Raw genomic sequence first — 57671 nt, forward strand, 5'->3', positions numbered from 1 at the left:
GCAGCGTCCGGTTCAGCAGCAGGTTGCTGTAAGAACGATCTTGTTCGATGCGCAGCAGCACGTCCAGCGCCGCTTCACGGGCCGAACCCTTCATCCCTTCGCGCGGCCCGCCTTTGCCGCCATGGCGCTGCTGCGGCCGCTGTGCCGCTGGCCCTTTAGACAATCCCCGCTTGCCGGAACCGGAACCCGTGTTGTTTCGTTCGCTCACTCGATTCTAAGCCCCCGTTTCCTATATCCCCAGCACCGTACCGGGATTTAGCTGCCCGCCGCGTGCGAATGCCGCGGCATCCATTGCCTTTTTGCCGGCGGGCTGCAGCTCGGTAATGCGAAGCACGCCTTGTCCGGCAGCTACCGCAATCCCCCGCTCGCCCGCTTCCAGCACGGTGCCCGGAAGCGTGCCGTCCGGGGCGGATTCAGCGGCGTCCGGCTTGGCGCAGGTCCATATTTTGAGCACATCGCCGTTGTACAGCGTGAACGCCCCCGGCCGCGGATGAAGCGCACGCACCAGGTTCCAGATCTGCACCGCAGGCTTGCTCCAATCGATTCGCTCCTGCTCCCGGCTGATATTCGGAGAATACACCGCTTCGTCATCGTTTTGAGGCACCGCCTGAACCCGGCCGGCAAGCAAATCCGGCAGCGTATCTTTTAACAGCTTGGCGCCGGCAATGCTTAACTTATCAAACATCGTTCCTGTTGTATCCTCATCCCCGATCGGCACTTCGATCTTGCTGATCATATCGCCGGTATCGAGCCCTTCGGCCATGAACATGATCGTAACCCCCGTTACGGGATCCCCGTTCATGACCGCGTAATGAATCGGCGCTCCGCCGCGATATTTGGGAAGCAGCGAGGCATGAATGTTAATGCAGCCGAGACGCGGCAGATCAAGCACCGCCTTCGGCAAAATTTGCCCGTAGGCGGCCGTGACGATCAATTCCGGCTGAAGCGCCGAAAGAGCTGCGACCGATTCGGGGCTGCGCAGCCGTTCCGGCTGAAGCACGGGAAGTCCATGCTTTTGCGCTTCCGCCTTGACCGGTGTCGGGGTCAGTACACGCTTGCGGCCGACCGGACGGTCCGGCTGCGTAACCACCGCTGCGATTTCCACATCGTCATATTCAAGCAGGGCTTGCAAAGAAGGTACGGCGAACTCCGGCGTACCCATGAAAATCACTCTCATGCTTCACCACGATCCTGCGGCTCGTTTTTATACATCTTTTCAGCCAAATCGGTGTAAAGCACTCCGTTCAAATGATCGACTTCATGCTCAATGCAGCGTGCCAGAAGATCCGTACCTTCAATAACAATTTCCTCGCCGTCCCGGTTTAAGCCCTTCACCTTTACCCGATGTGCGCGTTTAACGTCGCCCGTTAAGCCGGGAATGCTCAGGCAGCCCTCCGGTCCGAACTGCTCTCCTTCCCGCTCGATGATCTCAGGGTTAATCAGCTCGATCAGTCCGTGCTCATCTCCGACATCCATTACAATGACCCGCTTAAGTATCCCGATTTGCGGAGCCGCCAGCCCTACGCCTTCAGCGTCATACATGGTATCGGCCATATCCTTCAGCAGCTTGTGGATATTCGGCGTTATTTTCGGAACGGGCTTGCTTTTTTCCCGCAGCACCGGATCCGGATCTTTCACGATGATTCTAATTGCCATACGAACAAACACCATCCTTCTAATAATAAACCGCATGCGTCATCTATGTATATTCCGGTCTCCTTGGACCGGTTTACATCAAAATTTGCGGATCCACGTCGATAGACACCGTCAGCTTCCGCTGCTTGACCGCGTCGTCGAGCACTGCGACTGCCTGCTGCACCAGCCCTGCAATGTCTACCTCTCCCCGATATTTTATCATGCATTGAAACCGATATCTATCTTTGATCCGCGAAATCGGCGAAGCCACAGGACCAAGAACCTCAAGCTCCATCCCATTAGCCTGAATACCGCTTGCAAGCTCCTTCAGCCTGACAGCGACCGCTTCACCCGAACGGATCAAAAGCTGCACCTGTTCATGCGACAGCGTAATCAGCACCAGCCGGTGAAACGGCGGGTAATTATGCAGCTTGCGCATCAGCATTTCCTTGCGCATAAAGCCCTGATAATCATGCTTGCTTGCGCTGAGAATGCTGTAATGCTCAGGGGTATACGTTTGGACGAACACCTCGCCAGGCAGCTCATGCCGGCCTGCTCTGCCCGCGACCTGCGTCAGCAGCTGAAACGTTCTTTCGGCCGCCCGAAAATCGGGCAGGTTGAGCACCGAATCGGCAGCCAGCGCGCCAACGAGCGTCACATGCGGAAAATCGAGACCTTTAGCCACCATTTGCGTACCGAGCAGCAGATCCGCCTGCCGGTTTTTGAACATCGTAAGCCACTTTTCGTGGGATCCCTTTTCCGTCGTCGTATCCACATCCATGCGGATGACCCGAATACCGGGAAAAAGCTTGGAAAGCTCCTCCTCCACACGCTGCGTTCCCGTGCCGAAATGACGGATATGCTCGCTCCCGCAATCCGGACACGCCGTCAGCTCGCGCTCGGCATAGCCGCAATAATGGCAGCGGATGGCCCGAGAGCTCTGGTGATACGTCAGCGAGATGTCGCAGTGCGGGCAATCGGCCACATAACCGCAGGTGCGGCACATGACGAAGGTCGCGTAGCCCCGACGGTTCAGCAGCAAAACCGTTTGTTCTTTCTTGTGTAACCGTTCTTCTATCGCTTTATACAGGGCACGGCTGAACATCGAACGGTTACCGTTCTTCAGTTCCTCCCGCATATCGACGATATGCACGCGCGGCAGCGGCCGGCCTTCCACGCGGGAGGGCATGGACAACAGCTCGAACATCGGACGGTCCGGGGTTGCAGATAAAGCGGCCTCGCGGCTTGTCCGGTACATGCTCTCCAGCGAAGGTGTGGCCGATCCCAAAACGACGGCCGCCCCATGCTCGAATGCTCTGACGACAGCAACATCGCGGGCATGATACTTCGGGCTTTCTTCCTGCTTATAGGTCGATTCATGTTCTTCATCAATGATAATCAGTCCGATTTTCGTAAAAGGGGCAAAGATGGCCGAGCGGGCTCCGATCACTACACTGACTTCCCGCCGTACGATTTTGCGCCACTCGTCGTATCGTTCTCCGTGAGACAGCCGACTGTGAAGCACAGCCACCCGGTTGCCGAAGCGCCCTTTGAAACGCTCCACCATTTGCGGTGTCAGCGAAATCTCGGGAACGAGAACGATCGCCTCACGCCCCTGATTCAAGCAGGTTTGAATCGATTGCAAATAGACTTCCGTCTTGCCGCTTCCCGTTACCCCGTTAAGCAGGAACACCCGCTGCTCTCCGGACAGCACCGCATCCTCAATACTATCAAACACTTCCTGCTGCTCCGGAGTGAGCGGCAGCGGCGAAGTCGGACGGAAGGTCCGCGAGGCGTACGGATCGCGCTGCACCTCGACCTCCTCGAGCCTCACACAGCCCCGTTCGGCCAAGCCTTTGACTGCTGCGGCTGTAATATGCAGCTTCGTCAGCAGCTCCGTCAGCTTGATCGGCTCAGGGTGCTTCTCCAGATACTCCAGCACCTGCTTTTGCTTGGCGGCTCTTGCGGGAAGCTCTTCCTGCCATGCCGCAAGCTGCTCCGGGTTTTCCGGCGGGAAAACCGTCAGTGCTTTTTTCGCCGTCATCCGGTCCTTCACCATCTGGACCTCCGTCAGAACCCCGTCCTCCAGCAGCTGCTTAACAAGCAAGGTATCCTCGGAAAATTTCTCCAGCAGCGTTTCCAGCCGGACCGATTCCTGCTTGCGAACATAGTTTAAAATCTCTTCCTGCCCGGGTACCGGCAAATTCAGAACGTTCCCGCGCTCATCCCGGCGGCCTCCCGACTCGTCGATCCTCACATGACGTTCATATTTCGCTTTTAATGCGCCGGGAATCATGGCCTGCAGCGCAGTGATTTCGTGGCACATATACGTCCGGCTGATCCAGCGGGCAAGCTTGACCAATTCAGGCGTAAGGGGCGGGGTCAAATCCAAAATCTGCGCAACCGGCTTCAGCTTGGCCGGGTCCAGCTCGGTGTCCTCATGCAGCTCCACCACAAACCCTTGCACCGTACGCGGGCCAAACGGCACGCCAACCCTGCAGCCTACGGCCATGAGGTCCTTCATCGCTTCCGGAACCACATAATCGAAGGCGCGGTTGGTCGGTTTGGCCGGAACGTCGACAATTACTTTGGCGTACATTCTTCGGTTGTGTCCCCCTTCGTCAGACGGTCTGCCACGAAAGCGAGCAGCCTGGCCGCCACTTCCCTTTTCTCCATCAACGGCAGCCTGAGCACGAGTCCGTTCGCATCATAAACGTTCACCACATTCGTATCGGTGCCGAATCCGGCCCCGGGTACCGTGACGTCATTGGCGACAATCAGGTCGCAGCGCTTGCGCTTCAGCTTATCTATAGCATATGCTTCAACGTTGTGCGTTTCCGCCGCAAAGCCGACAACCAGCTGGGACGCTTTCTTTCGTTCGCCGACCGCTTGCAGGATATCCGGATTTTTGACCAGCTTAATTGTCATTTCCGACTCCGTCTTCTTGATCTTCTGCGGCGCTTGCTCTGCCGGGCGATAATCGGATACGGCCGCTGCCTTTATAATGACGTCCTGCTCGGCCAATGCAGCAAGTACCGCATCCATCATTTCGAGAGTGGATTCCGTACGGATCACCTCTACCCCGTTAGGAACGGAAGCTGTTGCTTTACCTGTGACTAAAGTGACCACCGCTCCCATTCTTGCAGCCTGCTCGGCAATGGCATACCCCATCTTGCCGGAGGAATCATTAGTCAAATAGCGTACCGGGTCAATCCGCTCCACCGTCGCTCCGGCGGTAACCAGCACACGTTTTCCGGCCAGCGGCTTCTTCTCGTTAAAAAAGCCTTCAATGGCGGTCAGAATCTCTTCCGGCTCGGCAAGCCGCCCTTTGCCGACATAACCGCAGGCCAGCTGCCCTGTTCCCGGTTCGATAAACCGAACGCCGCGGTCGGCCAGCGTTTGCAGGTTCGCCTGCACCGCAGGATGAGCGAGCATGTGCACGTTCATGGCAGGGCAAACAAAAATAGGAGCCGTCGTCGCAAGCAGCGTAGTGGAGAGCATATCATCCGCAAGCCCCAACGCCAGCTTTCCGATCACATTGGCGGTTGCCGGGGCGATAACGATCAGATCCGCCCGGTCGGCAAGATCAATATGCGATACGACCGACGGATCCTTCTCGTCAAAAGTATCCGTGTAGACGGCATGGCGGGATAACGTTTGAAACGTTAGCGGAGCAACGAATTTGGCCGCCGACTCCGTCATGATGACTCTCACCTCGGCCCCGGCTTGTACCAGCTTGCTGCACAGCGCCGCCGCCTTGAACGCGGCGATTCCTCCGCTTACGCCAAGCACGATTGTTTTTCCGTTCAGCATCCGGTTTCCTCCCCTTCTGGTTTTCATAGCGAAAAAAATAACAACCGCGAGGGTTGTTGTTTTATTTTATGGATTCTTTGTTTTGCAGCTTTTCATACGAGATATGCTCTTCGTAAATTTCCTCAAGCGCCAAGCCTACATGCTTATGCGATTTCTTTTGCCGAACTTCGGTTTTCGCTCCGTCACGCAGCATCCGCGCCCGTTTGGAGGCGGCTACCACTAACGAATATTTGCTGTCTACCTTGTCCAAAAGTCTGTCAATCGAAGGATATAACATCTTATTTTTTCACCTCGGCCATCCAGTGTTCTATTTTCGAAACCATACGATCCTTGCGGCAGTGCTCCGCCGTGAGGATACTGCGAATCCGGGAACAAGCCAGATCCACTTGATCATTGACAATCGCGTAGTCGTAATGTTCAATCAAAGCGATCTCATCCATAGCTACGGACATACGGCTGCGGATGGTGTCCTCCGATTCGGTTCCCCGTCCTACGATTCGGTTCTCCAGCTCATTAAGTGACGGGGGGAGCAGGAAAATAAAAACGCCCTCTGGAAATTTCTGCTTTACTTTAAGCGCACCCTGCACCTCAATTTCCAGAATGATGTCTTTGCCGCTGTTCAATGTATCTTCTACAAATTTACGCGGTGTTCCATAGTAATTGCCTACGTATTCCGCCCACTCCAGCATTTGATCCTGTTCGATCATCTGCTGAAATTGTTCCCTCGTCTTAAAAAAATAATTGACTCCGTCCACTTCACCTGATCGGGGATGCCGGGTCGTTGCCGACACGGAATACACGATGTCCGGAGCGCAGCCTCGGAGCTCCTTGCATACCGTTCCTTTCCCAACCCCGGAGGGTCCTGAAAGTACGATTAATATGCCTTTTTCTACAGGGCCGTAACCCAAATTACTCGTCATGATCATCGTCCTTATTGGAAAGTCGATGCGCTACCGTTTCCGGCTGAACCGCCGACAAAATGACATGGTCACTGTCCGTAATAATAACGGCACGGGTACGGCGGCCATATGTGGCATCAATCAGCATATGGCGGTCACGCGCTTCCTGAATGATCCGTTTAATCGGAGCGGATTCAGGACTTACAATGGAAATGATTCGATTAGCGGAAACGATGTTTCCGAAACCGATGTTGATAAGTTTGATCGCCATCTATAGGTTCCCCCTGGTTCTTTCTTTTGAAATCAGGCGTTGTTTGCAACAGGAAGCCGTTACAAAGCAACAGGCTCTTTATTAAGCCGCTGACCAGCCAACACCATTTCAAAAGAAAGAATGATATGACTAATAAGGCAAATTATTCGATATTTTGGATTTGCTCCCGCATCTTCTCCAGCTCCGCTTTCATCTCCACCACAATGGAGGAAAGCAGGGCATAGTTGGCTTTGGAACCGATCGTATTGATTTCCCGATTCATTTCCTGGACGAGGAAATCCAGCTTGCGGCCCACCGGTTCGGCGGTAACAAGCAGCTTCTTGAATTGGCCAAAATGGCTCTGCAGCCGGGTCAATTCCTCATCGATCGCGGCACGATCCGCGAACATGGCCACTTCCATCGCAATCCGGCTCTCGTCTGCAGGCAGCTGCTCCAGCAGCTCCTGAATCCGGTTTTTGAGCTTCTCGGCATATTCCTTCACGATGATCGGAGCCAGCTGCACGGCTTGCAGCCTATAGCTTTCCATGGTTTCGATGCGCTGCTCCAAATCTTTAAGGAGTGCCTCCCCTTCACGCTCACGCATCGTCACAAGCTCCTTGGCCGCCTTATCCGCACAAGAGAAGATTTCGGACTCAAGCACCTCATCCTTAAGCTCCGGCTTGTCCTGAAGCAAGACCATACCGGGTATGGACAGCAGATCGCGAAGCGATAGCTCCTCTGATAGTGACAGCTTCTCTCGCAGCTGCTCGGCAGCTTGCCGGTAACCCATAGCCATTGCCCAGTCTACTTCAACGGCCTGCGGAGCTTTGCCGTCACGTTCAATCGTAACGAAGGCATCCACACGACCTCGCTTAACCCGTGAAAGCACCGCACGCTTCACCGCATCTTCGTACCGTGCCCATTCCCTGGGCATTCTTACAACGACCTCGCAGTACCGATGGTTGACCGATTTCATGTCGATCTGTAAGCGAAATCCCGCGAGGCTGCGGGCGGATTGGCCGAAGCCGGTCATGCTGGTAATCATGGTTTTCACATCCATTACCCTATTTTAATTCATTTTTCCAGAGGGTACAAGTGGAAATCGCGCCTTCGATTTCTGCCACACGTATTCAGTCAATTCAACCGTCATCTCATAAGCAAGAAACGGCGTCATTAAATATATCCCGTTAAAATGGCTCAAAGCGACATCCAGCAGCTCCTTGGCGATTTGCACGCCCATAGCCCGGCCTTCCTCGCCCTTGAGACCGTTCATGCGCTGACGCACCTCGTCGGACAGTTGAATCCCCGGCACCTCGTTGTGTAAATATTCCGCATTGCCTCCGCTGGCCAACGGCATGATGCCCAGGAAAATCGGCACGCTCAGATGCTTGGTGGCCTCGCTGATTTTCTCGATCAGCTCGGCGTTATAGACCGGCTGGGTCATGATATAATCGGCGCCGGACTCAATCTTGCGTTCCAGCCGCTGTACCGCTTTATCCAAATATTTGACGTTTGGATTAAACGCAGCTCCGACAATGAAGTTCGCTTTTTTCTTCAGAGGCTTGCCGGAGAAAGCCACTCCTTCATTCAACTGCTTGATCATGCGGATGATTTCAAACGAAGTCAAATCATATACGGAACTCGAACCCGGCAGGTCCCCGAATTTCGCCGGGTCGCCCGTTACTGCAAGCACGTGATCAATGCCCAGCGCATGCAGTCCCATCATATGCGACTGCGTTCCGATCATATTCCGGTCGCGGCAGGCGATATGAATGAGCGGCCGAATGCCTACTCGCTCTTGCACGAGACTGCCGAGCGCCAGGTTGCTCATCCGTGTGACGGCAAGCGAGTTGTCCGCCATCGTGAGCGCATCCGCTCCGACTTTCTTGAGCGCGGCTGCCCCCTGCATAAATTTCTCGATGTCCAAATCCCGCGGCGGATCCAGCTCTACGATCACCGTAGGCCGCTCCTTCACCAGATCAACGATCGTAGGCTCCGGCTGAACCGGCGGTGAGTCGGGCGCCTGAGCCTGCTGCGCGATCCGTTCCACCCGGGGTTCCCTGACATCTTCGGAGAGCTTCCGAACCGCTTCCGGATCCGGAGCGTAATCTCTTAGCGAAGCCGCTATTGCAGCGATGTGCTCGGGCGTCGTTCCGCAGCAGCCTCCGATAATCCGTGCACCGAGGTCGGCAAACTTTCGCGCTGTTTCCCCGAAATAAGACGGTGTCGCAGCAAACGTATAACGTCCGTCCACGTAATCGGCGATCCCCGCATTCGGGAAGATCGAAAACGGCGGGGCAGACTCCATCCCGGCGACGCGCTCCAGCGAGCGCATCAGCCCGTTCGGGCCGCTGCGGCAGTTGAAGCCGACCACATCCGCTCCTGCAGCCACAAGCCGCCCAAACGCTTCGTCCAGCGGAATGCCGTCATGTGTCGAACCTGTCCCTTCCGTCGCAAACTGGCAGATGACAGGCAGGCTGCTGACCTTTCGAATCAGCTTCACTGCCATTAACAGCTCCTCCAGATCGTAGAACGACTCCAGCAGCAGCCCGTCCACCGGCGTATCCGCCAGCACTTCAATTTGCTGCTTCAAATCTTCCTTGACCTTGGCCGTACGCACATTTTTGCGTTTGCCTGCACGGATCGAGCCGATCGCACCCACTACATAAGCATCGCTGCCGACCGAGCGCTTGGCCAAATCGACGCCCGCACGGTTGATGGCCTCCACTTCCTGCTCCAGCCCGTATTTGGACAGCTTTTCACGGTTGGCCGAGAAGGTGTTCGTCTCGATCAGTCTTGCGCCGGCCTCGTAATATCTGCGGTGGACATCCATTATGACATCCGGCTTTAGCAAATTTAATTCCTCATATGAAATGCCGACAGGAAAGCCCATTTGGTACAGGTATGTCCCCATAGCCCCGTCCCCGACGAGCAGCCGCTGCCGGAGCGCTTCTCTCAAATCCGCTTTCATCACGGCGTCCCCTCTTCCCATCATATACGTTAAAGCGTTCCTTTAAACACCGTTTCCGCAGGTCCTGTCATATAAACATGATTATCCGCCTCGCTCCACTCGATCAGCAGATCCCCGCCTTTGAGCGACACGGTCGCCTTGCGGTCCATCAAACCGTTCAACACGCCGGCCACCAGCGTGGCGCATGCTCCCGTCCCGCAAGCAAGCGTCGGTCCCGCACCGCGCTCCCACACGCGCATTTCGGCATAGTCCCGGCTGTGCACCGTTGCGAACTCCACATTGATGCGGCGGGGGAAGTACGGATGGTGCTCCAGTTTAGGGCCCCACTTGTAAAGATCCACCTGCAGCGCATCTTCCGTAAAAATAACGCAGTGCGGGTTCCCCATCGATACGGCGGTAAAGCGAAACTCCTGTCCGTCCACAGAGACCGGATACGAAATGACGCGGTCTTCATCGATGAAGGTAGGAACTGCAAGCCCCCCAAGCACAGGAGCCCCCATATCGACGCGAACCGCCGCAACTATTCCGTCCGTCACGGAAAGCTGCACGGCCTGCGGTCCGGCGCCGATGGTTTCAATGGTAAGCTCGGTTGCCGCTTTGTCCACCATTCCGTGATCATAAATATATTTGGCGGCGCAGCGGATGGCGTTGCCGCACTGCTCCGCCTCCGAGCCGTCCGAATTGATAATTCGCATCATATAATCAGCCTTCTGCGAAGGCAGCAAATACACGAGGCCGTCCGCTCCGATTCCGAAGTGGCGGTCACACAAACGAACCGCCAGCTCAGCTGCATCCTGAGGCAGTTGGTCGTATCCGGCAAGCACGATAAAATCATTTCCTAATCCTTGCATTTTCGTGAAATTCATCGACTGCACTCCTGTTTGAGCATTTTTCTCATACTATATCGCAATTTCGCAGGAATGCATACCCGCTGACGCAAAATTTTATACCAATCCGTGAAAAAAAGCAAACAAAAGAACTCCGTCTCATTAAAGCCGGAGTCCTTTCGTTTCTATTATCTTGCCGCGGGTCTGATCGGCTTCGGCCCGCCTCCATAGGTGATGCGCCTGCGCTTGGAGGAACCGCTCATCACGCTGCCAATGCCCATCAGGAAGGTTGGGATACCGGCAAATACAAGCACAAGAAGCCAATCGAGCCCTCCGAGCGGCACGGTCTTGAAAATCGGCTGAAGCTGCTCCACGTACAGTACGGGCAGCATCAGCAGCAGTGAAGAAACGACAGCCAGCACAAGCCAGACATTCTGCAGCGGATTGCGGTGGAAGATCGAGCGCGAGCTTCGGCAGTCGAACACATGAATCAGCTGCGCCATGACGAGCGTAACGAACGCAACCGTCTGCGCTTTAACGAGCGCATCCGGGCTGTCTCCACCCTGCTTGAGCGAAATGTAGAAAGCCGCCAGCGTGCACAGGCCGATGAGAATTCCGCGGCTGATAATTTTCCAGCCGAGACGGCGGGCAAAAATGTTCTCCTTGGCCGGACGCGGCTTCTGCTGCATGAGATCCTTCTCCGCCTGATCGACGCCAAGCGCCATCGCCGGCAGACCGTCCGTCACCAGATTGACCCATAAGATCTGAATCGGCACCAGCGGCAGCGGCAGCCCGCACATCATGGCCAGAAACATCGTCATAATTTCTCCGACATTGGAAGCAAGCAAATACCGGATAAATTTGCGGATATTTTCATAAATTCCGCGGCCTTCTTCAATCGCGGATACGATGGTGGCGAAATTGTCGTCGCTGAGCACAAGCGCAGATGCTTCTTTGGATACATCGGTACCGGTGATGCCCATCGCAATGCCGATATCGGCCGCCTTGATGGCCGGAGCGTCGTTTACGCCGTCTCCGGTCATCGCTACGGTATGCCCCCGGCGCTGAAGCGATTTGACAATCCTCAGCTTGTGCTCCGGAGATACGCGGGCGTACACATACACATCATTCACCCGTTTGTCCAGCTCGTCGTCGGTCATCGCGGAAAGCTGGCGGCCATTCAACGCCAGCCCGTCCTGCGGAAGAATGCCCAGCTGCTTGGCAATGGCCTCCGCCGTGGTTTGATGGTCCCCGGTGATCATTACAGTCTTGATCCCTGCACGACGGCATTTGACGATCGCTTCCCTTACCTCGCGCCGGGGAGGGTCAATCATCCCGGTCAAGCCTACAAAAACAAGCTGATATTCCAATTCCGTTTCCTGAAGCTCCCGTTCCGCCGGCTTCAGATCCCGATAAGCAAGCCCCAGCACGCGCAGCGCGTTTTGGGCCATGTCCTCATTGGCCGAGAGCACCTTCTGCTTTAATGTGGGAGTAAACGGAATGACTTTATCATCCCACAATACATAGGAGCACTGCTGCACCAGTACGTCAGGCGCCCCCTTCGTGCACACCATCCGCCCCCCTTGGTGCTCTACGACAACCGACATCCGTTTCCTCTCGGAATCAAAGGGCAGCTCATTGACCCGGCGGTACAGCCCTTCTAATGAGAGCTGCGTAATTCCCGCTTTCGCCCCCAGGACAACCAGCGCTCCTTCCGTCGGGTCTCCTTTAATATTCCAGGCGCGGGGCAGTTCATCCTCCGTTTTTTTCCTCTTGTTGTCACTTTGTTCTTCTTGCAGCGAAGCATTGTTGCAAAGCACGGATATCTGGAGTAACCGGCGAAGCATTTGGTTTTTCCCCATATCCGCTTGCTCTCCGCTCTTTAGAATTTCCCCGCGGGGATCGTAGCCGTCACCGGTGACCTCCAGCCAGTGGCCTCCAACCCATATGTGGGTGACAGCCATTTTGTTCTGTGTCAAAGTTCCCGTTTTGTCGGAGCAGATCACCGATGCGCAGCCAAGCGTTTCCACCGACGGCAGCTTGCGTACGATCGCTTTGCGCTGAATCATCCGCTGCACCCCGAGAGCCAGAGCGATCGTTACGATGGCCGGCAATCCTTCCGGTATCGCGGCAACCGCGAGGCTGACTCCGGCCAAAAACATCCCGTACGGTTCCTGCCCGTGCAGGATGCCCGCTACGACAACCATCACCGTCAATGCCAAAGCGACGATGATGAGAATTTTACCGAGCTGCTCCAAACGATGCTGCAGCGGCGTCTCCATCGCATCCGTGTTTTGAATGAGATCCGCGATCTTGCCCATTTCCGTGTCCATGCCGGTACGGATCACAACCCCTTTAGCCGAGCCTCTGGTCAGCAGGGTTCCCATAAAACCCAGATTGCGCTGGTCTCCGAGCGTTACGCCCTCTCCCTGAATCGCCTCGGTATGCTTGGCTACCGGAACGGACTCCCCCGTGAGCGCCGACTCCTCCGCATACGTGCTGTACACCTCAAGAAACCGGATATCGGCCGGAATGCGGTCGCCGCTTTCCAGCACCACAATATCGCCCGGAACCAGCTCTCGGGCCGGCAGCTGCTCCAGCTTTCCTGCTCTGATCACCTTGGCATGAGGGGCGGAAAGCTCCTTAAGCGCACGCAGCGAACGCTCTGCGCGAAACTCCTGTACAAACCCCAATATGCCGTTCATAATGATGATCGCGATAATCGTAATGGCATCCAAATATTCTCCGAGCAGGCCGGATATCATTGTCGCTCCTACGAGCACCAGCACCATGAAATCTTTAAACTGGTTCAAAAATAGCGTAAGCGGCGAAATGCCTTGTCCGTCCGCCAGCTCGTTTTTGCCGTGAACGGAAAGCCGCTTGTCCGCTTCTTCCGCCGTCAGTCCTTTTGAAGGCTCCGACCCCGACGAATGCAGCGTTTCCTCGGCCGTCATTTGATACCACTGCTTCTGATTCATCTGCTCTTTCCCTCCCAAAAAGGTCGTCTAGGCTAAATGTATTCAGACAAGCTGCAAAATAGCACGTTTTCCTTTGAAGAGAAAATGTGGCATGATAAAGGGTAGCACTCAAAATGCAGATATCATTTTTCGCACGATTGGAGTTGTCCCTAACATGTCATTAGACGGTCTTGTGGTACACGGTCTCTCTCGCGAGCTGCAAAGCTGCGTCATGGGCCGAATCAATAAAATACAAATGCCTACCGATAACGATATTATTATGCAAATCCGCGCTCCGGGACGCACCGTGAAGCTGCTTCTGTCGGCCAATCCGACTTACCCGCGCGTCCATTTGACAGAACATAGCTATATGAACCCGCTGGAAGCGCCCATGTTCTGCATGCTCCTGCGCAAGCACTGCGAGGGAGGCATCATCGAATCCATCGAACAGCCCGGGTTGGACCGGATTCTGCATTTGCGCATCCGCCAGCGCGATGAGCTTGGCGACCTGAACGTCAAAATGGTCATCGTGGAAATCATGGGACGCCACAGCAACATCATTTTGATGGACCCGGCCACCGGCGTGATTCTGGACGGAATTCATCACGTCACGCCGGCTATCAGCAGCTACCGCGTGGTGATGCCGGGCAGCACCTACATCGCTCCGCCCGAGCAGCACAAGACATTGCCGTTCGGCCTGAACAAAGAGCGATTTATGGCTCTGATGACAGAGAGCGCCGAAACAGCCCCGACGGAGGAAACAGCCTCCCGCCGCTTCTGGGAGCAGACGCTGGTGCAGCGCCTAAGCGGCTTTAGCCCGCTGACCGCCCGTGAGCTCGTCTATCGCGCTTTGGGAGAAAGCCCCGCCGTTATGCCTCCGGCCGATATGGCCGGGAAATTATGGGAGCCTTTGAGCTTGCTCACCGATCAGATTCGCAGCGGAGTACTCCAGCCTGTTATTGTAGAGCAGGAGCAAACGGGGAAAGCCTTCTTTTCCGTCACCGCTCTCACCCACATTTCCGGGGAGGTTCGCCCTTACGAGACGGTCAGCGCCTGTTTGGAAGCTTATTATGGAGAGAAGGCGGAACGGGATACCGTCAAACAAAGAGTGTCCGATCTGCTCAGACTCCTTTCTAATGAAAGAAGCAAGAATGTCAAAAAGCTGGAAAAGCTTGAGGAAACGCTGAATGAAGCGCGCGATGCCGATAAGTTTCGCATACTCGGAGAGCTGCTTACCGCGTCGATGCACCTGATCTCCAAAGGCGAGCGGCAAATCGAGGTCATCAATTATTATGATGAAGAACAGCGCCCGATTACGATCGAGCTCGATCCTCTGCTGACCGCCTCGGAAAACGCACAGCGCTATTTCAAAAAATATACGAAAAGCAAAAACAGCCTGATCGCCGTAAAGGAACAAATGGCGCAAGCACACGAGGAAATCGGTTATTTGGACAATCTGATCCAGCAGCTGTCGAGCGCCGGGCTAGCCGATATCGAGGAGATTCGGGAGGAGCTCACCGAACAAGGCTACCTTCGCGGCCGAGGAAAGAAAGGACGTAAAAAAAAGCCGAATCAAAAGCCGCTGCTTTCCTGCTATACCTCCAGCGAAGGCATACCGATATACGTCGGCAAGAATAACACCCAGAACGAATACTTGACCAACCGTCTCGCTCACTCAGGGGATACATGGCTGCATACCAAAGATATTCCAGGCTCCCACGTCGTCATCCGCAGTGCCGAATATGGGGAAGCTACATTGCATGAAGCCGCCCGGCTGGCCGCTTATTACAGCCAGGCCAAGGAATCGAGCCAGGTGCCTGTCGATTACACGATGATCAGGCATGTACGCAAGCCCAATGGTGCCAAACCGGGGTTCGTCATTTACGATCATCAGAAAACGTTGTTCGTTACGCCTGACGCGGAGGCCATAAAGCAAATGGCGGTTACAGTAAAGTAAGTGTTTAATAAATATGCGGCCGATCAAAATGAGGCTGCAAATGCAGAAGAAGCCCGGAATATGTTCCGGGCTTCTTCTGCATTTGCTTTTTTGAATGCGGTCAATGGGAATATCGGCGGCTTAACCCCGCCGCCGGATCTTCGCTTTGCGAATCCTCATGGCCGCAATCCCCTCCGCTCGAACAATCGGTCCACCACTTCCGCACCGATTCGGCGGGCCCCGACGGGAGCATGAAACACAACGCCCCCGCGCTCGCCGTGATAATCGGACCCCGCTGTGATGAGCAGACCGTGCTTTGCGGCCAATGCCGCATAATGCTTCTCCAGTTCCGGCGCATGATCGGAATGGTAGGCCTCCAATCCGATCATGCCGGCTTTGGCAAGCTGCGGAATCAAATCATCCTGATCATACAGCCCCGGATGAGCAAGCACGGGAGCGCCTCCCGCCTCTATAATCCAGCGAACGGCGTCAAACGGCGTTATCCGCGGCGGATTGACATAGGCTGCCGCTCCTTTGGCCAAGTAACGGTTGAAAGCGTCTGTCATGGATTCGGCCGCTCCGAGACGTACGAGCGCGTCTGCGATATGTGGTCTTCCGATCGTATCTCCCTCTTTTTTCGAAGCCTGTACCGACTTTAGGACGTCCTCCATCGTAATGGAAATGCCAAGCTCCTGCAGGCGGGCGACAATCATTTCATTTCGTCGGTCCCGAACCTGTCTCAGCTCGGCTAATCTGGACAAGAACAGCTGATCCTTCTCATCAATCCAATAGCCAAGCACATGAATGTCCTGCCCGTTATACACGGTGCTGATTTCCACTCCGGGGACAACGGCTATACCATATTCCAATCCGGCCTCTTGAGCCTCGGCCAACCCTCCCACCGTATCATGATCCGTTATGGCAATCGCGCCTAAGCCTGCTTCCACCGCTAACCTGACGTTGTCCGATGGTGAGCCGGTGCCGTCGGATGCCAGCGTATGCGTATGCAAATCAGCGTAAAACATCATAATTAGCAGCCCCCTCATCCCGCATAAAAGCGGCTGATATTTTTATATCAAGGTCATGGCATGTTTCCCGTTTGACCCGTGCCGGTCTTCTATAACCATTGGCTCAAATCACGTTCTCTCAAGAACGTCAAGAACGTAACTGCCGATATAGGAAGCAGTGTGGAGCTCAAATAAATCGCATAGAAGCTCCGTTCAAAGGAAATTCCTTCGACATCCTTTACTTTGAGCACCCCAAGAGCCGCCTCGTGCTTTACTGAAGACTGGGATAAGATGGAGATCCCAAGGCCTGCTTCCACTGCCGATTTCACCGCTCCTGTACTGCCAAGCTCCATCACGATTTTGAGCCTGGATACGTCGCAGCCCGCTCGTTCCAGCTCCTCTTCCATCACCTTTCGCGTACCCGAGCCCTGCTCCCGGAGCACAAAGGAATACTTCAGCATTTCTTCCAGCGTAATTCGTTCCCGCTCCGCCAGAGGATGATTTCTGGGCACGATCAGCTTCAGCTCGTCACTTAGCACCGCCTCCGTATGCACATCGGGATGCTTGACTTCAGCCTCGACCAAACCGAAGGTTAATTGATGGTTCAAGACTTCCTCAAGAATTTGCTTCGTATTGTTGACTTTCATACTCACCGATATATTCGGGTATTCTGCGCTAAACGGCCCGAGCAGCCGAGGCAAAATATATTCTCCTACCGTCAAGCTAGCGCCTAAATGAAGTCTTCCCTCCAGCATATGCGTGAACTTGGACATGCCGATATCCGTTTCCTTCATCAGTTCAATGCTGCGCGAAGCAAACGGAAGCAGCGTTCGACCCGCCTCTGTCAATTCAACCCGTTTGGTCGAACGTATGAACAATTTCGTTCCAAAATAATCCTCAAGCGACTGCACCTGCATCGTCACTGCCGGTTGAGTCATATGCAGCGCCTGGGCGGCATGAGAAAAACTACCCTTCTCCGCAACCGTATAAAAAATATGAAGCTGGTGAAAATTAAGCGCCATGGTCGCATCCTCCGCCTACTCGTCCCTTTCATCAAAAGCAGCCCCCTGACGAAAGGTGAACCTCCGGTTCAAATGTATCCTTCAAACTATTATAACAAAAAACAAAAGGGGATGCCGAAATATCGGCATCCCCTCAGAGTGACGAGAAAGCCTACCTTTTTGGATGAGCTACTCGGTTAAAATGAATTGCCTTGCTAAAAATAAAGATCGCTCTCCTCATTTAGCCTGTTTATCCAGGTGGAGAGCGATCTTTTTCATGTTCTGTACCGCTGCGGTCATTAACGCTTGTTCGGTTACATTTCGCAACCCCCGCAAACGGCAATAGCGAAACCCATGGAGCTGTTTAGCGTCCGCGAAGCTTCGCTCAATTGTTTCTTTTCTCTTTTTGTACAGATACTTGCCCGACTTACTTAAACGGTTCTCGCGCACCCATTCCTTGCTATCTTCCCAAACATGTCGAGTAATGATCTTCTTGTGGTTTTGGGAACGGGTGCATTTGGAGAGGAAGGGACAGGTTTTGCAAACCTCCGGGTTCGATGCGTACTGTCTGTAACCTTCTCGATTCGTTGTTTTGTACGTCAGCTGCTGGTGATTGGGGCACATGTAAGAGTCCGTATCGGGATGGTATTTAAATTCCCATTTATGAAATAAACCCTGTGTTGGATGAAAGCGGCGATGAGCAATAACGGCGAAGATATTTCTATCGTGCAACCTCTTGCAGATAGGATTGGTTAAATAACCCGAATCCAAAGCTACGGCTTCGACATTAAAGCCAAAACGCTTTACTTGTCGGTCTAGTCGTTCAACGTAAGGTAAGGAATCATGGACATTGCCTGCAGTAACATGTACATCCGTGATGATGTTGTATTTCATATCGACGGTACGATGATCTAAATAATAAAATCCTTCAGGCTTTCCTTCTCTGACCATATAGCCACTCTCTGGATCCGTCTTGCTCACTTTAATTTCCTTTTGTTCAATCACTTCCTCTCTTGGTTTTAGAGCTTTTTTCCATGATTCTTGCGATCGCCCTCCACCGCGGCGTTTAGTTCATCTATGTAGTCTTTCGCGTTTTGCAGTACATGTTGTTTCGTGAATTTGTGTTTATTGGCGTTGGCTTTAATATGCGTGGAGTCTGAAACGAGCACCCGACCTCCAACCATTCGATGTTGAACGGCTTGAAGGACGATTTCATCGAACACCTCTTGGAAGATTGCTGTATCCTTGAAGCGTTTACGTCGATTCCAACTAATGGTTGTGTGATCTGGAACGCGGTCTGTCAGTCCAAGTCCAAGAAACCAGCGATACGCGACATTGGTTTGAATCTCCTGTTCTAAACGCCGCTCCGAACGAATGCCGTAAAAGTAGCCCAGAAAGATCATCTTAAAGAGGACAACAGGATCTATGGCTGGTCTCCCGTTATCTTCGCAGTATAGAGGCTTTACTTTTTCTCGAATGAACTCAAAGCTGATGTATTTATCGACCTTGCGAAGCATGTGATCTTGAGGAACGAGATCTTCGATGGATACAAACTCATATGCATTTTGTTTACCGTTATTGGAACGAAGCATATTTTCACCGTCCAGTTCATGTATTACCTATATTATACAACATTAACGCGGTGTCGTGTTAAACATTTTTGGCATGAAGAAAGCTGTCGAGACTTTCTCGACAGCCTGAGGGGATGCCGAAATATCGGCATCCCCTCACGATTCGCGTAAGCTTGTCTTTCGATTACCTTCGCTTTCGGCTATTTTTAATTAATGTCATCCGCCGGGAATGACGAAGCCATGAATAATAAGTGCGCAGGTCACGAAGCTCCACATTCTCAGACATTCTTCCAAGAAATGTGATTACAACCATTTTATACAATGGAACACAGCTCGCTTGCTCTTGTTCGACGGGAATAAATTCCGCCACCATGACCAAATCCTCGTCGATAAGAAAAACATCCTGTTCATTCTTATAATAAGTTCGAATACATTTTGTTTTCAGTTTATTCCATAGAAAAGCAGTAATATCATCCTGAAAATCGGTCTTTCCGCTTTCGATGCGGTCGGTCCAGCGGCTGCGGGCATGATGAGTGACGACGATATCTGCGATCGTTTTGCCTCCCAGCTGCCATTCCTTCCAATCGTTACAAGCCTTATGGCTGTCGATTCCCCTCACTGCCCTGACCCTCTTTTCTGAATAGTATATCTATTTGCCAATATTCAGTCGTACAACTTTAATTGTGCATGATTCATTTAACATAATCAAATTAAGAAATCTTTAGGAAATGAATCAAAAAAAATACGCCGAACAGAGCTGCTGCTCCGGGCGTATGGTATATAACATGTGCAGACGAATTTTTTTGCGGTTATAAAGTGTAGAATCTTGTTTTATCAGGAATATTACTGCTATACTCGGTTTTGATTTCATTGCGGTACGACCGTTCGACTTTTTTAACGAAGGGAAGCTTTTGCAGCTGCTTTACCGTTTCGTCCAATCGGTTAGAATATACGTACATGGCGGCATAATGAAGCTTTTTGGAGATATAATGCACGCTGCCGTATTTCTCCAAATGCTTGCCAGCCGCTTTCAAATCGCTAACCCATACGATAATTCCGCTGCGTTCGCTAAACATGACTCTTAACCCTCTTTCTTGAACCCATACTGCTGTTATGGATCATAATTCTAATGTAATGAAAGGATGGATGCGTCAATGCAATCCTTTGACCCTGATTTTCTAGTGGAGGTAACCCGCGGCAGCTTAACGGAAAGCAAGCATCGCGGTCATATTGCCGTGGTGGACAACAAAGGCAAGCTGATTGCTTTCGCCGGAAGCCCCCGGCATTACGGATATATGCGTTCAACCGCCAAGCTGCTTCAAGCCATACCGCTTCTGGAAGCACGCACCGACGAACGATTCGGGCTGACCGAAGCCGAAACGGCTTTGTGCTGCGCTTCGCACGGCGGCGAGCCGGAGCATACAACTGCGGTGCAATCGATTCTTCATAAGCTCGGACTGACTGAAAGCGCTCTAGCATGCGGCCGGCAAGAACCGCTATATAAACCTGCAGCCGATGAACTGAAGCATGAGGCATGCTTGCCGTCACAGCTGCACAACACTTGCTCCGGCAAGCATGCCGGTATGCTGGTCTTAGCAAAGAGCATGAATGTGTCTATAGAACAGTATACCCATTTGGAGCATCCTGTCCAACAAAAAATGCTGAACGTCATCTCAAGCATGTGCGGCGTTCCAGAAGAGCTTATCGGCATTGGTACCGATGGCTGCGGCGTGCCCGTATTCGCAGTACCGTTATCCTCGCTTGCCTATGCTTACGCCCGGCTGGGCGCACCTGAAGACCTTCCCGCGCAGCGAGCCGAGGCGTGCCGTAAGATCATCCATGCCATCGGAAAATATCCTTATTATGTAGCGGGCACCCACCGGTTCGACACCCGGCTGGCCGAGGTGACGCAAGGCCGCGTCATCGGCAAGATGGGTGCCGAAGGGGTGTATGCCCTAACGGTTCCGGACCGGGGAATCGGTCTGGCTATCAAGATGGAGGACGGCTCTGAACGCGCCCTCTACCCTGCAGCAGCCGAAGCTTTAGTTCAGCTCGGAGCTCTGACTCCGGAAGAGGCCGTTCAGCTTGCCGACTTTCATCACCCCAAGGTCATCAACCGTCGAGGGGAGATTGTCGGCTCCATTCGTCCGTCATTTCAGCTTCGGCAACCTGTTGATGATTGAGTTTTCTCCTGTCGGATTAACCGCATTTGCCGCTGCAGCTTCCGCCGGCAGAGCAGCCGCCGCCTGCAGCCAGCGGGTCATTGGAAGGAACCTTGATCGTATCGGAAACAGAGCTTGCTACCATCTGCGATATTTCGTAAAGCATTTCGTCCAGCCGATTCTCCGCTTCCTTGAAGCGGCGGACCGGCTCCAAAGCATCCAGCTGCGCTTGAACCTTCTGTACTTGCTCCAGCGCTTCGTGGTAGTTGGGATGGTAATGTCCGAAGCGTTCGCATTCCGCAAATCGCTCCTTTTGTTTGGCAAACTCTCTGGTCAGCCTGCTGACTTCCTCATTCTCTTCTACAAGCCGCTTCCAATATAAATAATCCGCAGTTTCCGCGGAAAGCTTGATCATATCAGCCAATTCATAGGCTCCGAGCAGGATTGCAGACATATCGATCGTCTGAGACTCCATGACTGCCATAAGCAGCACCGCCTTTCTTCGTGTTCGACCTTGGTGGCCTACTATCTATCATATCACATCCGGCGGCGGTATGCCGATTTAATATTTATCATTGATTCCCGGCAAAATCAGCTTCATTTCATCCCATTCGTCGGCAAGCCACCGGACCTCCGATCCTTGAGGAAGCCTATCCCCCCTCTGTCCTACCCCCGTCATACACCAGGTTCCGCGGGTATCCTGTACCTTTCGCGGAGCAACCCGGTAATCGGTGCCATTCCTGCGCACCTGCAGCAGCGTCTTCAGCTCAATCGCTTTTTCCACCATTTCTTTACGGGTCGATACATGATAGCTCCTATAATCCCTCAGCCACATCGGAGGAATGTCCTTGAGGTCGGGGTACAAATCGGACGGCTCGGGCACCCGTGATTCCAACTGAAAATAATGAGCTGAAATTCTGGCATAAATCAGCCCTCTCTCCATTACCGACAGGTCGGCATCCGCCTCGTCTTCCCGCCCATTGACATCCGTCAGCTTCGGGTAAGATTTGCCGCGAACAGAACCATCCTTCGCATTGGGTATAAGAGGCATTCCCGGCATGTAACCCGCTTTTTCCAATACTGCCGCAAGGGGCTTCAGGTCGCCGGCAGCAATAATAAAATCCTTGGCTCCGACGGCTTCTTGAAAATAGGGCACAGCACCAGGCAGTTTGGCTACCGCTGCAGCGGTTTCTTCATCGTTACAACGAAGCAGCAGCGTGTTGGCGAAAGCCATCCTGCCAAATGGTCTGGCCCATTCTTCTATGGCCGAGCGAATATGATCGGGCACTCCGTAAAACGCATGCGATTCCAGAAACTCCGCCATCTCTTCAGCCGACCTCCCATTTTCCAAGGCACGACGAACGCTGGCTTTGGACAATTTATAGACGCTGACCTGATCGACTGCTATCGGGTCGGCCATACAGCACAATTCCCAGCAAACCGCATCGGCCACATCCGGCGGCACAATGATGTCGAAGTCCGGCTGCACCATAAATCGCCCGGCTTCCTCCAATTCCAGCGGTACATGGTGAGGCCATGACAGCTGTACGCGCCAACGATAATACACCTTCCCGCTTACGGACTCCGCGCCTCTTTCAACCCAGCCCATGGCAGCCAGAGGGTCCAACCATTCCTGCTGAAGCCGATAAAGCCTTTGCTCTATCTTCTCACGGTCAGCCGCTGCCGGCAGCAGGCCCTGTCTTTCAAGCGCTATCAGAAGACCAAACGCGGATATCCATTCCCCCGGAGCCGCCCTTTCAAGAATGATAACCGCGTGCTGCATCCAGGCCTCCGCCGGAAGTGTCAGACGCTTCCAAAGGCCGTAGAGCTTGAGATTTTGTTCGTTGGCAGACCGGTTCAACCAGCTTTTGAGCGCTTTGGGTCGAAGCCTCAATGCTTCTCCGTCCGGTACGATGAATTGGAGACGCAGAAGGATATCAAGCATGATCGCCGCTTTCACCGGATAAGCGTCGCAGTACGCATATTTTATCGAAAGCCCCTGCAGCAGTGTTTGATTCAACGGGATAAGCTCAAGCCATTTTTGCAGTTGTTTTTTGTGCAGGGTTCCGTTTTGGGTCAGCTTCAGCTCCTCCTGTGCCGCAAACACAAGCGACTGAAAAATCCCCCTGCGAATATCGCTTGGAATGACCTCAATCGGTTCAATACCGGAAAGAGCGGTAGTTTCCGAAGGAATAGGGTAAAGCCCAGGGTGCATGATCTGCTGCCAAAGCACCAGACTATCCTCAGGAAGCAGATAAACCAGCTCACCCCACGATTTGCGGAAAGCAAAAACGAGGCCTTTACGCAGCAGTCCGGCCAATCCGGCTTTGATCTCGGCGCCGGAGAGCACGACCCCTGCTGATTTTTCCAGCTTAGCTGCGTCAAAAAGCTCGGAGCCGATGTCCCGCACAATCGCTTCCAGCACCGTCCTTTCGTTCAAGCCCATCCGGTTATATACCGTTTCCATCACAACCGGATCGGCCCAAATTTCCTCCAGACCGGATCCTTGCCCAAGCCATGGAGCGTATACCGCTTCCGCTTGCATCCGGCTCCACAGCTCCCGGGGCATCCGGGCGATAATTTCCGAATAATTCATTTCAAGCTCGCCTCCTTCCGGTTGTCGGTCCTTTCAATTCCATATTTGTATCCCTGCTCGATGAGGAATAACTGCCGGTTCATGGCAAACTCCTGCTCCTTGGTATTCTCACTGACCAGCGTATAAAAATACGCCTTGTTGCGACCCGATTTAGGCCGCAGAATGCGTCCAAGCCGCTGAGCCTCTTCCTGTCGGGAACCAAAGCTCCCCGATACCTGTATGGCGACGGCGGCATCCGGCAAATCTACGGCAAAGTTGGCTACTTTGGAAACGATTAACGCCTTCAGCCCGCCGCTCCTAAAGGCGTTATACAATATTTCCCGTTGGTTGTGACTCAGCTCGCCGCTGATCAAAGGTATCCCTGTTCGGGCATTCAATTCATGGAGCTGCTCCAGATACTGGCCAATGATCAGGATTTGTTCTCCTTCATGCTTGCGCAGCAGCGCCTCCACCAGCGCATGCTTGGCCGAATTGACGCTTGCGCATTTCATTTTTTGCCTGACGTCCGCCGTACGGTACGCTTCCATTTCTGCCGGAGGCATAGGGACGCGCAGCTCGATGCACTCCACCGAAGCGATCCACCCCTTCGTTTCGAGTTCCTTCCACGGCATCTCGTACCTTTTGGGCCCTACCAATGAAAACACGTCTTCTTCCCGGCCGTCTTCTCGGATTAACGTAGCCGTCAAGCCTAAGCGTCGTGTCGCTTGAATGTCTGCGGTCACGCGAAACACAGGCGCGGGCAGCAGATGAACCTCATCATAGACAATCAGACCCCAGTCCCGTTTGTTAAACAAATCCATATGGGTAAAAAGCGCGTCCTTCGATTTACGGTAGGTCAAAATCTGATACGTTGCGATCGTAATGGGTCGAACCTCTTTTTGCTGTCCGGTATATTCTCCGACCATTTCTTCCGTAACATCGGTTTTCTCCAGTATTTCTCTTTTCCACTGTTGTACGGATGTACTGTTGGATGTCAATATGAGGGTAGCACAGTTCAGCCGGCCCATAGCCGCAATGCCGATGACGGTTTTCCCGGCCCCGCACGGCAGCACCAGTACGCCGCTTCCCCCCTGCGCGCTGCCCTCACGGTAGAATGACTCCACGGCAGACTGCTGATAATCCCGCAGTTCAAAGGCATGGCCTGCGCTGGTTCTCGTCCTAAGACGGATCGGCAGCCGTTCGCCTTGACTGTAACCCGCCAAGTCCTCTACCGGATAGCCCATCTTTACCAGCTCCTGCTTGAGCAGACCCCGGTGCAGCGACGAGAACCGCAGCGTTCTTGAATCCAACTGACACAGCCCGTAGGATTGCAGTGATTTATAGGAAACCATCTCTTTTATGACATCGACATCATCGGAGATTAAAAGCAGATCTTCTCCCAGGCGCTCCATTCGAACGAGACCGTAACGCTGCACAAACCTGCGGATATCCTGCTTTACCGATACAGGAATACCGAATTTGGACCACTGCTCCAAAAAAGCTATGATTTCTTCCGCCGACATTCCCGCTGCCGCTGCATTCCATATGGATAACGATGACATTCGGTAGGTATGCAGATTCTCCGGCGACTTCACAAGGTCGGCGAATGGGGCCAAGCCCTTCCGCACATCATCAAAAGCCGGGTGCCGGGCTTCCAGCAAAATACTGAAATCGCTCTGAACGACAAGCGGCCGATCTGTAAAAAATGGCATACTGATCCCTCCAAGCTTTGACAGATACTGTTATTATGTTGGATTGGCGCCGGATTTAAACATGTAAACCCAAAGTGAAAAAAGACACCCGAAAAAACAAGTGGAAGAAAATAATGCAAAAAAACGGAGCTGAAGGGATGCTTCCTCTTCTTCAGCTCCGTACACAGGTGTAAATAAAAAACGTTCTTCCGATTGAATACCTCGGAAGAACGAAAAAAAATCAATGTAGGGCTTGCTGCTCGGAAATGTGGCTCAATGCTTCGCCTGCTTCGTCTTCATAATGGCTGCGGACAGCAAGGTCGCCGATCGATACGATTCCGACCAGGTTCCCATTCTCGACAACAGGCAGTCGGCGAATCTGTTCATTCGCCATGATCTTGGCCGCTTCATCCACTGTCGTTTCCGGAGTTACGGATACGACAGTGTTGCTCATCACTTCTTTAATGGCGGCAGAGCCCTCCCTTTTCTCGGCCAGTCCGCGGATAACGATGTCCCGGTCGGTCAGAACGCCGATCAGCTTTTTTCCGTCAACGACAGGAATAAAGCCCGTATCTTCCTGTTTCATCTTTACCGCAGCCTCATACACGTTATCCTTTAATGTTACTGTAGAGCAGTCGGTTGTCATGATCTCGCGAAGTGTTCTCGAATTCAAGGGAAATCCCTCCTGAAAGGAACTGGCAGCCTAAACGTTTGCCCTGCCGGGGCATTCCCAAGCTGCTGCAGCATTAGATTTTCCCTTTTCCCCGCTTCCCATTCGCCACTGGACTGCCACTTACCGGGAATGCTCCGACATATAATCCTCCACCATGGCTATAAACAGCTTTGCGGCGTTCGTCATTGCCGTTTCATCAATATCGAACCTGGGATGATGATGCGGGTAAACGACGCCGCGCTCCCGATTGCCCGCTCCGACAAACATGAAGCATCCCGGCACCTGCTCCAGATAATAGGCATAATCTTCGCCCGCCATAATCAGCGGCGCCGTCTTCGCTCCCGCCTCTCCCAAAGCCGCCTTCGCCGCCCGATAAAACCGCTCCTCTTCTTCCGCGTGATTCACGACAGGAGGATAACCAAGCTTATAGTCTATTGTATAATCGGCGCCCTGCATGAAGCAGGTTTGGCGAACGATATTTTCCAGCCTTGCCTTCACATCCATTCGTAAAGAAGCGTTAAACGTACGCACCGTTCCCTTTAATACGGCGGTTTCAGCAATGACGTTAAAATTGGTTCCGCTATGTATCGATCCGACGGAGACAACGCACGGCTCGGTCGGATCCGTATTCCGGCTGACAATGGATTGCAAATTGACGACCAGCTGAGAAGCCACAAAGACGCTGTCCACCGTTTCGTGGGGCAGACCTCCGTGGCCGCCTTTGCCTTTGATCTCAATGGTAAATTCATCGGCCGCCGCCATCATGGGACCTGCCTTGCAATACGCAGCGCCTACCTCGAACGGTGTCCATAAGTGAACGCCATAGATAACGTCCACGCCTTGAAGCGCCCCGTCCTCGATCATGCCGAGCGCCCCGCCCGGAGTAACCTCCTCTGCGGGCTGAAACAAAAAGACGATGTTTCCGCGCAGCTGTTCTCTATGTTGACTCAACGTTTTGGCTGCACCGAGCAAGGTCGCCGTATGGGCATCATGACCGCAAGCATGCATCACACCTGGTACGCTTGAGGCGTATTCGCAAGCCTTCTCGTCATGTATGGGAAGGGCATCAATATCCGCCCTGAGCGCAATGGTCGGCCCGGCTTCCCCGCCTTGCAATCTGGCTGTGACACCGTGTCCGCCCACTCCTGTTCGCACCTCAAGCCCCCATTCCTGAAGCAGCTTTGCGATGTAGGCAGCGGTTTCCGATTCTTGAAACGACAGCTCCGGATGCCGGTGCAAATATCTGCGCCAAGCGATCATTTCGGGAACTATCGTTTCCAGCGTTTTGAATATCGTCATCTATAGTACCCCCTTCGCCCTTTGCATCGTTATCATCGTTGCAGCGATCCATTCGATTCAATCCTATTTTATCAAATCCAAAGAGCGGTTTCATCCATGTGTCACAAGAAATTCAAACTTTACAGCCTCGCTTTAGGGGGCATATGCATTAGGCTTGCACAAGTAAGGGAAACATACTATCATGAATAAAGGATAATTAGCTGAGTTGTACATATTTAGGAGGGCTTGCAGTGATTATTGAAAACAATGGATTAAAAGGATTAAAAAGCGACCTCGCACATTTGGACGAGTCTATGGAGCAGCTCGGTTTCGTGCGCTGGCAGTGGGAGTATAACCGCGCTACATACGATCTAAAGCTTGAAGATAAAGCTACGCAAAGCGATTATTTCCTGCGCATCAATACCCGGGTTGAATCCGGCAAGCTGGAATCCCCTTATGCCATTCTTTATGTCGAAGAAGTCTATATCGGAAAAGCTACTTTCCCGCATGGCTTGGACTATCAATCTCCTATTCCTGACGCCATCATGAAAGCGGTCAACGGAAAATTGGCGGAGTTGAAAGTAAAGCTGACCCAATAACAGGGGAATCAAGCTTATGACTCCACCGAGACGAGGAACGCCCGATTTTCTGCTGCTGTTCTTGACGTTTTCGCTCGTGTGTTTCGGATTGGCATTCGTATTTAGCGCCGGGATGGCATACAGGTCAAGCGAGCCATGGTACTTGGCCATTCGACAGGCATTCGCCATCGGTATGGGAACGGTTGCCATGTTCTTTTGCATGAACGTAGACTACCGCAAGTTCCAAAAGTGGGTTGTCCCGTTTTTGGCCATTACCGTTTTCCTGCTGCTGTTGGTGCCGATCATAGCTCCGGAAACAAACGGCGCACAAAGCTGGATTTATATCGGCAGTTTCGGGCTTCAGCCGACTGAATTTGCCAAATTGGCGGTCATTTTGTATTTAGCCGCCATTATCAGCAAAAAAGGGGATCGGATCCGTGACTTCAAACGAGGACTGGCTCCTCCCCTCGTCGTCGTTGGCTTCATATCTGGGCTGATTATGCTTCAGCCGGATCTAGGCTCAACGATGATTCTTGTTCTGTCTGCCTTGCTGGTCATCATCGTGGGCGGAGCCAATCTAAAGCATATTTTTTATCTTGGCGGGGGCGCTGCCGGATTATTATCCATCGTCATCGCGCTTTATTTTATTAAAACCGGAGGCGACAGCTACCGTATCGCCCGCTTCACCGCTTTTCTTGATCCCTGGTCGGATCCGCTGGACACTGGGCATCAGCTCATTCAATCGCTTTATGCGTTCGGTCACGGGGGCCTGACAGGAGCCGGCTTTGGACAAAGCATACAGAAGCTTCATTATTTGCCTGAAGCGCACAACGATTTTATTTTTTCCATTATCGGAGAAGAGCTTGGATTTATCGGAACTTCGATTTTCCTGCTCGTTTACTTGGCTTTTTTGCTCAGAGGACTTATCGTTGCTCTTCGCTGCAAGGAAACCTTCGGCACCTTGGTGGGCGTGGGGATCGTCGGACTGATCGGAATTCAGGCGTTTATCAATATCGGGGGAGTAACCAATACGATTCCGATGACGGGGGTAACGCTTCCGCTCATCAGCTATGGCGGTACATCCATGCTGATGACCTTGATGAGCCTCGGCATTTTGCTAAGCATCTCCAGAGAGCATAACAAACCCGAAAAAGACCGTGAAACAACGAAAAAGAGAGCCTGAAACCAGGCTCTCTTTTGTTATTTGACTCGATTCTGGGGATCTTCCACGGTAACCGTCTCTTCCTCACGGAAGGCTACCCCTTCTACCTTCACATTGACCTCAACAACGGATAAACCCGTCATATTTTCTACCGCTTCCCGGACGTTTTCTTGCAAATCACGGCATACTTCCTGAATCCGGCTTCCATAGTTGACAATCACTCTCAAATCGATTGCCGCTTCCACTTGACCCACTTCAACAGATACGCCCTTTTGCACGTTCTTTCCGCTCAAGCGTTTGGCCAATCCTTCCGAAATGCCTCCCGACATGGCGGCGATCCCCGGAGTTTCGAGTGCGGCTAATCCTGCAATCGTAGCCACAACGTCATCTGAAATACGGATAAGACCTGTTTGAATGTCTTCGCTCAAGAGGATCACTCCTTCAAGGGTTATAGCTCTATTGTAATAACTTCCAACATGGAAAGCAACTGTACCGTATCAGATTGCTTGGACTCCATTGAACCTCAAGTCCATTTTATATCGCTTTGACCATGCCGCCGTCTACATAGAAGACAGAGCCGGTCATGTAGCTGTTGCGCGGCGATAATAAGTAGGCAGCCATTGAGGCAAGCTCCTCCGGCTCACCGTAACGTCCCAGCGGAATGTCCTTGGTCATGCTTTCCTGAATTTCATCCACCGTTTTCCCCTGCCGTGAAGCATTGACGGTATCCAGCTCGATAAGCCGGTCGGTCATAATGCGTCCCGGACACACGGTATTTAAGAGGATGCCGTCCGGACCCCATTCGATAGAGAGCGTCTTCATTAAACCGATGATTCCTGTTCGCAGAGTGTTGGATAGCACCAGTCCGGGAATCGGTATCTTTACAGAGGATGACGCAATCGTTACAATCCGTCCCCCCTGTTCCTTCATTAATGGATGAAATCCTTTCATCAAACGAACGACGCTCATCAGATTGAGCTGAATGGCATGAAGCCAAGCCTCTTCATCCAGCGACAAGAAAGTGCCGCTCGGAGGGCCTCCTGCGTTGCATACCAGCGCATCCACCTGACCAAACCGATCCTGAGCTTGCTGTACAAGCCAGGAAATTTGTTCAGGACTGCTCAAATCGACACCCATACCGGCAACTTCTACTCCATATTTCTGCCCAAGCAGTGCAGCGACATCACACACGGCCTGTTCATCCCTGCTGCACAGCAGCAAGCTGGCACCTTCCGCCGCCAGCTGTTCGGCTACCGCCCGTCCCAATCCTTTACTGGAAGCGGTAACAACCGCTTTTTTCCCTTTCAGTCGCAAATCCATTCGAATACTCTCCTTTTGCCTATGATGGGATATTGAAGAATAGGTTTTGTTCCATTCAGGTATACTTTACCACATGGGGTGATAATGATGAAACGCCGCGTTTTTGCCATTTGTCTAATTTTGAGCTTCGCACTTAGCGCTGCGGCGCATTATGTTGGAGCTCCTAGCTTCAACGCCACGCTGCAGTTTTTGATTTCGGCCGGCGCGATCGTATTTGTCGCCGGATTTCTCGGCAAAGCGACCGAAAGCGTGGCGCAGTACGCAGGAGACCGGCTGGGCGGATTCCTCAACGCCACTTTTGGTAATGCGGCGGAGCTGATCATCGCCATATTTCTGGTGAAGGATGGATTATTCAATATCGTAAAAGCGAGCATCACCGGATCGATCATCGGGAATATGCTTCTCGTGCTTGGACTTAGTGTGCTGATCGGCGGTTTGAAATACAAGGAACAGCATTTTAATGTCAAGCTTGCCGGGCACAACGCTTCGCTGATGCTGCTGGCGGTCATTGCATTGTTCATTCCTGCCGCATTCACCCGAAGCCTGACGACAACAGAAACGCAAACCTTAAGCATCATCGTCTCCGTTATTTTGATCGTTGCCTATTTGCTGTGGTTGTTCTTTTCCATGATCACACATAAGAACGAGCTGTCTGACGAAGCTTTGGAGCATGGAGAAGCGCTATGGTCCAAAAGAACTTCCGTCTTGTTTCTGCTGCTGGCCACAACGATGGTGGCTTTCGAGAGTGAGTGGCTGGTGAGCACGCTTGAGCCCTTCAGCCATCAATACGGTCTGTCCGAGCTGTTCGTCGGGGCCTTTCTGATCGCTATTGTAGGCAACGCGGCGGAGCACAGCGCGGCGATCATCATGGCACGCAAAAATAAAATGGGCGCTGCGGTAGAAATTGCGATCGGCAGCAGTCTGCAAATCTCGCTCTTCGTCGCGCCCGTGCTTGTCCTTGTGTCACTGTGGTTCGGCAGCCCCATGAATATCGTGTTTACCGCCTATGAGCTATTGGCGATCGGCGTAGCTGCGTTCATCGCCTCATCGATCTCCAGAGACGGCACCACCACTTGGTATGAAGGTATTCTGCTTCTGGTTGTTTATCTTATTCTCGGCATTGCTTTCTACTTGGTGTAAAGGTCTTAAACCAAAATAAAGAGCAACCTTCAGACGAAGGTTACTCTTTATTTTGGTTCATGGCTTCGTAGAGCTCGGCCAAGTTGCGTTCGAGCTTCACCAGAATATGCTTACCGGCCGCTTCGTTGATGAGCTCCGCCCGAATAGCGAAGTCGATTTCTCTGGACAGCCCGTAAATTTGCGTATCTAACACCTCTTCATAGAGAGGACATTTGCGTGTAGTCAAATTCTCCATTTGCACTTCTATCAGCTTCTCAATCTTGTCCGCATCCTCCTGAAGCAGATTCAGCGCTCTCTGCGACAAGCTGAGCAGCACATCCGATGACATGAAGCTTCCCCCCTGTAATACGCCATGAAGCGAAACTCGGCTGATCGTCTCCAAATTCGTTTCGCCCTCCCGGTTCTCCCGAAATGACGTGAATGTTAGCATCCACGCTCCAATAATTCAATTTTAGTCGAAAATGCCGGAATACACAAGTCATAGACGAAGAAAAGGCATTTTCGCCGTGCGAAAATGCCTCCCTTCGTTTCGTACCGCTTCTATTCTTAGTCCTGAATGCTGTTGATCTTCAGACCGTGCTTTTCAAACACCTCAGCCATGGCCTTCTTTGCTTCTTCCGCATCGGGACCATGGACGTGAAGGTCATAATTGCCGGTTGTCAGTAAGGTGGTGAACAAGCCCAGAATGCTTTTTACATCGATATACTTATTATCATACTGCAAAACGATCGAGGATCTGAATTTATTGGCGGTTTGGGAAATCTCCACGATTGCCGCATTGTTTGCGTTAGGCATTACAATCCCTCCAAGTAATAATACGTTGTTGTAGCCTATAATACATGGGAAGAGAATATCATGCAACTACATTTTTAAGCCCCGTTATTTTAATTGATCGGGGTTTAAGCCCATCAGTTCCGGAATGACAAACCGTCCGTCTTTGCGGATCAAACGGTCGTCAAAATAGACTTCTCCTCCCCCGTACTCAGGCCGTTGAATCAGCACCAAATCCCAGTGAACGGAGGAACGGTTCCCGTTATCCGCCTGCTCGTAGGCCTGCCCCGGCGTGAAATGAAGGCTGCCGTCGATTTTCTCGTCGAACAGCGTATCTTTCATCGGGTGTAAAATATAAGGGTTAAAGCCCAGGCTGAATTCTCCGATATACCTTGCGCCTTCGTCCGTATCCAGCACTTCCAGAAGACGTCCGGTATCATTCGCCGAAGCCTCTACGATTTTCCCGTGTTCGAATCGGAACATCATATTCTCGAACGTGACACCGGAGTAAACGGAAGGTGTATTATAGGCTATGACACCGTTTACCGAATCCCGTACCGGAGCCGTATACAGCTCCCCATCCGGTATGTTGCGGCGGCCGCAGCATTTGACCGAACCGATTCCTCGAATCGAGAAAGAAATATCCGTAGCGCCCGGTCCTACAATGCGGACACGATCGGTATTATTCATCAGCTGCTGCAGCGGCTCCATCGCATCGGCCATTCGGGAATAATCCAAATTGCAAACGTCAAAATAAAAATGCTCAAAATTTTCGGTGCTCATGCCGGCCAATTGAGCCATGGAAGCGTTCGGATAGCGCAGCACCACCCAACGCGTCCGTTTCACCCGCTGCTCCAAGTGAACCTTTTTGCGATAAATTTGATTGTACAGCCTCATCTTCGCGTCCGGCACATCGGAAAGCTCATTTACATTATCACCCGACCGAATGGCGACATAGCAATTCATATCCTTCATACGCTGTAGATCCATATTGGCCCAATGCTCCATCTGTTCTTCCGTGGCCGAACGGAGTACAGCCCCACGAATGGCGTTATCTACCAGCTCCACATACGGATATCCCCCTCTGGCATGGACCTCCTCCACCAAACACTTCACGATTTCCCGCTCGGAACCGACCATTTCGATCAGCACCTTTTCTCCCGCTTGAACATCCAGGGAGTAGTTTACGATATTATGAGCTAACTGCTGCAATCGCGGATCCCGCATAAACCTCTCTCCTTTTCCACGAGCTTACATGCCGCTCCCGTTTTTTGCCCACTTATTTTTGAAACGGTTGCCGATTCCAAGCATAACAACGAACACGGCGAGCAGGATCAGCAGCCTTCCCTTATATCGGGTAAAATGCAGAAGATCATGCCCGATCATCGATTCGAGCATGATCATCGGCGCCTTGCCGATAAGAGTCCCTACAATGAAGTCCCGCCCCTTGACCTCCATCACCGCGGCGCCGTAATTAATAGCGAAGGAAGGGAGCACCGGTATCAGCCGGCTGAAGGCAATAAACAGCATGCCGCGCCGTTTCAGCTGTTTGTTGAACTTATCGATATTTTTGATTTTCTCCAGCTTTTTTTGAACCCAGGTGCGTCCATAATGTCTGGCGGCATAGAAAGCGACGATCGCGCCGAGACAGGCGCACAAATAATTCACGGCCATCCCGCCCCATAACCCGAACAGCAGCACATTCACCCCGGCTACAATAACAAATGGAACAAACGGAAAAATTGTCTGCAATACAACGAGCAGCGCTCCCGCGAGATGACCGACGAAACCAAACGAATTCAGAACTTCCGACATATGCTCGACATTCCAGTGACCCATGCTCTAACCTCCCACTAACAGCTTTCCCTATTGTATCAAAAAAAGAAGGGAATCTCGAAGGGATTGTGACTTGACACAGCCCTGTTTTATCCTATAAAATTAGTTGTCGAGAATAAGCATGTCACAAGGGATTTTCCCGAGCATGCTTATCGTGGAAGCTTGTGTCACCCTCTGTTAGATTTTGTTGCCGACGGGACCGCGGCTGGGTCTTTTCCCTTCGGATGCCACATGGGCATGGAAACAAAGTCGGGCACACGCTTCACCCGTTATAAGAATCAACCTATTTTATTTTATTTACAAAGGAGCTCTCTAATCCATGTCACGTTACACTGGTCCTAAATTTAAGTTAAGCCGCCGTCTCGGCATCTCCTTGAGCGGTACCGGCAAAGAATTGAAACGTCCTTTCCCTCCAGGTCAGCACGGCCCTGGACAACGCAAGAAAATGTCCGGTTACGGCTTGCAGCTGCAGGAGAAACAAAAGCTGCGTCACATGTACGGTTTGAACGAGAAGCAATTCCGCAACCTGTTTGACAAAGCTACGAAAATGCAAGGGATCTCCGGTGAGAACTTCATGTTCTTGCTCGAAAGCCGTTTAGACAACCTGGTTTATCGTCTGGGTCTGTCCAACTCCCGCGCAGGCGCTCGTCAGCTCGTTGCTCACGGTCACGTAACTGTGAACGGCAAAAAAGTAGATATCGCTTCTTACCTCGTAACTCCTGGCGACGTGATCGGCCTTCGTGAAAGAAGCCGCAACCTGTCCGCCGTTAAAGAAGCTTTGGCTAACCGCAACTATCTGCCGGCTTACCTTGAGTATAACGAAGCTGCAGTGGAAGGCAAATATGTTCGCCTCCCTGAGCGTTCCGAGCTTGCTCAAGAGATCGATGAAAAGCAAATCGTCGAGTTCTACAGCCGTTAATCTTAACCATACGAAAAAAACCTTGGTTCTTCTTCCCGAAGAACCAAGGTTTTTTGGTTTTAACCGAGCTTGATTCTGGCGAATTTACGCTTTCCTACCTGTACGATTTCGCCGCCCTCAGGCGTCAGTTCCTCGTTGGGGTCAACGATCTTCTGTTCATTCACCTTCACTGCGCCCTGCTGTACGCTCCTTCTCGCTTCGCTGTTGGAGCTTTGCAGCCCTAATGTGACCAGCAGCTTGGCGATACGGATTTTCCCATCTTCAAGCGCATCGGAAGAAAGCAGCACCTCTTCGATATCATCCGGCAGCGCACGCTGCTGAAATACGGTTACAAAATGCTGTTGAGCCTCATTTGCCGCCTGCTCCCCATGATACATCCGGACGAACGTATGAGCCAGACGCATTTTGGCGTCACGCGGATGTACAGTCCCCTGCGTAATCCCGTCACGCAGCTGCAGCAGCTCTTCATTTGAGATATCCGTGGCCAACTCATAATATTTGAGCATCAGCTCATCCGGAACAGACATCGCTTTCCCGTAAATTTCGTTCGGTTCTTCATCGATGCCGATATAATTGCCAAGGCTCTTGCTCATCTTCTGTACCCCGTCAAGGCCTTCAAGAAGCGGGTTCATGATGGCCACCTGGGTCGGAACGCCGTATTCCTTCTGCAGCGTGCGGCCCATCAGCAAATTGAATTTCTGATCGGTTCCGCCAAGCTCGATATCGCTTTTCAGTGCAACCGAATCATAGCCCTGCATGAGCGGATAGAAGAACTCGTGAATATGAATCGGCAAACCTCCGGCATAGCGCTTGGAGAAATCGTCCCTCTCAAGCATCCGCGCTACCGTTACTTTGGCCGACAGCTGAACAACATCAGCAAACGTGAGCGGTCCGAGCCATTCGGAGTTATAAAACAGCTGCGTTTTTTGCGGATCGAGAATTTTGTAGATTTGCTTCTGGTACGTCAAAGCGTTGTGCTTCACGTCCTCTTCTGTCAACTGCTTGCGTGTTTCCGATTTACCTGTAGGATCTCCGATACGGCCCGTAAAGTCGCCGATAATAAGCTGGACCTGATGCCCAAGCTCTTGAAATTGGCGAAGCTTATGCAGCACAACCGTATGCCCAACGTGAATGTCCGGAGCGGACGGATCCAGTCCGAGCTTTACCTTAAGCGGCTTTCCCGAAGCAACAGAATCGATGACTTTTTGCTTTAATTCATCCTCCGGTACGATCTCAATGACGCCGCGCCGAATCGTTTCCAGCTGGCGATTCACTTCTTCCCGCTGCTCGGAAGTTAATTTCTCCCATTTTGTCATTTACTTTATTCCTCCCAAATGATGAAAAATACAAAAAACCTTCTCATCCTCAAGGGACGAGAAGGTCGATCTCGCGGTACCACCCTAATTAAAGCCCAAAAGACGAAACCCTGTAGTGCATCAATTCGCAGCTGACAAGGCACAGCCAATCTCGGCTTTCACTTCAGCGGGATAACGGGCGTTGCCCGATCGGAAGCTACCGGCTGACCCCGTATATCGGATATCGAGCGTTCCCTTCCGCTGCTCCGGACGGTAATTCGGTTTAAGGTCAAGTACCGGTTTCCACCCTCCACCGGCTCTCTGAAAGCTTGTCTCCTTATCCTACTGGTGTCCTTCTACGCATTTGGATCTGATGCAATTAAACCTAGTTATACCACACGATTGCGATCGGTGTCAAACGCTTCACACCAGCCTATTTGATTAACTGAGTATAAGCTAAACGTCATGAATCCGTCATCCTAAAGAGTCTTACTGTCCCTACCCGGCTTGACTCTATATGCTATAATGTTTAAGTAATGTTTTCCAAATCAGGAGGAAACCGCAGTTATGGAGAAGGAACAGAAGCCTCAAAACTATAAAGAAGTCCTGCAGTCCATCGGAAAATATACGCTGCTTTCACTCAAATGGGTGTTTATCGTTGGAATTATAGCCGGATTTATCGGAGGTGGGGCGGCGTTCGGATACGTATCCGCTTTAGTCAAGGACGATCCCGTCCGCAGTAAGGAATCCATGATTACCCAAATGCAGGACGACGCACAAACCGGATTCGTCTACTTCCGCGATAATACGGTGATCGGCCAGATCCGTACCGAGGAAGACCGACAGCTGGCCAACTTAAACGAAATTCCCCAGCTGGTGATCGATGCGGTATTCGCCATTGAGGATAACCATTTTTATGAGCACAATGGCGTTGACGTAAAAGGCACGATACGTGCCGTCGTCCAAAAAGTGTTGAATCAGGACGTTCAAACCGGGGGCAGCACCATTACCCAGCAGCTGGCCAGACGCGTCTACCTGTCGTTGGACAAAGCCGACAGCCGGAAGGCGAAGGAGATTCTGCTTGCGATGCGGATGGAACGCGTCATGTCCAAGGACGAAATTCTTCTCGCTTATTTGAACAAAATTCCTTACGGCAACGGTTCTTCAGGCTACAATGTTTATGGCATTAAAGCGGCTGCGAAAGGGATTTTTAATATTGAGGATTTAAGCAGGCTAAATGTTGCCCAGGCCGCTTTTCTGGCCGGTCTTCCCCAGCAGCCGAGCAACTATTCCACCTTCAACAGCAGCGGGGTGTTTGACGGAGCTGCCTTCAAACGCGCGGTACAGCGCCAGCATCTGGTGCTTCGCCGCATGCTGGAGGAAGGCAAAATCAACGACCGGCAGTATCAAGAGGCGCTTGCGTTCGATTTGCAGGGCTCTCTAGCCCCAAGGGTAAAGAAAGCATACTCTACCTATCCTTATTTGATGATCGAAGTGGAAAAAGAAGCTGCAAAAGCGCTGATGAAAGCGGAACACCCTGATCTGGATCAAAAAGTAAAGCCAGATGATTATAATGAAGAACTCAAAAACATCCAAACGCAGCTAAGCCGCGGCGGATACCATATCTACACGACGATCGATAAGGATATTTACGACTCGATGCGTGACATTGCCCAGAATCCGAAAAATTTCTCGCCGGATGATAAGGTCAAAGGAATGGAGCAAATCGGAGCCGTTATGATGGAAAGCAAGACCGGTGCGATTCTTGGAATGATGGAGGGCAGAGATTTCTTTAAAGAGCAGTTGAATCACGCTACTCAGGCCTACCGTCAGCCTGGATCCACGATGAAGCCGATCGCCGCCTACTTGCCTGCAATGGAAAAAGGCCTTCAGCCCGCATCGGTCATCGATGACTCTCCGGTGATCCTCCGGGACGGAACCCGGGGCTATCATATCCCGGAAAACTGGGATAACAAATACCACGGTCTGATTACCGCCAGAAGAGCTTTGGATCAGTCGTACAACATTCCGGCGATCAAGCTGTTTTTGGATGTCGTCGGTATCAAGGAAGCCTGGGAATTTGCCGCTAAGATGGGGATTAAATCGATTACGGAAGCCGATTATGTTGCCCAAACCGGTGTCATCGGCGGTTTAAAATATGGTGTAACCGTCAAGGAATTAACCAATGCTTATGCAACCATCGGCAATTATGGAGTTTTTAACGAAGCGTATATGATCCAAAAAATTACGGACTCCAATGGCAAGGTCATCTTTGAGCACCAGGTAAATCCTTCAAACGTCTTTTCCGAACAAACGGCCTATCTTATGACGGATATGATGCGTACGGTGATCACTTCGGGAACGGCGACCGATCTAATGAAGAAATTCAATCATTACGGCAAAGTACCGATCGTAGGGAAAACAGGCTCTACACAGGACGATGCCGATGCGTGGTTTATGGGGTATACTCCGGATATTACGTTAGGGGTGTGGGCCGGTTATGAGCTTCCGATCCATAAGCTGAGCAAACAGACCGGCGGGACGAACCGTGCCAAAAACATTTGGGCCGCCACAATGGACATGGCGATCGACAAGCGTCCGGAGCTGTTCCCTACCAAGACGTTTGCTCGTCCGGAAAATATTGTACAAATGACCGTATCCAGCTTGTCAGGCAAGCTTCCAAGCGAAGCGACCATAAAGGCAGGCAAACAGGTAACGGATTTGTTTAACAAGAAATTCCTGCCGACCGAAGAAGATAATGTACTCGTAACACTCCCGATTATCACCTATAACGGAATCAATTATATTGCTCATAACGAGACCCCGGCCGACTTCGTCCAGGAGAAAACCGTGATCCGGCGTGAAAAACCGCTTAATGAGCTGTTTGCAGAGCTTGAAAGTGTGATCGGCAAGCTCCCGGCAAACCGGAAAAGAAGCTTGAGCTTCTATCGACCGGCCGACTACGATACGGACGCGCCGTCAAAGCCCGATCCCAGAACAGATGACGGGAACCCTCCCGCAGCGCCTACAACCGTGGTATCCACCCGTTCAGGGGAGACAAGCGTCATTACGTTCCAGGCCAGCGGAAGCGCGGATACCGTCGGTTATCGCCTCTATCGTTCTTCAAACGGCGAAACGTTCCAAAGGGTCAACGGCAAGGTGGTCATGGCAGGGTCTGAAACAAAGTTTACCGACACGGCATCCGGTGGCGGCGTTTACGGATATTACGTCACAGCCGTAGATGTAGCCGGCAAAGAATCCGCTCCGAGCCAATCGGCTTATACGGACGGATCTTTAGGAAAGCCTGTCTCGCCTTCTAGTGAAGAGAATCAAGGGCAGCCCAACGGTTCGGGAACGGACTCCGGTTCCGGACATGGGGAACAGCCTGCCCAGGCTCCCTCCGCTCCATCAGGTGTAAGCGTGAAGTCCAGCGGCGGAGGGATTGAGATGCAGTGGAAAGCCAATCCCGGCAAAGATCATGTGAAGCAGTACACGGTTTACCACAGCGACAAGGAAAATGGCAGCTATACCAAAATCGGTACGGTAACCGGTGCAACGCAATTCCGCTATTATGCGGTTTCTTATGAGGGCTATTACCGGGTCTCGGCAACCAATGATTTAGGAGAATCGCAGCATTCCGCACCTGTAAAATTTAAAAAATAAACACTTTGCTGCACAGCGAACAACCCCGGTCAACGCAGACCGGGGTTGTTCGTGCAGCTTGGTTTTCTGTTAGTCTTCAATCGTAGAGAGGTCGCCTGTTGGCAAATTAAGCTCCCAGGCTTTGAGCACGCGGCGCATGATCTTACCGCTGCGCGTTTTCGGCAGCTTATCTTTGAATTCAATTTCACGCGGAGCCGCGTGTGCGGACAGCCCAACCTTAACGAATTGTGCAATATCGGCCTTCAGCTCTTCAGATGGAGTGTAGCCTTCCCGCAGCGCAATGAACGCTTTAATAATTTCTCCGCGCATCGGATCCGGCTTGCCTATAACGCCCGCTTCGGCTACCGCCGGATGCTCAATCAGCTTGCTTTCCACTTCAAACGGGCCCACACGCTCTCCAGCTGTATTGATGACATCGTCAATCCGGCCTTGGAACCAGAAATATCCATCCTCATCCATATATGCGGAGTCTCCGGAGATATACCAACCCGGGATACGGAAATACTCCTCGTATTTGGCTGGATTTTTCCAAATTTTACGCATCATCGACGGCCAAGGCGTCTTCACGGCCAGATTCCCCATACGATATGGCGGCAGTATGTTCCCCGCATCGTCGATAATCGCCGCTTCAACCCCGGGCACGGGTTTGCCCATCGAACCCGGACGGATTGTCATGCACGGGTAGTTACAGATCAAGTGACCGCCGGTTTCGGTCATCCACCACGTATCATGGATTCGCTGGCCGTATACCTTCAGGCCCCAACGTACGACCTCAGGATTCAAAGGCTCCCCGACGCTAAGCACGTGGCGAAGCGAGGACAAATCAAACTGCTTTACAACCAGATCCCCCGCTCCCATCAGCATGCGGAATGCCGTCGGTGCGCTGTACCATACGGTGACTTTATATTTCTCTATCGTCTTGTACCAGTCCTGCGGACTGAATCTTCCTCCACGGATCACATTGGTTGCACCGTTAAGCCATGGCGCAAAAATACCGTAGGATGTGCCTGTAACCCAACCGGGATCGGCGGTACACCAGTAAACATCCTGCTCCTGCAGATCAAGCACGACCCGACCGGTGTAATAATGGTGCAGCATCGCATTATGAACATGAAATACGCCTTTCGGTTTGCCTGTAGAACCGGATGTATAATGGATAAGAAGTCCATCCTCGCGGTCAACCCATTCCAGCTCAAGCTCCTCTGAAGCGGAAGCCATTTCTTTATGAAAATCAACTTGGCCTTCGGCAAGCGTAATATCCTGCCCTACTAAAATGATGTGCTTCAAATGCGGAAGATCGGCTGCAGGAACCCGTGAGAGCAGCGCAGGCGTCGTGATGATGGCAACGGCTTCACTGTCCTCCAAACGATCCTTGACAGCGGTTTCCATGAACGCTTCAAAAAGCGGTCCGACTACGGCACCGATTTTGATCGATCCCAGCAGTGCGAAATACAGCTCCGGCGTACGCGGCATGAAAATAAATACACGGTCGCCTTTTCCGATTCCAAGCTTGCGAAGCACGTTTCCAAAGCGATTGGACTGCAGCTTCATATCGAGGAAAGTATATTTCTCGTCTCTTCGGTCATCGCTGTAATACAGTGCGACCTTGTCTCTGCGAGTCGAATCGGCATGGCGGTCAATCGCCTCATGGGCCATGTTGACTTTCCCCGTATCACGCCAGGTGAATGTTTTTTCGATTGCTTCCCAGTTGAATGCGGCACGCTCTTCTTCATAATTTTTCATGTTAGATGATGTTGATACGGGTGCAATGCTTTCTACATTTGCGTGGTCCACTCCACATACCTCCCAGATCCCTCTTGCCTCATTTGATTTAAAACGCTTTCATGGAGCTCAATGTTATTATACCATATCCCTTTTTATTCGACCAAATTTTTGTTATGCTACATAGTGAAAGTTCTGGAAGGGAGTCGATTTACGCAAATGGAGCATATTAAAATCGTTCATTCCCTGGTTATCCCGTATCAGAACACCGATCTGGTTGTAGAGGGCCCCATACCTCCCGAACGGCTGCGCACATACTTCCTGCACCCGGATCTGGACGCATTTCGCAGGCCGGCAGATCAGATGGCAGCTTTGGTGGAAATTTCAGAACTGCCTGAAGGAAGGATTATAGCGGCGCGAATTTCCGATCAAATCGTAGGCTATGTCACCTTCCATTATCCGGATGAGCTGGAGCGCTGGTCCGAAGGCGGGATGGATGATCTGATTGAGCTTGGAGCCATCGAGGTAGCTAACGATTTTCGCGGTATCGGACTGGGGAAAAAGCTGATCCGGCTGGCATTCGAAGGCGAGCAGTTGGAGAATGTCATCACGTTTACTACCGAATATTATTGGCATTGGGATTTGGAAACCACCGGGCTCACCGTCTGGCAGTATCGCGATATGATGGAGAAGCTGATGAAAAGCGTCGACATGGTCTGGTATGCCACCGACGACCCGGAGATTTGCTCCCATCCCGCAAACTGCTTGATGGTACGCATCGGCAAAAACGTACCGCTGTCCTCTGTCGAAAAATTCGACCGTGTTCGTTTCCGGCAGCGGTTTATGTACTGATGGAGGCGCGAGAAGTCATGAATGCGAAAGCTTTGTTCATATACGATGAGAATGAGACTTCATACCGTTTCAATGATACCCATCCGTTTAATCAGAAAAGATTAATGCTGACCGTAGATCTGCTGCGAAAAGCGGGGGCTCTCCCCCCCGAATCCGTCATATCCCCTGTTAAAGCGGAACAAACACAGCTTTATCAGGTGCATTCCAAGGAGTATGTCGAAGCCGTGACCGCTCTTAGTCATCCGGCGCCCGAACCGAAATGGCTTCAGCAAGCTGAAAAATACGGACTCGATACGGAGGACACCCCCTTCTTCCCCGATATGAACGACATTACCTTAGGCCTGGTCGGCGGTTCGATTCGGGCTGTGGACGCTGTCATGAACGGGGAAGCGGAGCATGCGCTGCATCTAGGCGGAGGACTGCATCACGCCATGCCGAGCAAAGGCGCAGGCTTCTGTGTTTATAACGATGCGGCGGTTGCCATTGCCCATGCTAAAAGCGCTTACGGACTTCGCGTCTTATATGTTGATACGGATGTTCATCACGGTGACGGTGTGCAGTGGAGCTTCTATACGGACCCTACCGTATGCACCTTTTCCATCCATGAAACGGGAAAATATTTGTTTCCGGGAACCGGTGCGGTGAATGAACGCGGAGAAGATTCCGGGTTCGGAACAGCTATTAATGTGCCATTGGAACCCTACACCGAAGATGAATCCTGGATGGAATGCTTCAAAGAAGTGCTCGGCAAAGTCGCAGAACAGTTCAAGCCTGATTTAATTGTAACGCAGCATGGCTGCGATGCACACGCCTTCGATCCGTTAGCGCACATGCACTGCAGCATGGAAATTTACCGGGCGATGCCGCGCTTCATTCACCAGCTGGCACATCAGCATTGCGGAGGCCGTTGGGTAGCGCTCGGCGGAGGCGGGTATGACATTTGGCGGGTTGTTCCACGGGCCTGGAGCCTGCTTTGGCTTGAGATGAGCGAACACGCGATTATCGGGGAGCTCGAGAAAGACCCGAGACTGACGCTGCCACCATCATGGCTTAAGGAATGGCAGCCCTACAGCAGTGAAGCGCTTCCAACGACTTGGCTTGATCCTATTGATACCTGGGAGCCGATGCCGCGCCGTAACGAAATCACAAAAAAAAATAGACACATCAAAGAGCTTGCCATGATGTATTTGCCCAAATAAATGCTCAGAATATAAGCATCAGAGCACAGCCTTTCGATCAAGAAAAAGCCCGCCGACCTGTTATTACAGGTCCAAGCGGGCTTTGCTTTAAAATTCGATTTTCGATTCCAGGAAAGCTTTCAATTCGCTGATCGGCATCCGCGTCTGCTCCATGGTATCGCGATCGCGAACCGTCACCTGACCGTCCTGCTCGGAATCAAAGTCATAGGTGATACAATAAGGGGTTCCGATCTCATCATGACGGCGGTACCTCTTGCCGATCGATCCGGCTTCGTCATAGTCCACCAGGAAATGCTTGGCCAGGTCGGCAAATACTTTATGAGCCCCTTCCGAAAGCTTCTTGGAAAGAGGGAAAATCGCCGCTTTGTAAGGAGCCAACGCCGGATGCAAATGCAGCACCGTACGGCTGTCATCCCCTTCAAGCTTTTGCTCCTCATAAGCGTTGATCAGGAAGGCAAGCGTTACACGGTCCGCTCCGAGTGAAGGCTCGATACAGTAAGGAATATAACGCTCGTTCGTTTCTTGCTCGATATAATGGAAATCCTCGCCGGAATGCTCCATATGCTGCTTCAAATCATAGTCGGTGCGGTCAGCGATACCCCAAAGCTCGCCCCATCCGAACGGGAATTTATATTCGATGTCGGTTGTCCCGTTGCTGTAATGCGACAGTTCATCCTCGGAGTGGTCGCGCAGACGAATGCTGTTCTCCGACATGCCCAAAGACAGAAGCCAGTCGCGGCAGTAAGCACGCCAATACTCAAACCACTGAAGATCCTCACCCGGCTTGCAGAAAAATTCCAGCTCCATCTGTTCGAATTCACGGGTCCGGAATGTAAAATTGCCCGGCGTGATTTCATTTCGGAAGCTTTTGCCGATCTGGCCGATCCCGAACGGAAGCTTCTTGCGCATCGTCCGCTGTACATTCTTGAAGTTGACGAATATGCCCTGAGCGGTCTCCGGACGCAAATACACGACATTAGAGCTCGACTCCGTCACGCCCTGGAACGTTTTGAACATCAGATTGAATTGGCGGATTTCCGTATAATCCATAGCGCCGCAATCCGGGCAAACGATGTGATGCTCGGCAATCAGCTTTTCCATATCGGCAAAGGATAAACCGTCCACGATCATTTCGATCCCTTTTTCCGACAGCGCATTCTCAATCAGCTTGTCTGCACGGTGACGTACCTTGCACTTTTTGCAGTCGATCATCGGGTCGTTAAAATTGCCGACGTGACCCGAAGCGACCCAAGCCTGGGGATTCATCAAAATAGCCGCATCCAAGCCTACGTTATATGGCGACTCCTGAATGAATTTTTTCCACCATGCCCGTTTGATGTTGTTTTTGAGCTCCACTCCCAGCGGGCCGTAATCCCAAGTGTTCGCGAGGCCTCCGTAAATTTCGGAGCCCGGAAAAATAAAACCTCTGTGCTTTGCCAGAGCGACAATTTGATCCATTGTTACAGAAGACATGATAGAACTACTCTCCTTATCTCTATTAAGCCGCTGCTGCGGTCTTTTATTGCAGCCGCTTAAGTATTTGATCTACGATACGGTAGGAATTCTCCGAAGCCTGAACGGTAAATTCCGCAAAATTCACATGCGCCGAGCCATCCGCTTTATCAGACATGGAGCGAATGATGACAAAAGGAACGCCGTTCATGGAGCAAGCTTGAGCTACAGCCGCGCCTTCCATCTCCGTGCATGCCCCCCCAAGCTCCGAGTACAGCTGTGCCACCGTTTCACGGCTTGCAATAAACTGGTCTCCGGAAAGCACCCGGCCTTCCTTTACCCGGCCTCCGAATAACTCGCCGCTTGCTTCTACAGCGAGTTTACGCAATCGCTCGTCAGCAACAAACAGCGATGTCTCTTCATAAGGTATCGTTCCCCGAGGGAACCCGAGAGCCGTTACGTCCATATCGTGCTGCAGGCATTCTGTCGAAACAACGATATCCCCTACATTGAGCTCAGGGTCTACCGCCCCGGCAACGCCTGTAAACACGATGGCGTCTACCCCGTATGTATCAATCAGGATTTGCGTCGTTACGGCGGCATTCACTTTACCCACACCGGATTTGCAAAGCACGATCGGTCTGCCATGAAACTGTCCTTCGTAGAACACCACACCCGCTTTTACCGATTCGCGTACTTGATCCATATGATCGTGGAAAAGCTCAATTTCTTCCTTCATTGCCCCGATGACGCCAATTTTTGAATAGGCCAACCCCCGAATCCTCCTTTACAAAAAGAAGTGGCTCACGTTTAGCGTGAAGCCACCGAGTTTCTATGAATGATATCGTGCGGCAGAATAACCTGCGTCAGCTCCGAAGCATCCTTTGTTTCCTTGTTCATCAGCTTGGTTAAAAGTCGCATCGCCACGGCGCCGATATCATACATCGGTTGAGCTACCGTTGTCAGCTGCGGTCGAACCATGGATGCCATTCGAATATTATCCACACTGATGACGGATACATCTTCCGGCACCTTCAGACCGGTATCCTGCAGCGCATGAATAGCTCCGATCGCCATTTCGTCCGTTGCCGCAAAAATAGCCGTAGGACGCTCGTCCAACTCCAAGAAATACTTCGTGACCTCAAGTCCGGATTCGTAACGGTAATTACCGATGCGGACATAATCCTCGCGAACAGGGATCCCGGCCTCTTCCAGCGCCTTCTTATAGCCTTGGTAACGCGCATACCCGTTCGTCGGATCCTGCAGTGTGCCGGAGATCATCGCGATATTGCGGTGTCCATTCTGCAGGAGCACCTGCACCGCATCGTAAGCCGCTTTCTCATGATCGATATCGACCGACGGTATAGCATGCTGCTCATCTCCTGTAGCGCAAAGCACCACCGGAACCGAAGACGTCTTAAACGCCTGGATGTGCTCTTCCGTAATGGCGCCACCCATAAAGAGCAGCCCGTCCACCTGCTTCTCAAGAAGCGTATTGATTACACGGATTTCCTTATCCTTCTTCTTGTCGGCATTACAAAGAATAATATTGTAGTGATACATATTAGCGATGTCTTCGATGCCTCTTGCAACCTCTGAGAAAATCGAATTCGAAATGTCGGGAATGACCACGCCGACGGTTGTCGTCTTCTTACTGGCCAAGCCTCTCGCCACCGCATTCGGACGATAGCCTAAGCGTTCAATGGCCTCGAAAACTTTCTTCCGTGTTTGCGGCTTCACGTTGGGATTGTTGTTAACTACCCGGGAAACGGTCGCCATGGAAACGCCCGCTTCTCTTGCTACATCATAAATTGTCACAGTCACGGCCATTCTCTCCAATGTTTAAAAAGTATAATGCGATCATGTCATTTAGCCTTATCATACGACAAAATGCCTGATTTCGCAACGAATATAGGCTTAGTCCTATGATCATAGTATCAAATTACGTCAAAAAAGCCAACTGCGGAGCAGCGGCTTTCAGAAATCGTATACCGTAACAGCATGTTTGGCGATTTGAGACAGGCGTTTTCGAATATTATCCACCCATTTCTCATCGTTAAGAGACTGAGCAAGAAGGAGCAAGTCCAGCAGCTCGTTAATCCGCTCCTGAATAATCCCTTCCACCGGATCATCGATCCGCTGCTTCTCCGTTGCTTTGACCATCAGGTGGGCGACTTCACTTACCTCTTCAAATTGCAGCTGCTGCTTCTCAGGCATGCTGCCAAGCGTTCCGATTAATCCGGTCAGCTCCGGCTTCACCTCGGAATACACTTCACTGCGCTTGCAGGATTCGCAAGAGAAAATGGGGACGTTTTCGATTTCAACCCTGTTTTGGTAAATGACGGTGCGAAGCCGGATACCCATGTGTTCACCGCATTTGCACTCCTTTTGCAACAATACCACTCCTTTTGGCGACAGCCAAACCTTTTCTATAGGTACAATTATTCTACCTAGGCTCCACATTTCCTTCCGAAAGGAGACTAGTAATATTTAGCACCGGAAAGTCGGCTGTACCAACGCCGGACAGGAGGGATATACAGCAGAAGCATGGCCAGCGCGGCACCGATGGCGTCATTGCGAAGATCCATCAGATCGGGTGTCCTTCCCGGGACGAAGGATTGGTGGTACTCATCCGTCACACCGTAAATAACGCAGAGCAGTACAACCACAAGCTTAATCCCAAGGCTCAACCGCTTGGGGCGCAGCGCCCATAAATAAGTCCAAGCCAAAATAAAGTAGGCTGCGAAATGTCCCCAATCGAAGCCTTCCATCATCGGAATCCAGCGGCGGATGATATCCAGCCAGCCGCCCATATCCTCCCCTGTCCGGGAGGATAAATAAAAAATGACTGCCATCCACAGCAGGGGAGGCAGCCAGCGAAGGAACACATTCATGACGTTTTGGCTCCTGACTTCTCTCTACTTACCGAAGCTTTACTTGCGGATATACCCGGCCAATACGTCGACGAACGTCTTCGTAAATGCAGGAAGATCCGGCGGTCTGCGGCCGGAGACGATATTCCGGTCCACGACGACCTCTTGGTCTACCCAAATCGCTCCGGCGTTCTCCAAGTCATCCTTAATCCCCGGAGTTGAGGTCATGGTATATCCTTTACAAATCTTAGCGGACGCCAATACCCAACCGCCGTGACAAATATGGGCGATCGGCTTCTCGGCTGCATGAAATGCTTTGGTGAGCCGAAGTACGGATTCATAACGGCGCAGCTTATCGGGAGCCCAGCCTCCAGGTACATACAAGCCGATGTAGTCCTCGGAGCGAACTTCATCCAAAGCACGGTCTGTTGTCAGCGGAACCCCGTACTTTCCGTGATATACCGTATCGGCTTTGGGCCCGGCGAGGTGTACCACCGCTCCGGCTTCCCTCAGCCGCATGACCGGGTACCACATCTCCAAATCTTCAAATTCCTCATCTACAAAAGCGAGCACTTGATGGCCTTTTAATTCCATTATCATTTTCCTTCCATCAGTTTATGGATTGTCTAGCGGAATCGGCAAGCAGGTTATAAATAGCCGCTCGCCGGCCGACGCGGCTTTGTTTCATCCGCCAAATCGGTCTCCAGATAACGTCCGAGCACCTCGATCACAGCGGAGCTGGCCTTACAATGGGATAATTCGTCCCATATGCCCTCGGCATCACTGTACTTGCTTTGCAGCAAGCTGTTTTTGACCTTCAATATCGCTTGGACCGACATGCTTAATTCCACGATGCCAAGCGACAGCCAGATCGGCAGGGCGCGAATATCTCCGGCGAGCTCGCCGCAGACGCTGACATGCGTACCAAACCGCTTGGCGTTATCCACAATAAGCTTCAGCATGCGGAGCACCGCGGGGTGATAAGGATCGTACAAATGCGCCACCTGTTCATTCATCCGGTCAACGGCCAGTACGTATTGCACCAGATCGTTCGTGCCGATACTGAAAAAATCAACCTCTTGAGCCAGCAGGTCGGAGATCATGACCGATGCCGGCAGCTCAATCATGATGCCAACCTTTATCTCTTCGCTGAAGGGCACCTTCGCCTCTCTCAGCTCCTGTTTGGCTTCTTCCAGCAATTCATTTGCGCGGTGAAGCTCTTCCAGGCTGCTGATCATCGGGTACATGATTTTGACGCTGCCATAGTGACTGGCTCGAAGAATCGCCCTCAGCTGCGTTTTGAACAAATCGGTCCGGTCCAGCATGACCCGAATTGCGCGGTAGCCAAGCGATGGATTTTCCTCTTCAGGCAGCTCCAAATAATCCAGGTGCTTGTCTCCGCCGACATCGAGCGTCCGGATGACGACCGGCTTGCCTTTAAGACGTTCGGCCACCTCACGGTAAACGACAAACTGCTCCTCTTCTTGCGGGAAGCTGCTGCGGTCCATGTACAAAAACTCCGTACGGAACAGGCCTACGCCCGAAGCCCCGTTGCGGATCACCAAATCCAGCTCCTTGACCGAGCTGATGTTGGCTGCAAGTTTCATATGCCAGCCGTCTTCGGTCCGTGAAGGCAAATATGCCAATTTCTGCAGCTGCTCCTGGACAGCCTTCCAGGATTGCTTGCGCGCTTCGTACTGCTGAATAATGTCTTCCTCCGGGTTGACGTAAACGATCCCTTCATCTCCGTCGATGATGAGATAATCGCCGTTTTGAACCGGTGCTTGCAGCTTCCCTTCCAGCCCGAGTACATAAGGGACGCTCATCGCTCGGGCCATAATAGCCACATGCGACGTTTTGCCCCCCATCATCGTCACAATCCCCATCGTCTGATTCACATCAAGATGAACCATTTGCGAAGGAATCAGCTCTTTGGCAACCAAAATATACGGCTGATCCTTTGGCGGCAGCGTTTCTTCGAGCGCCCCAAGCAAATGCTTAAGCAGCCGGTTTCCGACATCCTTGATATCGAGCGCGCGCTCCTTCATGTAATGATCGTCCAGCAGGTCGAACATATTGACAAATTTATCGATCGCTTCCTTGACCGCTACCTCCGCGGCCTTGTACTGGCGCTGCATGATCCCCTGAACTTCGCTCATAAAGATAGGATCTTCAAGGATCGCCAGATGAGCGTCGAAAATTTGAGTCTGCTCCTCGCCAAGCACACTGACGAACTCCTGCTTAATCTGCTCGATCTCCACTTTGGAGTGATGAATTCCGTCGTATAACCGCTCGAATTCATAAGCTAGATCCGCAACGTCGATCAGTTTGTCGGGAAAGTCCCATTCCCAAGTCGGGATGACAAATGCTTTGCCCATGGCAATACCGGATGATGCTCCGATCCCCTCAATCAAATGCGTTCCCTCCCTCTGTGACGGCATCCTTGAGTACGACCGACATAACGGACGCCTGCCCCTTTTTCACCGCTTTGTAAGGTGCGAAGCTCCATGACTTGACCTTATCCACGTTGGTGATCAGCATTGGCGTCGCCAGCGACTTGCAATTCTTTTTCACTTTGTTCAAGTTGAAACGAACCAGCAGCTGCCCTTGCTCCACTTGATCTCCTTCTTTAACGTAGCAGTTAAAATATTTCCCTTGAAGCTGCGACGTATCGATCCCGATATGCAGCAGCACCTGCAGTCCTTGCTGCGTTTCGATACCTATCGCATGAAGCGAAGGATAAACATGGATGATCCTGCCGCCCACAGGGGATACAAGCTCCCCCTTCTCAGGAAGAAAAGCCACTCCGTCGCCTACGATCTTCCCTGAAAAAATTTGATCCGGTACTTCTTCCAGCGGAATCATACGTCCCTGCATGGGAGAACTGAACAGAACCTGCTCTATGTCCCTTCGCAGCGCTTTATTAATCTCCTCGCGGATCAGCTCGGAATACGTTCCGAAAACCACCTGCACGTTACCCCCGCCTAAGCGGATGACTCCGGCCGCTCCCAGATGCTTAAGCGCCGCGGTATCCATCTGACGATCGTTGACGAGGGTCAACCGAAGGCGGGTAATGCAAGCTTCAATATTCTTGATATTGTTCTTGCCGCCCAGGGCCTGCAGAATCAGCGGAGAACGGTAAGGAATATCTCCCGCCCACTCTTCCAGCTGCGAGCCTTCCTCACGGCCGGGTGTAGGGATTCGGAACCGGCGAATCGCCCAACGAAACAAGACGTAATACACAATTCCAAAGGCCAGACCGATCGGGATGAGGAGCCAGCCGTTTTTCGCCAGGTGCAGATTGATCAAAAAGTCGATCGCACCTGCGGCGTAGGAGAACCCATGGTGGATGTCCAAAGCAACGGCGATCCACATTGCAAAACCGGACAAAATGGCATGTACAATAAACAAATACGGCGCGACGAACAAAAATGCGAACTCGATCGGCTCCGTCACACCGGTTAAAAAGCAGGCAAACGCCGCCGTTAAAAAGGTAGCTCGTATTTTGGGCTTCAAGTCTTCACGCGCTTCATGAATAATGGCCAGTGCAATGGCGGGCAGCGCAAACATCATGATCGGGTATAACCCGGCCATATAAAATCCCGCTTCGGGATCTCCGGCAAAAAAACGGGGTAAATCACCGAACACCGGCTGACCGTTGGCATCGTAAGCACCCAACTGAAACCAGAAAAAATTATTAAATACATGATGAAGACCAGAGGGCACAAGCAGCCTGTGGATAATCCCGTACAAGAAAGTCCCGAAACCGCCAAGCCCCAAGATGACATTGGTCAGCGCCTGCATGCCCGATTCCAAAGCCGGACCGATCTGAATCATAACTACGATCAAGACAAAAATGGCCAGACCCATAAGCAGCGGCACCATACGCGGACCGCCGAAAAATTGAATATATTCGGGAAGCTGAATATGCTTCACCCGATGATAAATCACCGCCGCAAGCAATCCGATCAAGATCCCGCCCGGAACCCCAAGCTGAAACGACTCGCCCAAAAAATGCTTCAGCGATTCACTAAACATATAGTGCCCAATCAAGGCCGACATTCCCGCGATGCCTGCACTCTCCGTCAAGCCTAAAGCAACGCCTACGGCAAAGATCAGCGGCAAATAAGTAAAGATCGTCGTCCCGGCCATCGTTAAAATTTCCCCGATTTGAGGCAATTGCATTTGTTCCCAAGGCAGTGATCCGAGACGCAGCAAAATGGCTGCGACGGGAAGCGTTATCGTAGGCAGCATCAATGATCGTCCAAGCTGCTGCAAGTTTCCCATCCAATTCAAAACAAGCCGTTCCCCCTTTCCTATTAAGATGGTAAGCCTTGGACACTTTTTTGTCAAACCATGAAATGACGCCGCGGCATGAAAAAAGACGGACTTAAATGTCCGTCTCCGTCAGGCTTTCCTTGCATTACATTTGGTATCTGTTCATGCCGCTGGCCGCGCTCATTCCGAATTGACTTTGAGCCGGCTGTGTGGAGTCTGCGCGTAAATAGGCGTCATGGCCTTGCTGATCTCCACGGTAGTTCGCTGTGTGATACGACTGCGGGTTTTGATATTGACCGTACTGCTGATTGGCGGCGCCGAATTGTTGGCTCATTCCACTCATTCCCGAGTAGGAGGAGCTGAGTTGGCTGCCCATTTGGCTTGTTCCCATTCCCATTTGGCTCGCGCCGATGCCGTATTGGCTTTGAGCTGGCTGTGTGGAATCCGCACGCAGGTAGGCATCGTGACCAGGCTGGTTGCCGCGGTAGTTCGCCGTGTGGAAAGATTGCGGATTTTGATATTGGCCGTAGGACGGATTGGAAGCGCCGAATGGTTGGCTCATTCCGCTCATTCCCGAGTAGGAAGAGCTGAATTGGCTGCCCATTTGGCTCGCGCCGATGCCGTATTGGCTTTGAGCCGGTTGTGTGGAGTCCGCCCGCAGATAGGCATCGTGACCAGGCTGGTTGCCGCGGTAATTCGCCGTATGGTACGATCCGGCAGATTGCATGGATCCATAAGACGGGTTTATACCGGAGGAGAACTGCTGGTTATTCATCCCTTGGCTCAAGGATTGGTTATACTGGGATTGCACATAGCCTACCGGTTGGTATTTGGTTGCATACCCGCGGTATTGAGAGCTGGTATTCGCTCCCATTTGATTTTGAAAGCTGCTTTGGTAGCCCTGTTGGTTATACATGAAAATCCTCCTTGAATTGAATTAAGAAGTCTTCCGGTTCCGGCACGTATTCGTCCGTTCTATTCCGAAAGCTTTTCTTATTTTCTTCAAGGAGGATTTTTTTTATAACTTATGGGATCTTTTTTTAAAAAGGATCAGCGTATGCCAAGCACGTCTTGCTTCAACTGTTGAGCAGCAAGGCGCGGATCACGGCTTTGAACAATGGCGGATACGACGGCTACGCCGTCCGCACCGGCCTCAACTACGGAAGCGGCTTGTCCGTGTCCGATTCCCCCGATGCCGACCATAGGAATCCGGCTCCAGCGCTGCTTGATTTGGCTGATAAGTCCGGTACCGATCGGTTCGCCGGCATCACCTTTGGTCAGCGTGGAGTAAACAGCTCCGACACCCAGATAATCTGCGCCGTTGTACACAGCCCATTCCGCTTCCTCCATCGTGCCGGCGGAAATCCCGATGATGGCATCTTTGCCCATCAGCTTGCGGGCCTCTATCCCGGGGAGATCGTCCTGGCCTACATGAACCCCGTCGGCTTCCAGCAGCAGGGCAACGTCTACCCTATCGTTAACGAGAAAGGGAACGCCGAACTCCCGGCATAATTGCCGAATCGGCCGGGCCTCCGCCATAACCCGGGATAGCGGCGCTTTTTTCTCCCGAAGCTGCAGCATCGTAATCCCGCCTTCCAGCGCGGCCTTCGCCGTTTCAAGAGCGGTTCTTCCTTCATAAGCATCCAGACCCATAACCAAATAAACGGCTAAACGATGTTGTAGGTTTTCCCGAAACAACTTACTTCCCTCCAGGCAGCAGAATGGAGTCCTCCACCTTAATGCAGCGGTCCATAATGACTTCAAGACCGCCGGCTTTGGCAATTTCCGCTGTTTCTTCATGGTAAACGCCCAGCTGCAGCCATAACACCTTGGCTCCGATACGTACGGCCTCCTCGGCCACAGGAACCGTCTGATCGCTTCTCCGGAAAACATTCACGATATCGACCGGTTCCGGGATATCCGTCAGCGCGCTGTAGCAGGTTTCGCCCAGGATCGTGCCTCTGACCATCGGATTTACCGGAATAATGCGGTAGCCTTTCTTTTGCATGGCTTCGGACACCATATAAGACTCCCTATCAGGCTTATCCGACAATCCAACCACAGCAATGTTCTTCGCATTCACCAAAATTTCTTTAATGGCCTCGCGGGACGGATTCTGAAATGGCATACCGTTCACTCCTTATCTTCCCTAGATTATTTTGTATAGCTGAGCGCCTGGCTGCCCATGGCTTCCCAGGTGGCCAAAAAACGCTCTTTTTCAATTTTGTGCTTGCCTTTTCCCGACAGCGGGTCATTCACATAAACATAATGCTCATCAAAGCCCACAAGCAATACGGCATGCTCCATAAAGGTGGTTTGAATCGGACCCAGCGGTGAATCCCACACCACCCACTTGCTCGGTACTTGGTAATCAATGGTCGTCCACACGACAGAAGGAATGCCTCGAACCAGCTGATCCTCAAGCTTGGAAAACGGCTCTCTTGTCATATCGACAGCCGTAGGCACGTAAGCCTTCAGCAGATCGTACAAAGCCGCATGATAAATGCCGAAGCCTTTGCCCGCTCCGGTTACCTCGCCGACAAAACCTAGGTTGGGGTTGCCCCAATAAGCAATAGAGCCGTCTTCGTTGTAACGGATCGGGGTCTCGTCCCGCTTCATCTCTTGAACAAGCTCCATCTTCGATTTGTTCACACCGTAATACTGAAGCAGCATCGTCAGGCTTGTGACCTCGCAGCCGGAAGGAAGCTCCGGAAGCTGTCGGACAATGGGCGCGTCCAGCGTGACGCTCTGGGGTCGGGGCTCCGCCGGCTTCTCCGCAGCGGCACTGGCGCTATTCCCGCCCGGATCCGGACTTTCCTGCGCCGTTTGGTTGGCTTGGATAACGGAGCCGCTTAACGCCGGTTCATCCAACCATGACTGTCCGGTGATTTTGGCGTACAGCAGTATGCCAAATACGCCGCTTGAGAACAGCAGTCCTGCAATCAGAAAGAAACCTAAGGTAACTTGGATTCCTTTCCACAAGATGGTCATCGTTTAACACCGCCTAGCCGCAAACGGATTTATTCCAGGCTTAATTAATCCTGTACAAGCTCGATGTTCGCACCCAGAGATAGCAAGTGATCAAAATATTGCGGGTACGACTTGGCCACATGATGCGCATCGTTAATGATGAGGCCTTTGTCCGAACGCAGTCCTGCGACCGTCAGCGCCATAATGACGCGGTGATCGTAATGAGCATTAATTTCCACGCCTCCGGGAATTCCTTGCGGACGACCATGGACAATGATTTCGCTTTGTCTTTCTTCTACATCCGCGCCCGCCTTGCGAAGCTCCGTAACGAAGTCGGTGATCCGGTCGCATTCCTTGTAGCGAAGATTTTCGACATTGTAAAACCGGGAAGTGCCTTCGGCAAACAATGATGCCGCAACCATAGCCAGAACGGCATCGGTAAAGTGGTCCCCGTCAAACTCGCCGGCCTTCAGCTTTTGGTTGCCGCGCACGCGAACTACATCATTCTCATGAATCAAGTCCACGCCCATCGCCCGCAGCACGTCCACTACGGCCCGCTCCCCCTGCCTGCTCTCTTCGGAAAGACGAAGCACCGTGACATCCGAATGGGTCACGCTGGCAGCAGCCAAGATGGCAGCCGAGCCCGGATAATCTCCTTGAACTACATATTTTTGCGGTAAGTACTGCTGTCTTCCGGGAATTTTGTAATGCATCAAATCCTCGGATGCCTCGATCTTGATACCGGCCTGCGCAATCACCTCAAGCGTCTGGCCTACAATGACCTTCGACTTTAAGTCGTGAAGTACCGTAATTTCGCTGTCTTCCTCCAGCAGCGGCGTCGTGAACAAAAGCGAGCTTAAAAACTGCGAGCTCACGTTGCCGGAAACCGTGATCTTTCCGCCGCGCGGCTGTCCGCCGCGGATCGTAATCGGGAGCTTTCCTTCCCGATGCTCTACCTGAACACCCATTTGCTGGAGAGAATCGATCAAATCGTCATGAGGTCTTTTTCCGAGGGACTCCGGATAAGTATTCACAAATGTCACTTCCGGGCAAAATGCGGCCACGGACATCAAAAACCGCAGTACGGCCCCCGCGTTGCCCACATTCAATTCCTTCACATGCTTTGGATGGCGTCCGAAGCCGCGAATCGTCATTTTCTCGTCATCTTCTTCAATTACCGCTCCCAAATCGCGGATGCAGCGGCGCATTGCATCGCTGTCTTCGCTGTGAGCCGGGTAATATACGGTGCTCGTTCCATCCGCCAGTGCACCGATCAACAAATAGCGGGTGGTGTAATTTTTGGATGACAGCGCGTTAATGGTTCCTTCCAGGCGCGGCGTCGGTTTAACAATTGCTTTCATCGTAAGTATCTCTCCTTAAATTATGTATCCTAAATAAACAAAAACGATGCCCAGCATATAAGTGAGACCCATATACATCCACGCCGAAAGCTTGCGCCCCTGCGACAGCAGTCCGTTTGACTCCAGCTTGAACGTGGAAAATGTAGTGAATGCCCCCATAAACCCGCTTCCAAGCAATGCCATGGTCCGAGCATCCGCTCCTCGGCCCCAAAGCCAACCGAGTAAAAAAGAGCCCAGCACATTCACCGAAAGCGTGCCGTAAGGAATGGTGGCGGGAAACCGCTTGGAGATCCATCCGTTCATCCAATACCGGCTGACTGCTCCAGCAAAGCCTCCGGCTCCTACCAAAATTATGTTCATTAATGTATTCGACATCACTCGGAGGTTCCCCTTTTCACAAACAGGGCATTGGAACGCTTGCCCAGCTGAATACACAGCAGTCCGCCCCATAAGCTGATCAAAAAATATCCCGCAGCAATGGCATAATGGCCATGCTCCAGCAAGTCAAAAAGCTCCCAGCTTAGCGTAGAAAATGTCGTGAACGATCCGATCAAGCCCGTCGTCACGGCAGCTCTAAGACGGGGATAACGGCCCAGCTTAGACGAATAAGCGAATCGCCCCAAGAGTAAACAGCCGGCAAGATTGCACAACAGCGTCCCCCAAGGGAGCGGGGAATTCGCCCCATGATTTAAGGCAAGGGACATCCCGTAGCGGGCTAAGGCTCCGATCATACCCGCCAGACCTATGTATACTGCTGTCATTCCCGATATCCCTCCAAGACCGGCATTACATGGTTTGACACGGCTTCCTTTTTTTCATTATGATGAACTCATTCAGCCACACGGCTATCATTTCAAGGAGGACTTTTCCATGCAAACGATCACTCCCGCAGAAATCAAACAAAGAATCGAGAACGGCGAGCAGCTTCATATCATCGATGTCCGTGAACCGGAAGAAATCGCACTCGGCATGATTCCGGGCGCGAAGTCGATTCCTTTAATGCAAATTCCCGACCGGCTTGCGGAAATTCCGCA

At 52.0% G+C, this 57671-nt stretch carries 55 protein-coding genes and 1 other annotated feature (2 of these 56 running past the window's edge); of the genes, 10 read left to right on the plus strand and 45 right to left on the minus strand.

Features of this window, described 5'->3' with window-relative positions; genetic code table 11:
• The 12 genes from rsmB to ACZYR9_RS02070 form a co-directional block, all read right to left on the minus strand.
• Positions 1-208: the beginning of a 16S rRNA (cytosine(967)-C(5))-methyltransferase RsmB gene (gene rsmB, locus ACZYR9_RS02015; protein ID WP_488976772.1), read on the minus strand. Its footprint begins 1253 nt before the window's first position; only the first 208 of its 1461 coding nucleotides appear in the window; the start codon lies at positions 206-208; the stop codon falls past the left edge of the window.
• A 21-nt stretch (positions 209-229) separates the two neighbouring features.
• Positions 230-1177 (minus strand): methionyl-tRNA formyltransferase, encoded by a 948-nt coding sequence (gene fmt / locus ACZYR9_RS02020; protein WP_488976773.1) that lies wholly within the window; start codon positions 1175-1177, stop codon positions 230-232.
• Positions 1174-1656 (minus strand): peptide deformylase, encoded by a 483-nt coding sequence (def, locus tag ACZYR9_RS02025; protein ID WP_488976774.1) that lies wholly within the window; start codon positions 1654-1656, stop codon positions 1174-1176. The genes fmt and def overlap by 4 nt, the downstream gene beginning before the upstream one ends.
• Before the next feature lie 73 nt (positions 1657-1729).
• Positions 1730-4234, minus strand: coding sequence for a primosomal protein N' (gene priA / locus ACZYR9_RS02030; RefSeq protein WP_488976775.1), 2505 nt, complete (start codon positions 4232-4234; stop codon positions 1730-1732).
• Entirely contained in the window at positions 4219-5448 is a 1230-nt protein-coding gene (gene coaBC / locus ACZYR9_RS02035; RefSeq protein ID WP_488976776.1) for a bifunctional phosphopantothenoylcysteine decarboxylase/phosphopantothenate--cysteine ligase CoaBC, read from the minus strand. The genes priA and coaBC overlap by 16 nt, the downstream gene beginning before the upstream one ends.
• 61 nt (positions 5449-5509) lie before the next feature.
• On the minus strand, positions 5510-5725 hold the full coding sequence (gene rpoZ / locus ACZYR9_RS02040) for a DNA-directed RNA polymerase subunit omega (protein WP_488976777.1): 216 nt from the start codon (positions 5723-5725) through the stop codon (positions 5510-5512).
• Position 5726: 1 nt separating this feature from the next.
• Positions 5727-6368, minus strand: coding sequence for a guanylate kinase (gmk, locus tag ACZYR9_RS02045; RefSeq protein WP_488976778.1), 642 nt, complete (start codon positions 6366-6368; stop codon positions 5727-5729).
• Positions 6358-6618 carry an extracellular matrix/biofilm regulator RemA gene (gene remA / locus ACZYR9_RS02050; RefSeq protein ID WP_009672664.1) on the minus strand — a complete coding sequence of 87 codons (261 nt, stop codon included), beginning with the start codon at positions 6616-6618 and terminating at the stop codon, positions 6358-6360. Before remA ends, gmk begins: the two co-directional genes overlap by 11 nt.
• 142 nt (positions 6619-6760) lie before the next feature.
• Complete coding sequence (locus ACZYR9_RS02055; RefSeq protein WP_488976779.1) at positions 6761-7642, minus strand: YicC/YloC family endoribonuclease; 882 nt, start codon at positions 7640-7642, stop codon at positions 6761-6763.
• A 24-nt stretch (positions 7643-7666) separates the two neighbouring features.
• Positions 7667-9568 carry a bifunctional homocysteine S-methyltransferase/methylenetetrahydrofolate reductase gene (locus ACZYR9_RS02060; RefSeq protein WP_488976780.1) on the minus strand — a complete coding sequence of 634 codons (1902 nt, stop codon included), beginning with the start codon at positions 9566-9568 and terminating at the stop codon, positions 7667-7669.
• Between the two features lie 29 nt (positions 9569-9597).
• Positions 9598-10434 carry a diaminopimelate epimerase gene (gene dapF / locus ACZYR9_RS02065; RefSeq protein ID WP_488976781.1) on the minus strand — a complete coding sequence of 279 codons (837 nt, stop codon included), beginning with the start codon at positions 10432-10434 and terminating at the stop codon, positions 9598-9600.
• A 149-nt stretch (positions 10435-10583) separates the two neighbouring features.
• A complete protein-coding gene (locus tag ACZYR9_RS02070) occupies positions 10584-13373 on the minus strand; it encodes a calcium-translocating P-type ATPase, SERCA-type (protein WP_488976782.1) in 2790 nt (929 codons plus the stop codon).
• A 154-nt stretch (positions 13374-13527) separates the two neighbouring features.
• On the opposite strand from ACZYR9_RS02070, the gene ACZYR9_RS02075 reads away from it, so the two are divergent.
• On the plus strand, positions 13528-15309 hold the full coding sequence (locus ACZYR9_RS02075) for an Rqc2 family fibronectin-binding protein (RefSeq protein ID WP_488976783.1): 1782 nt from the start codon (positions 13528-13530) through the stop codon (positions 15307-15309).
• A 155-nt stretch (positions 15310-15464) separates the two neighbouring features.
• On the opposite strand, the gene ACZYR9_RS02080 is transcribed toward ACZYR9_RS02075, so the two are convergent.
• The 5 genes from ACZYR9_RS02080 to ACZYR9_RS02100 all read right to left on the minus strand — a co-directional run bounded on the left by ACZYR9_RS02080 (position 15465) and on the right by ACZYR9_RS02100 (position 19943).
• Complete coding sequence (locus ACZYR9_RS02080; protein WP_488977130.1) at positions 15465-16313, minus strand: PHP domain-containing protein; 849 nt, start codon at positions 16311-16313, stop codon at positions 15465-15467.
• Positions 16314-16405: 92 nt separating this feature from the next.
• Complete coding sequence (locus ACZYR9_RS02085) at positions 16406-17317, minus strand: selenium metabolism-associated LysR family transcriptional regulator (protein WP_488976784.1); 912 nt, start codon at positions 17315-17317, stop codon at positions 16406-16408.
• A gap of 216 nt (positions 17318-17533) precedes the next feature.
• A protein-coding gene (locus ACZYR9_RS02090) for an IS1182 family transposase (protein WP_488976785.1) occupies positions 17534-18888 on the minus strand; the annotation gives its coding sequence in 2 pieces (ribosomal slippage) (positions 17534-18321 and positions 18321-18888; 1356 coding nt in all).
• A gap of 163 nt (positions 18889-19051) precedes the next feature.
• Positions 19052-19486, minus strand: a complete 435-nt coding sequence (locus ACZYR9_RS02095) for a hypothetical protein (protein ID WP_488976786.1) — start codon at positions 19484-19486, stop codon at positions 19052-19054.
• A 190-nt stretch (positions 19487-19676) separates the two neighbouring features.
• Entirely contained in the window at positions 19677-19943 is a 267-nt protein-coding gene (locus ACZYR9_RS02100) for a YlbG family protein (protein WP_488976787.1), read from the minus strand.
• Positions 19944-20021: 78 nt separating this feature from the next.
• On the opposite strand from ACZYR9_RS02100, the gene ACZYR9_RS02105 reads away from it, so the two are divergent.
• A complete protein-coding gene (locus ACZYR9_RS02105) occupies positions 20022-21050 on the plus strand; it encodes an asparaginase (protein ID WP_488976788.1) in 1029 nt (342 codons plus the stop codon).
• Positions 21051-21066: 16 nt separating this feature from the next.
• On the opposite strand, the gene ACZYR9_RS02110 is transcribed toward ACZYR9_RS02105, so the two are convergent.
• The 5 genes from ACZYR9_RS02110 to ACZYR9_RS02130 all read right to left on the minus strand — a co-directional run bounded on the left by ACZYR9_RS02110 (position 21067) and on the right by ACZYR9_RS02130 (position 27267).
• Positions 21067-21513: a YlbF/YmcA family competence regulator gene (locus ACZYR9_RS02110; RefSeq protein ID WP_488976789.1), complete on the minus strand. Its 447-nt coding sequence runs from the start codon at positions 21511-21513 to the stop codon at positions 21067-21069.
• A 78-nt stretch (positions 21514-21591) separates the two neighbouring features.
• Positions 21592-23625, minus strand: coding sequence for a helicase-associated domain-containing protein (locus ACZYR9_RS02115; RefSeq protein WP_488976790.1), 2034 nt, complete (start codon positions 23623-23625; stop codon positions 21592-21594).
• The gene (locus ACZYR9_RS02120; protein ID WP_488976791.1) at positions 23622-25316 is read right to left on the minus strand and encodes a DNA repair helicase XPB; all 1695 of its coding nucleotides are present in this window, start codon (positions 25314-25316) and stop codon (positions 23622-23624) included. Before ACZYR9_RS02120 ends, ACZYR9_RS02115 begins: the two co-directional genes overlap by 4 nt.
• Before the next feature lie 220 nt (positions 25317-25536).
• Positions 25537-25941, minus strand: coding sequence for a CBS domain-containing protein (locus ACZYR9_RS02125; protein WP_488977131.1), 405 nt, complete (start codon positions 25939-25941; stop codon positions 25537-25539).
• A gap of 147 nt (positions 25942-26088) precedes the next feature.
• Positions 26089-27267, minus strand: a complete 1179-nt coding sequence (locus ACZYR9_RS02130) for a M20 metallopeptidase family protein (RefSeq protein ID WP_488976792.1) — start codon at positions 27265-27267, stop codon at positions 26089-26091.
• Positions 27268-27497: 230 nt separating this feature from the next.
• Here ACZYR9_RS02130 and ACZYR9_RS02135 point away from each other — a divergent pair, with 230 nt between their 5' ends.
• Positions 27498-27845: a YugN family protein gene (locus ACZYR9_RS02135; RefSeq protein ID WP_488976793.1), complete on the plus strand. Its 348-nt coding sequence runs from the start codon at positions 27498-27500 to the stop codon at positions 27843-27845.
• 16 nt (positions 27846-27861) lie between these two features.
• On the plus strand, positions 27862-29007 hold the full coding sequence (gene ftsW, locus ACZYR9_RS02140) for a putative lipid II flippase FtsW (RefSeq protein ID WP_488976794.1): 1146 nt from the start codon (positions 27862-27864) through the stop codon (positions 29005-29007).
• Positions 29008-29024: 17 nt separating this feature from the next.
• On the opposite strand, the gene ACZYR9_RS02145 is transcribed toward ftsW, so the two are convergent.
• Positions 29025-29414, minus strand: a complete 390-nt coding sequence (locus ACZYR9_RS02145) for an Asp23/Gls24 family envelope stress response protein (RefSeq protein WP_488976795.1) — start codon at positions 29412-29414, stop codon at positions 29025-29027.
• Between the two features lie 106 nt (positions 29415-29520).
• Positions 29521-30306, minus strand: a complete 786-nt coding sequence (locus ACZYR9_RS02150; RefSeq protein WP_488976796.1) for an SDR family oxidoreductase — start codon at positions 30304-30306, stop codon at positions 29521-29523.
• 87 nt (positions 30307-30393) lie between these two features.
• Here ACZYR9_RS02150 and cax point away from each other — a divergent pair, with 87 nt between their 5' ends.
• Positions 30394-31446 carry a calcium/proton exchanger gene (gene cax, locus ACZYR9_RS02155; protein WP_488977132.1) on the plus strand — a complete coding sequence of 351 codons (1053 nt, stop codon included), beginning with the start codon at positions 30394-30396 and terminating at the stop codon, positions 31444-31446.
• A gap of 40 nt (positions 31447-31486) precedes the next feature.
• Here cax and ACZYR9_RS02160 read toward each other — a convergent pair whose 3' ends face one another.
• The 4 genes from ACZYR9_RS02160 to ACZYR9_RS02175 form a co-directional block, all read right to left on the minus strand.
• On the minus strand, positions 31487-31774 hold the full coding sequence (locus ACZYR9_RS02160) for an Fpa/YlaN family protein (RefSeq protein ID WP_488977133.1): 288 nt from the start codon (positions 31772-31774) through the stop codon (positions 31487-31489).
• Between the two features lie 218 nt (positions 31775-31992).
• Positions 31993-32241 (minus strand): HPr family phosphocarrier protein, encoded by a 249-nt coding sequence (locus ACZYR9_RS02165; RefSeq protein WP_488976797.1) that lies wholly within the window; start codon positions 32239-32241, stop codon positions 31993-31995.
• 84 nt (positions 32242-32325) lie between these two features.
• The gene (locus tag ACZYR9_RS02170; RefSeq protein WP_488976798.1) at positions 32326-33444 is read right to left on the minus strand and encodes an aminopeptidase; all 1119 of its coding nucleotides are present in this window, start codon (positions 33442-33444) and stop codon (positions 32326-32328) included.
• Positions 33445-33468: 24 nt separating this feature from the next.
• Entirely contained in the window at positions 33469-34056 is a 588-nt protein-coding gene (locus ACZYR9_RS02175; protein ID WP_488976799.1) for a TVP38/TMEM64 family protein, read from the minus strand.
• A 316-nt stretch (positions 34057-34372) separates the two neighbouring features.
• On the opposite strand from ACZYR9_RS02175, the gene rpsD reads away from it, so the two are divergent.
• Entirely contained in the window at positions 34373-34972 is a 600-nt protein-coding gene (rpsD, locus tag ACZYR9_RS02180; protein WP_488976800.1) for a 30S ribosomal protein S4, read from the plus strand.
• Positions 34973-35031: 59 nt separating this feature from the next.
• On the opposite strand, the gene tyrS is transcribed toward rpsD, so the two are convergent.
• Complete coding sequence (gene tyrS / locus ACZYR9_RS02185; RefSeq protein WP_488976801.1) at positions 35032-36288, minus strand: tyrosine--tRNA ligase; 1257 nt, start codon at positions 36286-36288, stop codon at positions 35032-35034.
• Positions 36289-36337: 49 nt separating this feature from the next.
• Positions 36338-36635, minus strand: a binding site (T-box leader).
• Positions 36636-36834: 199 nt separating this feature from the next.
• Here tyrS and ACZYR9_RS02190 point away from each other — a divergent pair.
• Positions 36835-39930, plus strand: a complete 3096-nt coding sequence (locus ACZYR9_RS02190; RefSeq protein ID WP_488976802.1) for a transglycosylase domain-containing protein — start codon at positions 36835-36837, stop codon at positions 39928-39930.
• Between the two features lie 69 nt (positions 39931-39999).
• On the opposite strand, the gene acsA is transcribed toward ACZYR9_RS02190, so the two are convergent.
• Positions 40000-41724 carry an acetate--CoA ligase gene (gene acsA / locus ACZYR9_RS02195; RefSeq protein ID WP_488976803.1) on the minus strand — a complete coding sequence of 575 codons (1725 nt, stop codon included), beginning with the start codon at positions 41722-41724 and terminating at the stop codon, positions 40000-40002.
• Between the two features lie 147 nt (positions 41725-41871).
• Here acsA and ACZYR9_RS02200 point away from each other — a divergent pair, with 147 nt between their 5' ends.
• The gene (locus tag ACZYR9_RS02200; protein ID WP_488976804.1) at positions 41872-42504 is read left to right on the plus strand and encodes a GNAT family N-acetyltransferase; all 633 of its coding nucleotides are present in this window, start codon (positions 41872-41874) and stop codon (positions 42502-42504) included.
• A gap of 17 nt (positions 42505-42521) precedes the next feature.
• Positions 42522-43703, plus strand: coding sequence for an acetoin utilization protein AcuC (locus ACZYR9_RS02205; protein ID WP_488976805.1), 1182 nt, complete (start codon positions 42522-42524; stop codon positions 43701-43703).
• Between the two features lie 87 nt (positions 43704-43790).
• On the opposite strand, the gene ACZYR9_RS02210 is transcribed toward ACZYR9_RS02205, so the two are convergent.
• The 15 genes from ACZYR9_RS02210 to ACZYR9_RS02280 form a co-directional block, all read right to left on the minus strand.
• Complete coding sequence (locus ACZYR9_RS02210) at positions 43791-45176, minus strand: glycine--tRNA ligase (RefSeq protein WP_488976806.1); 1386 nt, start codon at positions 45174-45176, stop codon at positions 43791-43793.
• A 46-nt stretch (positions 45177-45222) separates the two neighbouring features.
• Positions 45223-45927 (minus strand): 5'-methylthioadenosine/adenosylhomocysteine nucleosidase, encoded by a 705-nt coding sequence (locus tag ACZYR9_RS02215; protein WP_488976807.1) that lies wholly within the window; start codon positions 45925-45927, stop codon positions 45223-45225.
• Between the two features lie 38 nt (positions 45928-45965).
• Positions 45966-46985 (minus strand): catabolite control protein A, encoded by a 1020-nt coding sequence (gene ccpA, locus ACZYR9_RS02220; protein WP_488976808.1) that lies wholly within the window; start codon positions 46983-46985, stop codon positions 45966-45968.
• Positions 46986-47132: 147 nt separating this feature from the next.
• Positions 47133-47549, minus strand: a complete 417-nt coding sequence (locus ACZYR9_RS02225) for a hypothetical protein (RefSeq protein ID WP_488976809.1) — start codon at positions 47547-47549, stop codon at positions 47133-47135.
• An 86-nt stretch (positions 47550-47635) separates the two neighbouring features.
• Entirely contained in the window at positions 47636-48049 is a 414-nt protein-coding gene (locus tag ACZYR9_RS02230) for a VanZ family protein (RefSeq protein ID WP_488976810.1), read from the minus strand.
• A gap of 39 nt (positions 48050-48088) precedes the next feature.
• Positions 48089-48622 carry a type 1 glutamine amidotransferase domain-containing protein gene (locus tag ACZYR9_RS02235; protein ID WP_488976811.1) on the minus strand — a complete coding sequence of 178 codons (534 nt, stop codon included), beginning with the start codon at positions 48620-48622 and terminating at the stop codon, positions 48089-48091.
• Positions 48623-48675: 53 nt separating this feature from the next.
• Entirely contained in the window at positions 48676-50442 is a 1767-nt protein-coding gene (gene ptsP / locus ACZYR9_RS02240; protein WP_488976812.1) for a phosphoenolpyruvate--protein phosphotransferase, read from the minus strand.
• Positions 50435-52324 carry a glucose PTS transporter subunit IIA gene (locus tag ACZYR9_RS02245; RefSeq protein ID WP_488976813.1) on the minus strand — a complete coding sequence of 630 codons (1890 nt, stop codon included), beginning with the start codon at positions 52322-52324 and terminating at the stop codon, positions 50435-50437. Before ACZYR9_RS02245 ends, ptsP begins: the two co-directional genes overlap by 8 nt.
• Positions 52325-52451: 127 nt before the next feature.
• Entirely contained in the window at positions 52452-53222 is a 771-nt protein-coding gene (locus tag ACZYR9_RS02250) for a hypothetical protein (protein WP_488976814.1), read from the minus strand.
• Between the two features lie 134 nt (positions 53223-53356).
• Positions 53357-54004: a thiamine phosphate synthase gene (thiE, locus tag ACZYR9_RS02255; protein ID WP_488976815.1), complete on the minus strand. Its 648-nt coding sequence runs from the start codon at positions 54002-54004 to the stop codon at positions 53357-53359.
• Position 54005: 1 nt separating this feature from the next.
• Positions 54006-54434: a CoA-binding protein gene (locus ACZYR9_RS02260; protein WP_488976816.1), complete on the minus strand. Its 429-nt coding sequence runs from the start codon at positions 54432-54434 to the stop codon at positions 54006-54008.
• Positions 54435-54460: 26 nt separating this feature from the next.
• Positions 54461-55297: a C39 family peptidase gene (locus tag ACZYR9_RS02265; protein WP_488976817.1), complete on the minus strand. Its 837-nt coding sequence runs from the start codon at positions 55295-55297 to the stop codon at positions 54461-54463.
• Between the two features lie 44 nt (positions 55298-55341).
• Positions 55342-56637, minus strand: a complete 1296-nt coding sequence (gene aroA, locus ACZYR9_RS02270) for a 3-phosphoshikimate 1-carboxyvinyltransferase (protein ID WP_488976818.1) — start codon at positions 56635-56637, stop codon at positions 55342-55344.
• A 15-nt stretch (positions 56638-56652) separates the two neighbouring features.
• Complete coding sequence (locus tag ACZYR9_RS02275) at positions 56653-57012, minus strand: fluoride efflux transporter FluC (RefSeq protein WP_488976819.1); 360 nt, start codon at positions 57010-57012, stop codon at positions 56653-56655.
• A complete protein-coding gene (locus ACZYR9_RS02280; protein ID WP_488976820.1) occupies positions 57012-57398 on the minus strand; it encodes a fluoride efflux transporter FluC in 387 nt (128 codons plus the stop codon). Before ACZYR9_RS02280 ends, ACZYR9_RS02275 begins: the two co-directional genes overlap by 1 nt.
• Positions 57399-57507: 109 nt before the next feature.
• Here ACZYR9_RS02280 and ACZYR9_RS02285 point away from each other — a divergent pair, with 109 nt between their 5' ends.
• Positions 57508-57671, plus strand: partial view of a rhodanese-like domain-containing protein gene (locus tag ACZYR9_RS02285; protein ID WP_488976821.1) — the 5' portion only. Its footprint extends 130 nt past the window's final position; the window shows 164 of its 294 coding nt (coding positions 1-164); its start codon is at positions 57508-57510; the stop codon falls past the right edge of the window.

This window comes from Paenibacillus sp. F024 (genome assembly GCF_057814255.1).

What these genes read in the sequence shown, in the direction of transcription:
- fmt (WP_488976773.1), bottom strand. Translation starts at nt 1,177, where the DNA reads ATGAGAGTGATTTTCATGGGTACGCCGGAGTTCGCCGTACCTTCTTTG.
- ACZYR9_RS02110 (WP_488976789.1), bottom strand. Translation starts at nt 21,513, where the DNA reads ATGGCAGTCATGGAGTCTCAGACGATCGATATGTCTGCAATCCTGCTC.
- tyrS (WP_488976801.1), bottom strand. Translation starts at nt 36,288, where the DNA reads ATGACAAAATGGGAGAAATTAACTTCCGAGCAGCGGGAAGAAGTGAAT.
- ACZYR9_RS02265 (WP_488976817.1), bottom strand. Translation starts at nt 55,297, where the DNA reads ATGACCATCTTGTGGAAAGGAATCCAAGTTACCTTAGGTTTCTTTCTG.
- ACZYR9_RS02190 (WP_488976802.1), top strand. Translation starts at nt 36,835, where the DNA reads ATGGAGAAGGAACAGAAGCCTCAAAACTATAAAGAAGTCCTGCAGTCC.
- ACZYR9_RS02055 (WP_488976779.1), bottom strand. Translation starts at nt 7,642, where the DNA reads ATGATTACCAGCATGACCGGCTTCGGCCAATCCGCCCGCAGCCTCGCG.
- ACZYR9_RS02250 (WP_488976814.1), bottom strand. Translation starts at nt 53,222, where the DNA reads ATGTATAACCAACAGGGCTACCAAAGCAGCTTTCAAAATCAAATGGGA.
- rpsD (WP_488976800.1), top strand. Translation starts at nt 34,373, where the DNA reads ATGTCACGTTACACTGGTCCTAAATTTAAGTTAAGCCGCCGTCTCGGC.
- gmk (WP_488976778.1), bottom strand. Translation starts at nt 6,368, where the DNA reads ATGACGAGTAATTTGGGTTACGGCCCTGTAGAAAAAGGCATATTAATC.
- ACZYR9_RS02230 (WP_488976810.1), bottom strand. Translation starts at nt 48,049, where the DNA reads ATGAATGTGTTCCTTCGCTGGCTGCCTCCCCTGCTGTGGATGGCAGTC.
- ACZYR9_RS02210 (WP_488976806.1), bottom strand. Translation starts at nt 45,176, where the DNA reads ATGTCTTCTGTAACAATGGATCAAATTGTCGCTCTGGCAAAGCACAGA.
- ACZYR9_RS02130 (WP_488976792.1), bottom strand. Translation starts at nt 27,267, where the DNA reads ATGACGATATTCAAAACGCTGGAAACGATAGTTCCCGAAATGATCGCT.
- ACZYR9_RS02260 (WP_488976816.1), bottom strand. Translation starts at nt 54,434, where the DNA reads ATGCCATTTCAGAATCCGTCCCGCGAGGCCATTAAAGAAATTTTGGTG.
- ACZYR9_RS02275 (WP_488976819.1), bottom strand. Translation starts at nt 57,012, where the DNA reads ATGTCGAATACATTAATGAACATAATTTTGGTAGGAGCCGGAGGCTTT.
- ACZYR9_RS02125 (WP_488977131.1), bottom strand. Translation starts at nt 25,941, where the DNA reads ATGACAACCGACTGCTCTACAGTAACATTAAAGGATAACGTGTATGAG.
- cax (WP_488977132.1), top strand. Translation starts at nt 30,394, where the DNA reads ATGAAACGCCGCGTTTTTGCCATTTGTCTAATTTTGAGCTTCGCACTT.
- ACZYR9_RS02120 (WP_488976791.1), bottom strand. Translation starts at nt 25,316, where the DNA reads ATGCCATTTTTTACAGATCGGCCGCTTGTCGTTCAGAGCGATTTCAGT.
- def (WP_488976774.1), bottom strand. Translation starts at nt 1,656, where the DNA reads ATGGCAATTAGAATCATCGTGAAAGATCCGGATCCGGTGCTGCGGGAA.
- ACZYR9_RS02165 (WP_488976797.1), bottom strand. Translation starts at nt 32,241, where the DNA reads ATGCCTAACGCAAACAATGCGGCAATCGTGGAGATTTCCCAAACCGCC.
- ACZYR9_RS02075 (WP_488976783.1), top strand. Translation starts at nt 13,528, where the DNA reads ATGTCATTAGACGGTCTTGTGGTACACGGTCTCTCTCGCGAGCTGCAA.
- remA (WP_009672664.1), bottom strand. Translation starts at nt 6,618, where the DNA reads ATGGCGATCAAACTTATCAACATCGGTTTCGGAAACATCGTTTCCGCT.
- coaBC (WP_488976776.1), bottom strand. Translation starts at nt 5,448, where the DNA reads ATGCTGAACGGAAAAACAATCGTGCTTGGCGTAAGCGGAGGAATCGCC.
- ACZYR9_RS02170 (WP_488976798.1), bottom strand. Translation starts at nt 33,444, where the DNA reads ATGCGGGATCCGCGATTGCAGCAGTTAGCTCATAATATCGTAAACTAC.
- ACZYR9_RS02175 (WP_488976799.1), bottom strand. Translation starts at nt 34,056, where the DNA reads ATGGGTCACTGGAATGTCGAGCATATGTCGGAAGTTCTGAATTCGTTT.
- ACZYR9_RS02105 (WP_488976788.1), top strand. Translation starts at nt 20,022, where the DNA reads ATGCAATCCTTTGACCCTGATTTTCTAGTGGAGGTAACCCGCGGCAGC.
- ccpA (WP_488976808.1), bottom strand. Translation starts at nt 46,985, where the DNA reads ATGGCCGTGACTGTGACAATTTATGATGTAGCAAGAGAAGCGGGCGTT.
- dapF (WP_488976781.1), bottom strand. Translation starts at nt 10,434, where the DNA reads ATGAATTTCACGAAAATGCAAGGATTAGGAAATGATTTTATCGTGCTT.
- aroA (WP_488976818.1), bottom strand. Translation starts at nt 56,637, where the DNA reads ATGAAAGCAATTGTTAAACCGACGCCGCGCCTGGAAGGAACCATTAAC.
- ACZYR9_RS02085 (WP_488976784.1), bottom strand. Translation starts at nt 17,317, where the DNA reads ATGGCGCTTAATTTTCACCAGCTTCATATTTTTTATACGGTTGCGGAG.
- rpoZ (WP_488976777.1), bottom strand. Translation starts at nt 5,725, where the DNA reads ATGTTATATCCTTCGATTGACAGACTTTTGGACAAGGTAGACAGCAAA.
- ACZYR9_RS02235 (WP_488976811.1), bottom strand. Translation starts at nt 48,622, where the DNA reads ATGGAATTAAAAGGCCATCAAGTGCTCGCTTTTGTAGATGAGGAATTT.
- ACZYR9_RS02200 (WP_488976804.1), top strand. Translation starts at nt 41,872, where the DNA reads ATGGAGCATATTAAAATCGTTCATTCCCTGGTTATCCCGTATCAGAAC.
- priA (WP_488976775.1), bottom strand. Translation starts at nt 4,234, where the DNA reads ATGTACGCCAAAGTAATTGTCGACGTTCCGGCCAAACCGACCAACCGC.
- ftsW (WP_488976794.1), top strand. Translation starts at nt 27,862, where the DNA reads ATGACTCCACCGAGACGAGGAACGCCCGATTTTCTGCTGCTGTTCTTG.
- ACZYR9_RS02080 (WP_488977130.1), bottom strand. Translation starts at nt 16,313, where the DNA reads ATGTTTTACGCTGATTTGCATACGCATACGCTGGCATCCGACGGCACC.
- ACZYR9_RS02280 (WP_488976820.1), bottom strand. Translation starts at nt 57,398, where the DNA reads ATGACAGCAGTATACATAGGTCTGGCGGGTATGATCGGAGCCTTAGCC.
- ACZYR9_RS02150 (WP_488976796.1), bottom strand. Translation starts at nt 30,306, where the DNA reads ATGGATTTGCGACTGAAAGGGAAAAAAGCGGTTGTTACCGCTTCCAGT.
- ACZYR9_RS02060 (WP_488976780.1), bottom strand. Translation starts at nt 9,568, where the DNA reads ATGAAAGCGGATTTGAGAGAAGCGCTCCGGCAGCGGCTGCTCGTCGGG.
- ACZYR9_RS02205 (WP_488976805.1), top strand. Translation starts at nt 42,522, where the DNA reads ATGAATGCGAAAGCTTTGTTCATATACGATGAGAATGAGACTTCATAC.
- ACZYR9_RS02160 (WP_488977133.1), bottom strand. Translation starts at nt 31,774, where the DNA reads ATGTCATCGGATGTGCTGCTCAGCTTGTCGCAGAGAGCGCTGAATCTG.
- ACZYR9_RS02070 (WP_488976782.1), bottom strand. Translation starts at nt 13,373, where the DNA reads ATGAATCAGAAGCAGTGGTATCAAATGACGGCCGAGGAAACGCTGCAT.
- ACZYR9_RS02115 (WP_488976790.1), bottom strand. Translation starts at nt 23,625, where the DNA reads ATGAATTATTCGGAAATTATCGCCCGGATGCCCCGGGAGCTGTGGAGC.
- ACZYR9_RS02100 (WP_488976787.1), bottom strand. Translation starts at nt 19,943, where the DNA reads ATGTTTAGCGAACGCAGCGGAATTATCGTATGGGTTAGCGATTTGAAA.